Raw genomic sequence first — 57671 nt, forward strand, 5'->3', positions numbered from 1 at the left:
TTTAACGTACGCTTGATTTCGAGTCAAGTACATTCGACCACTCTGCCACCTCTCCGTTTACTGCGGTCTATTCGTTCAAACTGGCGCGCCGGTTTGAACGAGGCGCTATTCTAGCATGGGTGTTGTTGGGTTGGGTAGGGGTTTGTTGCTGATCCTGCTCTTAAAAAAAACAAAAACCAATTGGGCGATTCGGGGAGCCCCGCGCAAATATGCGCGGGGCTTCGAATCCCACGCGTACGCCCCGCAGGGGGCGTACTCCTCTTCGCCGCCACAAATAAAAAAAGCTCCCTTTCGGGAGCTTTCTCTATTTGTTCTGGCGGAGAGGGTGGGATTCGAACCCACGGTACGATTTAACGTACGCTTGATTTCGAGTCAAGTACATTCGACCACTCTGCCACCTCTCCATTTACTGCGGTCTTTTCCCGCATTGCTGCGAGAAGGCAAGATTATAGCAGCCCGCAACAAAAAGAAAAGGACTATTTTAGGCCTTCAAATGCGTCAGGCCACCCATGTACGGACGCAGCACTGGCGGGATCTCGACGCTGCCGTCTGCTTGCTGGTAGTTTTCCAGCACGGCCACCAAAGTGCGGCCCACTGCCAGGCCCGAGCCGTTCAGGGTGTGCGCCAGTTCCGGCTTGCCGCTAGCGTTGCGGAAACGCGCCTGCATGCGGCGGGCCTGGAAGGCTTCGCAGTTCGACAGGGACGAGATTTCGCGGTAGGTGTTCTGCGCCGGCAACCACACTTCCAGGTCGAAGGTCTTGGTGGCGCCGAAACCCATGTCGCCCGTACACAGCGACATCACGCGGTATGGCAGGCCCAGGCGTTGCAAGATCGCTTCCGCGTGGCCAACCATTTCATCGAGCACTTGGTACGAGGTGTCCGGGTGCACCACTTGCACCATTTCCACCTTGTCGAACTGGTGCTGGCGGATCATGCCGCGCGTGTCGCGGCCATAGCTGCCCGCTTCCGAGCGGAAGCATGGCGTGTGGGCCGTCATTTTCAGGGGCAGTTGATCGAGCGCCAGGATTTCATCGCGGGCGATGTTGGTCAGCGACACTTCCGACGTCGGGATCAGGTAGAAGGTCTCGCCCTCGCCTTCCGCGCCGCCTTTTTTCACCGAGAACAGATCGGCTTCGAATTTCGGCAACTGGCCCGTGCCGCGCAAGGAATCGGCGTTGACCATGTATGGGGTATAGCATTCCGTGTAGCCGTGCTCATCCACGTGCGTGTTGAGCATGAATTGCGCCAGCGCGCGGTGCAAACGGGCGATGCCGCCCTTCATGACGGAGAAGCGCGAACCGGTCAGCTTGGTCGCCACTTCGAAATCGAGACCCAGCGGAGCGCCCACGTCGACGTGATCCTTGACGTCAAAGTCGAAGGTGCGCGGCGTGCCGACCTTGCGCACTTCCACGTTGCCCGACTCATCCGCGCCCACGGGCGACGACTCGTGCGGCAGGTTCGGCACGGCCATGATGAAATCGCTCAGCTTGGCTTGCACCACGGCCAGGGCCGCTTCATCGGCTTTCAGTTCATCGCCCAGGCCGGACACTTGCGCCATCACGGCCGAGGTGTCTTCCCCCTTGCCTTTCAACATGCCGATTTGCTTGGACAGCGCGTTGCGCTTGCCCTGCAGCTCTTCGGTGCGCGTCTGGATCGCCTTGCGTTCGGCTTCGAGGGCGGTAAAACCTGCCACGTCGAGCTGGAATTTGCGCGTCGCCAGGCGTTCTGCGACGGTGGCGATGTCTTTACGGAGAAGTTGGATATCTATCATGGGTGGATGGCGGTGCCGATGTATCGAAAGCACTCATTGTACCAAGACCCGTTCAGTTCTTTATGAGTTTTGCACATGGCCAACCATCGTCATGGCGGCATGCCTGGGCACTCGCGCCCGCTTTACATTTTCTGCCTAGCTTATTGCTTAAATGAACGCAGCTTTTTCGGCAGCCGTCAGGCGGCGGGCGCTGACGGTAACGACAGGCATGTCGGCAGCCTGGGCGATCACGGTGCTGCTGGCGCTCACTTCCACCGTATTCGCGCCTGCGGTGGCGAAGCTGGCGCCGATGGCGATGATGGCGGCGGCGACAAAGGTGATTTCCATGTTTTTCAGTGCGTGCATGATGTGACTCCTGGTTAGTTTGCGTCGTTGACTGCTGCTGGTATGGTGGTACTTTAGCCAACGGCGACGAACGACGCCACCGGCTTGCGACCAGCGGCGAAAAACAGGGAGCGAACGGTGAAAAACGGGGACTGAAGGGAAAACAAGGGAATGAACAACGCCTGGCAAAACCGTAGCGAGCGGCGGTGATTTGTGGCTAGGAAGCGCAACCGTGCTAGAGCACGGTGAGCATCGCAGGCCGCAAAGCGCGCCGCGCAGCAGGTTTTGACAGGCGTTCTACAAGGCGTCCTTGACGAGACGCCCCAGGCGGCCGATCGCCTGCTCGATGCGCGGCGTCCACGCATTGCCGCAATTGAGGCGCAGATAATTGCCGAACTTGCCCGAGGCCGAGAACAGCTGGCCCGGCATATACGCCACGCCGTCCGCGATCGCCTGGCCGTGCAGGGCCAGCGCATCGATTTGCGGCGGCATCTGCACCCACAGCACGAAACCGCCCTGCGGTTCGGACAGCATGCAGTCCGCCGGAAAACTGGCCGCCACGGCGTCGGACATTCGGGCAATGCGCTGCACCAGGGTGCGCCGCATCTTGCGCAGCTGCTGGTCGTAGCTGCTGCCTTCCAAAAAATCGGCCAGCACGGCCTGGAAGAAATGACTGGTGGCGCCGCTCGACACGGTTTTCAGCAGAGCCACTTCCTGCGCGAAACGCCCGGCCAGCACATAACCGACGCGCGACGCGGGGGTAATCGCCTTGGAAAACGAAGAGCACAGCAGCACATTGCCGCTCGTGTCGTAAGCCTTCACGGGCCACGGCCGCTGCGGTGCAAAGCACAGGTCGCCATATACATCGTCTTCCACCAGCGGAATATTGAATTCTGACAGCAGGCCCGCCAGCCGCTTCTTGTTTGCTTCCGGCATGACGCAGCCCAAGGGATTATTTGCGTTCGGCACGAACAGACACGCTTGCACGAGGCCGGCACGCAGGGCCAGCTCCAGCGCGTCGAGCGACGGCCCCGTCTTCGGGTCGGTGGGGATTTCCAGCGCCTTCATGCCCAGGCTTTCGATCATCTGCAGCAGCACGAAATATGTGGCCGACTCGATGGCGATGGTGTCGCCCGGCTTGGCCACGGCGCGCAGGCACAGGCTGATCGCTTCCGTGCAGGAATTCGTCACGACGATCTCGTGCGGGTCCAGCTTGCCCCAGTCCAGCGCGCGGCGCGCCACCTGGCGCAGGAAATTGCCTTCGCTGACGTCATAGCAGCTGACCTTGCTCAATAGAGCGGGTTCGCGCCGCGCCACCGCGCTGATGGTGCGCTGCATGCGCTTGACGGGCAATATCTCGTCGGGCGGCCAGGCCGTGCCCAGCTGCACGATATTCGCCGTCTCGTTGTCCTTGAGCACGCGCATCAACAGATTGTTGATGCCGACAAAGGCCGGCTCCTTCAAATGCTGGGCGTCGGCACTGCACGGGCGGCGCGGCGCCCGGTGGCGCACGAAATAGCCGGACTGGGGCCGCGCATCGACTTGGCCCCTGTCTTCCATCAGGCGCAGCGCTTGCATCACGGTGCTGACGGAGATGCGCTTTTGCTGCGCCAGGTGGCGGATCGACGGCAGGCGGTCGCCGGGCGCAAACACGCGCGAGTCAATCAGCGCACCGAGCTCGTTGGCCAGGTGCTCGTACAGATTCAAATGCGCGCTCATGTTCATCCCTTCAGTATGCGGCTGCCGCGCGCGGCACGCACAGATACAGTTGCCCGATTTTTTGACAAGCACAGTCTACGACGAAGCACACTGTATGCATCACAATTTCGTTTTCCTGCATCTGTCATGGTTTGCCGCAAGCGCCTAAGCTGCTCCTGTCAGCACAACAGGAGCGATGCCATGCATACCGACCACGAATTACCCAGCGAACGGCCCTTGCGGCTGGACAAGGCGCGCGCCAGGGTCATCGAATGCCTGTCCGGCACGGCCTGGATCACGGCCTACGCCCAGTTCGACGATTGCGTGCTGCGCAGCGGCGAACGCTACACGATACCGAATGACGGCCTGGTGCTGGTCGAAGCCGTGGGCAGCGGACGCATCCGCGTGCACGGCAAGGCCGCACCGCGCACCGCCCTGCTGCGCTGGCTGAACCTGGCACTGCCTCACACACTGAATACAAGGAATACATGACTCAAATACCATTGCGCGTCCTCGTCACGGGCGCCGCCGGCGTTATCGGCACCGCTTTCTGGAAGCGCCGGCACGGGGAATTCTCCCTGCGCCTGGCCGACCTGCACACAGGCAAGCTGGCCGAAGCGCCCTGCCCGTCCATGCAACTCGACGTGAGCGACCATGCCGCCTGCCTGGCCGCCTGCGCCGACATCGACGTGGTGCTTCACCTGGCCGGCGTGCCGCACGCCAGCGCCGATTTCGATGCGCAATTGCTGCAGCCGAACATCGTCGGCACGCACAACCTCTTCCGCGCGGCACAGGCGCAAGGCGTGAAAAGGGTCGTGTTTGCCAGCAGCGCGCAAGCCATCGAGGGCTATCCGCTGGACGTGCAAGTGCAGGAAAACATGCCGGCGCGCCCCGCCAACATGTATGGCGCCAGCAAGGCCTTCGGCGAAGGCGTGGCCTCCGCATTCGCCCACCAGCACGGCATGACGGCGATCGCCGTGCGCATCGCCAACGTGGCCAACTTTGCGCCAGGTCAGCAGCACAGCGCACGCGACATCGCCGCCTTCATCAGCGAGCGCGACGTGGTGCAATTACTGGCGCGCTGCATCGCCGCCGATGTGCCGGCCGGCTACCACGTCGTGCATGGGGTGTCGGACAACCGCTATAAACGCTTGTCGATCGCGGCGACGCGCCAGTTGGTGGGCTACGCGCCGCAGGATGACGGTTTTAGCTTGCTTGGCTTGTAAGCCTCAGCCCTTGCCTGCTGGTTTCCCTGCTTTCCTGTCCAACTCGCGCAGCCAGGCCAATTTATCGGCTATTTTACTTTCCAGGCCGCGCGGCACGGGCTGGTACCAGCCCGGTTCGGCCATGCCGTCCGGGAAATAGGTTTCACCGGCAGCGTAGGCGTCCGGCTCGTCATGCGCGTAGCGGTAGGCGTGGCCGTAGCCCAGTTCCTTCATCAGTTTCGTCGGCGCATTGCGCAAGTGCACGGGCACTTCCTTCGACTTGTCTTTCTTCACAAACGCCATGGCCGTGTTGAACGCGTTGTAGCCGGCATTGCTCTTCGCGGCGATCGCCAGGTAGATCACGGCCTGGCCCAAGGCCAGCTCGCCTTCGGGCGAACCGAGGCGTTCATAGGTTGCCGCTGCGTCGTTGGCCATGGTCAAGGCGCGGGGGTCGGCCAGGCCGATGTCTTCCCAGGCCATGCGCACGATGCGCCGCGACAAATAGCGCGGGTCGGCGCCGCCGTCGATCATGCGGCAAAACCAGTACAGGGCCGCATCCGGGTTCGAACCGCGCACGGATTTATGCAGGGCGGAAATCTGGTCATAGAAATTGTCGCCGCCCTTGTCGAAGCGGCGCGAATTGAGGGTCAGCGCATTGTCGACGAAGGCTGCGTCAATGGTCGTCGTTCCCGTCGAGCTGGCGGCCGTCTCGGCCTGCTCCAGCAAGTTCAGGAAACGCCGCGCATCGCCGTCCGCGTAGCCGATCAGGGTATCGGCGGCCGCCTCGTCGAAGCTCAAATGCGTCAGGGCCGTGCTTTGCGCCTTGGCCAGCAACTGCTTCATCTCGTCTTCGTTGAGCGATTTCAACACATACACTTGCGCGCGCGACAACAGCGCCGAATTGACTTCGAAGCTGGGGTTTTCCGTCGTCGCGCCAATGAACGTCACCAGGCCCGATTCGACGAAGGGCAGCAAGGCGTCCTGCTGCGACTTATTAAACCGGTGGATCTCGTCGACGAACAATAAAGTGTGCTTGCCGAACTGGTCCAGGCTGTGGCGGGCCTGGTCCATGGCGGCGCGGATATCTTTCACGCCAGCAAACACGGCCGACAGGGCGATGAATTCGCTGTCGAAGGCGTTCGCCATCAGGCGCGCCAGCGTCGTCTTGCCCACGCCGGGCGGCCCCCATAAAATCATCGAATGGGCTTTGCCCGCCTCGAATGCGAGGCGCAGCGGTTTGCCCACGCCCAGCAGATGCGTCTGGCCGATGACTTCGTTGAGAGTGCTCGGGCGCAAGGCTTCGGCCAGCGGCTGGCGCGGTGCGGTGGAAAAGAGATCCGCCATAATATTTACCGGGTAAGAATGCAAAGGCCCCGCATCGCTGCGAGGCCGGTCAACAACAGGACGTCAATAATCAGTTATTAATGACGTCTGCGCCTTTTGGCATCACGAATTTGAAATGGTTCGCCGCCAGCACAGGGTTTTTCTGGAAGTTCTTGAACGACAGCACCGAGGTCTGGCCGAACGAATCGCGCAATTCCATCGCTTCGGGCACGCCATTGCGCAGGCCGATGGTGATTTCGTCGAACGTCGTGTCCTTGGCTTTCGGCGTCGCTTTCAGCCATTCCAGGCCATCGCGCGTGCCCGCTTCGGCCAGGGTGAAATTCTTTTCCAGGTCGTTGCTGCCAAACAAAATCGCGGCCGGCGAGGAACCGAGCGCGTCGCCCAGTTTCTTCACCGTCACCTGGCTCAAGTCCTTGTCGTAGATATACAGCTTGTCGCCATCCGCTTGCAGCAGCTGCTCGTATGGTTTCAGATAGGTCCAGATGAACTTGCCCGGACGGGCAAACTCGAACGTGCCGCTGGCCGGCGTCGATACCTTGGCCTTGCCGCTGGCGTCCGCCTTCTTGACTTGCCGCTGCACGAACTCGCCCTTGGCCGACTTGGTGCCGGCCGCAAAGCTCTTGAATTGCTCGAGCGCGCTGGCCGAGGCGCTGGCCGCGAACAGCAGGCTGCAGGCGACGCTGGCCGCGCCGATCATCATTTTTGTTGCGAAAGTCGTGTTCTTCATTCTGTTTTACCCTTGTTCGCTACTGGCCGCCGGCACCAGGATTTCCCGGTTGCCATTGGATTGCATGGTTGATACCACCCCGCTCTGCTCCATCTGCTCGAGCAGACGGGCGGCACGGTTGTAGCCGATGCGCAAATGACGCTGCACCAGCGAAATCGAGGCGCGGCGGTTTTTCAGCACCACCGCCACCGCCTGGTCGTACAGGGCATCGGCCTCGCCGCCGCCCTCGCCCGGTGCGCCGCCTTCGGCGCCATCGCCTTCCAGAGTGCCGCCTTCGAGGATACCCTCGATGTAATTCGGTTCGCCCTGCAACTTCAAATGGCTGACGACACGGTGGACTTCTTCATCGGACACGAACGCGCCGTGCACGCGCATCGGTAAACCGGTGCCTGGCGGCATGTACAGCATGTCGCCCATGCCCAGCAGGGTTTCCGCACCCATCTGGTCGAGAATGGTGCGCGAGTCGATCTTCGACGATACCTGGAAGGCGATACGCGTCGGAATGTTGGCCTTGATCAAGCCCGTGATCACGTCTACAGATGGGCGCTGCGTGGCCAGAATCAAGTGCAGACCGGCGGCGCGGGCCTTTTGTGCGATACGCGCGATCAATTCCTCGACTTTCTTGCCCACCACCATCATCAGATCGGCCAGCTCGTCGATGATGATGACGATGGTTGGCAGTTTGTCGAGCGGCTCGGGCGAATCCGGCGTCAGGCTGAACGGATTCGGGATATGTTCTTCGCGCTTTTTCGCATCGGCAATCTTCGCGTTGTAGCCGGCCAGATTACGCACACCCATCTTGCTCATCAGCTTGTAGCGGCGTTCCATCTCGTTCACGGCCCAGTTCAGCGCGTGGCCGGCCTGGCGCATGTCGGTGACGACGGGCGCCAGCAAGTGCGGAATGCCTTCATACACGGACATTTCCAGCATCTTCGGATCGATCAGGATCAGGCGCACGTCGAGCGGGTCGGATTTATACAGCAGCGACAGAATCGTCGCATTGATGCCGACCGATTTGCCGGAACCGGTGGTACCGGCCACCAGCAAGTGGGGCATTTTCGCCAGGTCGGCCACGACGGGCTTGCCGGCAATATCCTTGCCCAGCGCAATCGTCAGGCTGGACACGCCATCGTTGTACACCTTGGAGCCGAGGATTTCCGTCAGGCGCACGATCTGGCGTTTACTATTCGGCAGTTCCAGCGCCATGTAGTTCTTGCCGGGAATGGTTTCCACCACCCTGATCGAGGTGAGCGACAGCGAACGGGCCAGGTCGCGCGCCAGGCCGACGATCTGGCTGCCCTTGACGCCCGTGGCTGGCTCGATTTCATAGCGCGTGACGACAGGGCCGGGGTAAGCGGCCACTACCTTGGCATCCACGCCAAAGTCGGATAATTTCTTTTCGATCAGGCGGCTCGTGAATTCCAGCGTTTCCACAGAAACCGTTTCCACCACGGGCGGCGCCTCATCGAGCAGGGACAGCGGCGGCAGCTTGCCGTCGCCGGGGGTTTCAAACAGATGCGCCTGGCGCTCCTTTTCCACGCGCTCCGATTTCACCACGGTCACGACTTGCGGCTCGATCTTCACGGGCGGCGCGGCCACATGTTTTTCCACGTGCTTGGCCCGTTCGATGACCACCACTTCGTCGCGGCGCACGGCGGCCACTTCGCCCTGACGGCGGTCTTCGCGGTCCTGGTAGCGCAGCACGAACCAGTTGAAGGCGTCTTCGATGGCGCCGCCGATGCGCTCGGCCACATGCAGCCAGGACACATGGAAGAACAGACTGAAACCCAGGCCGAACAGCAGCAACAGTAATAAAGTAGCGCCAGTGAAACCGAAGGCCACGTGGGCCGAGTGTCCCACCAGCTGGCCCAGCACGCCGCCCGGCTCGCGCGGCAGCTGCACGTGCAGGCTTTTCGCCATGCGCAGGTATTCGAGGCCCATGCTGCCGATCAGCATGATGGAAAAGCCGACGATGCGGATCAGCATCTCGACATGGTGCTCGCGCTCCACCTCTTCCTCTTCCAGCAGGAAGCGCTTGCTCAGGCGGCGGTAACCATGCCACACGGTGCGCAGCAGCCACACGCACCACCACCAGGCGGAAAAACCGAAGATATACAGCAACAGATCGGAGAAGGTCGCCCCCAGCTTGCCGCCCAGGTTGGCGACCTTGTCGACGTTGGTGGCGTGCGACCAGCCCGGATCGAGCTTGTTGAAGCTGGCCAGGATCAGCACGAAGTACAGGGCGAACGCGGCCAGCGCGAACCAGCGCGCCTCGGACAGCAGCCGCACCAGCCGGTTGGGCAGGGGCCGGCGTTCGACCGGTTTTCGGGTGTAGCTATTTTGATTGGCCTGGGCTGGTTTAGTCATTCTGGGAAGCGCTGCAAGGTGATAAATGTTTCTGAAAGGGAAATTCCCATAATAAGGAAGTATTCTAAGCCATATATACCCCGGACGGCCCCACGATTCGTCGCCACAGGCGGCTTGGTCTATAATCGTGGATTGCTTGCACAAGCGCAAGACGCCCTTGTTCTTCGCGCGTATGCCCCCAATTCGGATAGACCCCACTCATAGAGAAGCCTCCCATGACCACTACCAAACACGCCCGCGTTTTGATCCTAGGCTCCGGCCCAGCCGGCTACAGCGCCGCCGTCTACGCCGCCCGCGCCAACCTGAACCCGATGCTGGTCACCGGCGTGGAACAAGGCGGCCAGTTGATGACCACCACCGACGTGGAAAACTGGCCCGGCGATCCGATGGGCGTGCAAGGTCCGGACCTGATGCAGCGCCTGCTGCAGCACGCCGAGCGTTTCAATACGGAAATCGTGTTTGACCACATCCACACCACCTTCCTCAACGAAAAACCGATCCGCCTGAAGGGCGACAGCCACGAATACACGTGCGACACCTTGATCATCGCCACGGGCGCGTCCGCGCAATACCTGGGCCTGCCATCGGAAGCGGAATTCATGGGCAAGGGCGTGTCCGCCTGCGCCACCTGCGATGGCTTCTTCTACCGCAACCAGGAAGTGGCCGTCGTCGGCGGCGGCAACACGGCCGTCGAAGAAGCGCTGTACCTGTCGAACATCGCCAATAAGGTCACGCTGATCCACCGCCGCGACAAGTTCCGCGCCGAAGCGATTCTGATCGACCGCCTGAACGCCAAGGTTGCCGAAGGCAAGATTGTGTTGAAATATAACCACACCCTGGACGAAGTGACGGGCAATGAAGGCGGCGTGACGGGCCTGAACATCAAGTCGACCATCGATGGCAAGGTCGAAGCCTTGAGCGTGCACGGCGTGTTCATCGCCATCGGCCACAAGCCGAACACGGGCATCTTCGAAGGCCAGCTGGAGATGCACAACGGCTACATCAAGACCAAGACGGGCCTGGAAGGCATGGCCACGGCCACCAGCGCGCCGGGCGTGTTTGCTGCCGGCGACGTGCAGGACCATATCTACCGCCAGGCCATCACCAGCGCCGGCACGGGTTGCATGGCAGCACTGGACGCCCAGCGCTACCTGGAAGGCCAGGAGTAAGCGTCGCATGGCGTCGATGAAAGACTTTGCCGACCTGAAAGCGGTCAGCAAGCAGCTCAAGGAGCAGGCAGATGCGCGCGCGCAAGCCGCGGCTGAGCGCGCGCAGCAAGTCAAGGTGCAGGCCGTGGAAAGCAATCTGTTCAAGGCCAGCATCGGCGGCGTCAAGCGCCTGCCCGAGTCGGACCGCTACGTGCCCAGCCAGCCCAAGGTGGGCGCGGCAAGCACCCAGCAGCCGGCCCGCAAGCTGTCTCCTGAAGAGGACGATGCGGCCGTGCTGCGCGAGTCGCTGTCGGACTTGTTCGAGGTCGACCATTACCTGGAAAACGATCCGGCCCTGAACTACGCCCGTCCCGGCGTGGGACCGGACGTGGTCAAGAAGATGCGCAAGGGCCACTGGCCCATCCAGGATGAGCTGGACTTGCACGGCTTGCGCCGCGACGAGGCGCGCGACGGCATCGGCGCCTTTTTGAACCAGGCGACGCGGCGCAAGCTGCGCTGCGTGCGCGTGATCCACGGCAAGGGTTTTGGCTCGAAAGGCCAGGAACCGGTCCTGAAATCGATGGTGCACAGCTGGCTCGTGCAAAAGGATGAAGTCATCGCCTTTTGCCAGGCACGCCGCTCCGAAGGGGGCGATGGCGCGCTGGTGGTATTGCTTTCTTCCGCGCTGCAACCCATTCGCTGAGCTTGCCAGCAAGAAAACACAATTCAGTCACAAGTTACACCCTGCACACGGCCCCGTTTGTCACCATTCGGGGCCGTGTCATGTTAACCTGTGACAATTATTTCCTGCTCAAGCGCTCCGCCCATGATGCCACCCCAATTGCCGCCTGGCTCCTTGATCAAGATCATCGAGGTCATCGCCATCCTGGTGGGCGCGTTTTCCGGCTTCATCGAAGCGCGCCGCAAGCGCATGGACCTGGTCGGCGTGTTTGTCGTGGCCTTCATCACGGCGTTTGGCGGCGGCACCCTGCGCGACATCCTGCTCGACAAGCGGCCCCTGTTCTGGGTCTCGCACCAGGAATACGCGATTCTCATCTTCGTGCTGGCCCTGACGGCCGCGCCCCTGATCCAGCACCTGCGGCAAATCGTCTCGGAACGCCTGATCATCATTGCCGACGCCATCGGCCTGGGCATGTTCGCCATCGCGGGCGTGGCCGAGGCGACGCGCGCCGGCATGCCGCTCTTCATCGCGTCGATGATGGGGGTGATTACGGGGATTTTTGGCGGCGTGATGCGCGACATCGTCTGCAACGAAGTGCCGATGGTGTTTCGCGACGGCAAACCATACGCCATCTGCGCCTTCTTCGGCTGCTGGGCCTACCTGCTGCAGATGCACTTCGGCGCCGAGCACGACTTCGCGCTGTGGACCAGCGCCAGCGGCATCACGATTCTGCGCCTGATATGCTGGAAATTCGACATGCGGCTGGGGCGGTGAAGCGCGCTGCTGCGCAATCCGGCAGCTTTGGTGGCTCAGCAGCGTCGGCTTACGCGTATTGACGTATATCAGGCAGTAGGTCGGATTAGGCTCAAAGAGCCGTAATCCGACAACATTGTTGGCATAGACCCCGGCAAGAAAACTTAAACAGCGTCCGGACCGGTTTCTCCCGTGCGGATGCGGATCACCTGCTCCACGTCGCGCACGAAGATCTTGCCGTCGCCGATCTTGCCCGTGCGGGCCGCCTTGATGATGGCGTCGACCACCAGTTCCGACACGCTGTCGTCCACCACCACTTCGACTTTGACTTTCGGCAGGAAGTCGACCACGTACTCGGCGCCACGGTACAGCTCGGTATGCCCCTTCTGGCGACCGAAGCCCTTCACTTCCGTCACGGTCAAGCCCGTCACGTTCACGTCGGCCAGGGCCTCGCGTACTTCGTCGAGCTTGAATGGTTTGATGATGGCGGTAATCTGTTTCATGGCTTTCTCCTTATTGATAATCGTCAATTCATTACTAGCTGGCTGAACGGGACCCCGCAAAACCGTAGCGAGCAAGTTCAATACCGGGTTGAGTAGCGGAGCCGTACTGTAGTACGGTGAGCAACGGATGCCCGGTAGTGAGCTGCGCAGTAGGTTTGGCGGGGTTCCCCTCGTTATTCGTAGAACTTGGAGGTAATCGGATAGCGCCAGTCGCGGCCGAAGCCACGGTGCGTGACGCGGATGCCCACCGGCGACTGGCGCCGCTTGTATTCATTGATCTTGATCAGGCGCGTGACCCGGGCCACATCGGCCGGCGGGTAGCCAGCCTCGATAATCTCGGCGATCGGCCGGTTTTCTTCCATATACAGCTGCATGATGCCGTCGAGCACGTCGTACGGCGGCAAGGAATCCTGGTCCAGCTGGTCGGCGCGCAACTCGGCCGACGGTCCGCGCGTCAGGATGCGCTCGGGTATCACGCTTGAGATACTGTTGCGCCAGGCGCACAGGCGGTACACGAGCGTCTTGGCGATATCCTTGATCACGGCAAAGCCGCCCGCCATGTCGCCGTACAGGGTGCAATAGCCGACGGCCATCTCGCTCTTGTTGCCCGTCGTCAGCACGATGCTGCCATGCTTGTTCGACAAGGCCATCAGCAAGGTGCCGCGGATGCGCGCCTGGATGTTTTCTTCCGTCGCATCTTCCGCCAGTCCGGCGAACTCGTCAGCCAGGGTGGCGCGGAAGGCGTCGAATGTTTGCTTGATCGGAATTTCATCGTAGCGCACATTGAGGCGTTTTACCATGTCGCGCGAGTCGATCCACGAGATATCGGCCGTAAATTGCGACGGCATCATCACGGCGCGCACCTTGTCGGCGCCCAGCGCATCGACGGCGATGGCCAGGGTCAGGGCGGAATCGACGCCACCCGACATGCCGATCAGCACGCCCGGGAAGCCGTTCTTGACTATATAGTCGCGCACGCCCAGCACCAGCGCCTGGTATACCTGCGCCTCCGTCGTCAACGGCGCGGCCAGCGGCTGCGGCACGGGCGTGGCGCCGTCGAACTCGACGAGCTGCAAGTCTTCCTCGAAATGGCGCAGCTGGGCGCAGATGGTGCCGGCCGCATCCATGACGAACGAATCGCCATCGAAAATCAGCTCGTCCTGGCCACCGACCAGGTTGGCGTACACGAGGGCCATGCCTTGCGCGCTGACATTCTTGCGCATGGTTTCATAGCGCAGATGCTGCTTGTTCATGTGGTAGGGCGAGCCGTTCGGCACCAGCAGCACTTGCGCGCCGGCCGCGCGGGCGCGCATCGGCGCGTGCTCGAACCATGTGTCTTCGCAGATATTGATGCCGAAACGCACACCCTTCACGCCAAACACGAACGCCTGATCCGACGACGTGAAATAGCGCTTTTCATCGAAAACGGTCGTGTTCGGCAAGTCGTGCTTGCGGTAAGTGCCCAGCACTTCGCCGTTCAGCAGCACGGAGGCGGCATTGTGGCGCACGCCCTTCTCGTCTTGCAGGGGCAAACCCACCACCACGTGCAAATCGGTGAACTGGGCCAGGTCGGCAGCCAGTCCGGCAAACGCTTCCTGCGTTTTTGCGTAGAATGCATTGCGCAGTAGTAAGTCCTCGGGGGGATAGCCGACCAGCGACAGTTCCGGCGTGAGCACGATATCGGCGCCCGCCTCGAACGCGCGGCGGGAAAGGTCGAAGATCTTGGCACGGTTGCCGGCCAGATCGCCGACCGTACTATTCATTTGAGCAATTGCGACTTTGACTGTCATGATGATGATGGATATTTCGTTCTATTAAACAAGACAGGGGCGCGCAGGCCGACGACGGCGCCCCGAGAGTGATGAATGCACACTACAACAATGAATTATCGCACGGCTATCGTCACTACCCTGGCTGAAATTGGCGAAGCGGCCTGGTCTGAACTGCTGGCCAGCCAGGCGGAGGCCACTCCCTTCCTGTCCTACGCCTTCTTGCACGCGCTGCACGAGTCCGGCTGCGCCAGCGCGGACACGGGCTGGCAGCCGAATTACCTGGTGCTGTGGCAAGGCGACGTGCTGGCCGCCGCCCTGCCCCTGTACCTGAAGATGCACTCGTATGGCGAGTACGTGTTCGACTGGGCCTGGGCCGATGCATATCAGCAACATGGTCTCGAATACTACCCGAAACTGTTGTCCGCCATTCCCTTTACGCCCGTGAGCGGCACACGCTTGCTGGCCCGCGATGGCGCGGCGCGTGGGGCCCTGCTGGCCTTCCTTCAAGCGCAGCAGCAAGCGGCCGAGGTGTCGTCCTGCCACATCCTGTTCCCGCCGGAAAGCGAAGCGCGCCAGCTGGAAGAAGCCGGCTACCTGATGCGTAGTGGCGTGCAGTTTCACTGGCTCAATCCCGGCTACACGGATTTCGAGCAATTCCTCGCCACTCTGGAGCACAAGAAGCGCAAGAATATCCGCGCCGAGCGGCGCAAGGTGCGGGAGGCGGGCGTGGTCATGCGCCAGGTGCGCGGCGTGGACGCCCTTGAGGAGGACTGGAAACTGTTCCATCGCTGCTACAGCAATACCTATGCGGAACACCGTTCCTCGCCCTACCTGTCGCTGGACTTCTTCCGGCGCATCGGTGCCAGCATGCCGCAGAACATTTTATTGGTGATCGCCGAGCGCGAGGGCCGGGCCATTGCCGCCTCGCTGGTGATCCACACGAGCGATACCCTGTATGGCCGCTACTGGGGCGCACTCGAGCACGTGCCCTGCCTGCATTTCGAGACGGCGTACTACCAGCCGCTGGAATTTTGCATCGCCAACGGCATCGCCACCTTCGAAGGGGGCGCCCAGGGCGAGCACAAGATGGCGCGCGGCTTCCTGCCGCAAAAGACGTGGTCCGCCCACTGGCTGGCGCACCCGGCCTTTGCCGACGCCGTGCAGCGCTTCCTCGAGCGCGAACGGGGCGGCATCGATGCCTACCTCGATGAATTGAACGAGCACAGTCCGTTTCGCGCATAAAAAAACGCTCCCGGCCATGACTGGCGGGGAGCGTTTTTTTACTCGGTGTTCTTAGGCTTTGGCGGCGTCAGTCTTGAAGGCGGCGACGCCGTTCAGGATTTCTTCCTTGGCCACGTCAGGACCATACCAGCCGTCGATCTTGACCCATTTGCCTTTTTCCAGATCTTTGTAATGCTCGAAGAAATGCTGGATCTGGCGCAAACGCAGTTCGTTCAAGTCTTCCGGCTTTTGCCAGTGGCTGTAGATCGACAGGACCTTGTCGACTGGCACGGCCAGCACTTTCGCGTCTTCGCCCGACTCGTCGGTCATTTTCAGCACGCCGATAGGACGGCAGCGCACGACCACGCCCGGGATCAGCGGGAACGGGGTGATGACCAGCACGTCGACCGGGTCGCCGTCCGGCGACAGGGTGTTCGGCACGTAGCCGTAGTTGCACGGGTAATGCATGGCGGTACCCATGAAGCGATCGACGAAGATCGCGCCGCTTTCCTTGTCGACTTCGTACTTGATCGGATCGGCATTCATCGGGATTTCGATGACGACGTTGAAATCGTTCGGCAGGTCGCGGCCGGAAGAGACGTTATTCAAACTCATGGGGTTCCTCATTAGCGGATGGTGTTTTAACCGCGTAATTATAGCGAAGTACAGGCAGCTTGTGCGATGCAGCAGCGGCCCGCCGGCGAATTGCGCCTCCCGCCAACAACAGTGGCACGGATGGCCCGCAGGCCCGCGTCACCTGCCAGCGAGAGAATAAACAGGCTGCCGGAATAATAAGTAAAAACACTTAAGTGATACTACCGCCATTCCGTAGTTAATACCTGAAATAACTGTGTATTTTCATTTCAATATCACCATTCCATAAACATGGTTATTGCGACCGGTATTGCATTTATTGCAGCCACTTATAACAACAGTTCGATGGTCATTCATCCCGCGATGTCTCTGCATTATTGCGCGAACATTTCGACATCCCCATCCAAGCTGCCTTCCAGCCCGTCACAGGTCTCATCCAGCATAATATTTGTTCTCATTTGAAGTGTTTATTTGATTCAAATGACAGCCCCGCCAAAAAATGACGCGACCAGAAGACAATCATCAATTCTGATAAACTATAACATTCTGGTGATTCCAAACTTTGTATATTCTGCAATCGACGCTTCCCTGAATTCAATATGGCGCATCCACGCGCCACCGATAAATCCTTGCAAAAAGGAATATGATGATTCCCTCTTTCCGGCCCGGGCCTTTATTAAAGGTCACCGGCGTTATTTTCATTCTGTTTGGCCTCGCCCTGCTGGGCGGCGGCATCTGGCTGGCGTCTCTTGGCGGCTCGTGGTACTACCTGCTGGCCGGCATTGGCATGCTGATCGCAGGCGTGCTCGTCTTCAAAGGCAAGCGCAGCGCGCAACCGTGCATGGCGCTGCTGCTGACCGCCACCCTGATCTGGTCCGTGATTGAAGTGAAATTCGACTGGTGGCAATTGCTGCCGCGCCTCGACATCTGGTTTGTCGCCGCCGTCTGGCTGCTGCTGCCCTTCGTCAGCCGCCGCCTGGCGCCACCCGCCGCAGGCGCAGCGAAACAGCCGCAGGCAGGCAAGACGGCCCTCTCCGCCGCCGTGGCCCTGACCGTCATCGCCGGCGTCATCGCCCTGTTCCAGGATTACCATGACCTGCATGGCGAGGTGCCGGCCGAAAACATGGCCGCCACCGCCAGCGGCGACCTGGCGCCCGGCGTCGAGCACAATGACTGGTCCGCGTACGGCCGCTCCGGCTATGGCGACCGCTACGCGCCCGCCGCGCAGATCACGCCGGCCAATATTTCCGGCCTGAAAGAAGCCTGGACCTACCACACGGGCGACTTCAAGGGGCCGAACGACCCGGGCGAGATCGCCAACGAAGTCACGCCGCTGAAGGTCAATGACATGCTGTACCTGTGCACGCCGCACAATATCGTCATCGCCCTGAACCCGGACACTGGCAAGGAAATCTGGCGCCACGATCCGAAGATCAACCGCGACGCGGCCAGCTACCAGCACATGATCTGCCGCGGCGTCGCCTACTGGGACGTGAACGCGGGCCGCGCGAAGAACAATCCCGCGCCCGAAGCTGCCAGCATGGAATGCCCGCGCCGCATCCTGGCGCCGACCATGGACGGCACCATGATCGCCGTGAATGCCGATACGGGCGAGTCGTGCCAGAGCTTTGGCAACAACGGCGTCGTCAACCTGTATAAGAACATGGCGATGATCAAGCGCGGTTTCCTGATGCCGACCTCGCCGCCAGCCGTGGCGCAAAACGTGGCCGTGATCGCCGCCAGCGTGACGGACAACCATTCGACGGAAGAGCCGTCAGGCGTGATCCGCGGCTACGATCCCGTCACCGGCAAGCTGCTGTGGAACTGGGATCCGGCCACGCCGGAAGATACGCAGCCCTTCCCTGAAGGCAAGAACTACACCAACAACTCGCCCAACTCGTGGGGCGTGGCCAGCATCGACGAAAAGCTGGGCATGGTCTACATTCCGATGGGGAATGAAACGCCCGACACCTGGGGCGGCAACCGCAACAAGAATGGCGAGAAATTCAACAGCGCCATCGTCGCGCTGGACCTGGCGACGGGCAAGGTGCGCTGGGTCTACCAGACCGTACACCACGACATCTGGGACATGGATATCGGCGGCCAACCGTCGCTGGTCGACATCGACACGCCGAAAGGCAAAGTCCCGTCCGTCGTGGCCACGACGAAACGCGGCGACATCTACGTGATCGACCGCCGCGACGGCAGCCTGGTCGTGCCGGCGCCGGAAAAACCCGTGCCAACGAGCAATCCTGCCGCCGGCGACACCCTGTCGCCCACGCAGCCGTTCTCTGCCCTGACCTTCTTGCCTGAGCGCAATATCAGCGAAGCGGACATGTGGGGCACGACGCCGTTCGACCAGCTCGCCTGCCGCATCATCTTCAAGGAACGCCGCTATGAAGGCCCGTTCACGCCGCAAACGGCCGGCAAGGGCGCCGTCATTTCCCCCGGCCCGCTGGGCATCTTCGAATGGGGCGGCGCCGCCATTGACCCCGTGCGCCAGTTGTTGATCGTCAACCCTGACTACATGGGCTTCCTGGAAAAACTCGTGCCGCGCGCGGAAACGACGGCCAAGGGCGGCACCGGTGGCGAAATGGGCTTGCAGCCGCAGACGGGCGTCCCGTTCGCCGTGGAAATCAAGGCCTTTTTGTCGCCGCTGGGCTTCCCATGCCAGGCACCGCCGTGGGGCTATGTGGCTGCCGTCGACCTGCGCACCATGAAGAAAGTGTGGATGCACAAGAACGGCACGACGCGCGACAGCGGCCCCGTGCCGATCCCGTTGCCACTGGGCGTGCCCAGCCTGGGCGGCATGGTCACCACCGGTGGCGGCGTGACCTTCCTCAGCAGCACGCTCGACTATTACATCCGCGGCTACGATGTCAGCAACGGTAAAGTACTCTGGAAAGCCCGCCTGCCAGCCGGCGGCCAGGCCACCCCGATGAGCTATGTATCGAACAAGTCGGGACGCCAGTTCGTCGTCGTCATGGCCGGCGGCCACGGTTCGCTGGGCACGAAGATGAGCGACACCCTGGTCGCGTATGCCTTGCCCGAAGGCACTGCCGTACCGAAGAAGTAAACAGGTAACAGCGCACTGCGCCATGGAGTGCGCGCACAAAAAAAGCCGTTCAGTCTGCACTGAACGGCTTTTTTACGTCTGAATACTCACATTACAGGATGGTGGCCAGCGCGCACTGCCGGTAATGCGCGGCGGCCTGTTCCGTCTGCTGCAAGGCGTCGTGCATCTGCGCCAGCTTCAGGTGGGCGTCGCGCACCATGTGCGGCTCGCTCGCGTCCGACAAAGCCTGCTCCAGGTGGCGCTGGGCCTTGCCCCACAGTTTTTGCTTGAGGCACAAGGTGCCCAGGGTCAGCGCCAGTTCCGCGTCCAGCGGACGCTGTTTCATCCATTGCTCGCAATGCTCGATCTGCAGCAGCAGGGCCGGCGTGCCGCTCGGGGCCGCCGCGTCGCGGTAGGCGCGCACGACGCGCTCGTCCCAGTCGGCCGCCAGCGACTCTTCGCACACGAGGCGCGCTTCGTCGTGCAGGCCGCGCGCATTCAGGGCCGTGGCGGCGCGGCAGGCGATATACGGCTTGACGCGGTCCGCGCTTGGCACGGTGGACCACACGCGCATCAGCGATTCGGCGTCATGCGACGGGTCCGACAGCAAATGGTCGTAGGCCAGTTCGCGCAGGCGCGACGACAGGGCCGGATGCAGGGCGCGGTGCTTGTCGAGCGAACGCACAAGGCGCAGCACTTCCGGCCAGTTCTTCGCCTGCTGCTCGGCTTTCAGCGACCATTGCAAGGCATGGATATGGCGCGTGCCGCTGGCATTGAGTTCGCGCACGGCGGCCAGGGCCGCTTCCGGCTGGTGATCGTCGACCAGCAATTCCGTCACCGTCATCAAACGCGCCGTCTTCAGGCTGGCATCGCCTTCGACTCTGGCCAGCCAGCTGTCGCGGCGTTCGGACTGGCGCATGCGGTGCGCGGCGCGCGCGCCGATCAGCGCGGCCAGGCCGGCGTTTTCATCGAGTTCTGCGGCGCGCAAGGCGGCTTTTTCCGCATGGCCGAAACGGCCTTCGAACAGGGCTTTCAAGGCTTCGCGCAAGCCCTTGTTGCCATCGCGCTCACGCTTGCGCTGGCGGTAGGCCGCCACTTGCGCCGGCATGCGCACGGTGGCGCGCACGGCGCGCACCAGCAGGTACAGCAGCACGAACAGCACTACCTGCAGCAGCAGGAAGAAATTGAGCGACAGATCGATGCGGTACGGCGGATAGAACAGCACCACGTTGCCGGGGTTGAAACGGGCCGTCACGGCGATACCGATCGCCGCGGCCATCAGGGCGAGTAACCAGAGAAATAGACGCATGGGCTCAGGACTTCGCTTTGTAGTTGCGCACAGCCGCCAGGCTGTCGGACAAGGTTGGCATTTCGATGGCCAGGTTGCTGCCCTGCACCTGTCGCAGCAGGGCTTGCGCCGTCTGCGTGCTCTTGGCGCGGGTGTCGAAATACCTGGCCAGCGCATCCTGCGCGGCGATCAAGTCGTTGCGGAAAGCCGTTTCATTGCGCGACAACAAGGCCATGCGGGCATTGAGCAGGCGCAGCTTGACGTTTTCACGCAAGAAATACGATTGCGTCGGCGACAGCATCAGCGCTTCCGGCGTATCGACTCTGCGGATGCGGATCAATTGACGCACGTCATTCCACATGTCGCCGCTCCAGGTATTGAAGCCGTCGCGCACTGTTTGCAGCAGCGGTTCCGGCGCCGGCGGTCCCACCAGCTTGCCGCTGGCGTCGCGCACGGACTTGGTCCCGGCCTTGGCCTTGCCAGCCTTTTCCGGCGCGGCCGGCAAGGCCGGCGTTTCGTCGGACAGCATCGGCAGGGAATCGACCTGGGCGATCACGGCATCGAGGCGCAGGGCCACGCCCGTCGAATCGACGCTGGGCAAGGCCTTGAGTTTTTCCATGTCGCGCCCGATGGCGCGGCGGATGGTGATGAATTGCGGCTTGTCGGAACGCGACAGGCTGCGGTCGGCGTTTTGCAGGGCGATCAGCGCGCCGGGCACGTTGCCGGCCAGTTGCAGCTGCTGGCTGGCCGTCGACAGCACTTGCTCGATTTCCGTCAGCGCCCATTCGTCGCGGTTCTTCGACAAGTCGTTGTACAGCTGTTCCAGGGCCAGCTGCTGGCTTTGCGTTTCGCTCTGGCGGTTTTCCAGCGCGCCCACCTTGATTTGCAGCTCTTTCGTGCCTTCTTGCACGTTGCGCGCCAGCACGCCCGTTTCGGCATTGCTGACGTCGCCCTTTTGCAGGCGCTTGGCCACTTCTTCGCGCAGGTTGCGGATCTGCTTGCTGGTCGACCAGCTTTGCGCAGCCAGCAGCACGGCCAGCACGATGACGGCGATGCTCATGGGCTTTTGCAGCTGTTCGAGCAGGGTCGGCGCGCGGCCGGCAGGTTGGTCGGCCGCCTGCGGCGCCGTCTTCACGGCGCCGCCAGGCGTTGCATTCGGTTCGGAGAGTGTAGGCATTTCGTTCATGGTCGTGATTGTAACGCGGCGAGCACGCCTGCGTCGCCTGATCCTGTCAAGGTGACACGGGCAAAACCCAGGGCCGCCGCCGTTTGTGCAATGCGGGCGTGCGGCACGATCAGATGCTGCTGTTGCATTTTCACAACAGCCGTCTTTTCAACATCCATTTCGCCCAGCAGCGCCAGCAAACCGCGCAGCGCTTCCGAGCTGGTGATGATCCAGTCATTATTATGCTGCAACAGCTTTTCCAGGGTCGCCCGCAAGGCCGGCGTCAGCGTTGGCACCTTGCGGCGGTAGGCCGTGACGAACTCGACTTCGGCGCCGGCCGCGCGCAAGCCGTCGGCCAGGTAATCGCGCCCACCATCGCCGCGCACGATCAGCACGCGCTTGCCGCGCAGGGCCGGCAAGTCCAGCGCCAGCAACAGGTGTTCGGAATCGCTGCGCGCCGTGTCGAGCGGGCTGGTGATGCTGGCGTTGGCCTGCGTGACGCCATGCGCGGCCAAGGCCATCCGGCTGCCCTCGCCCACCACGGCCAGCGGCACACCTGGCGGCCAGGCGGGCAAGTGCGCAAAGACGCAATCGATGGCATTCGGCGAAACAAACGCCACCAGGTCGTATTCCGTCAGGCGCGCCAGCACGGCTTGCAGCTGCGCGCATTCGTCCGCGCCCTCAAGCGCGTGGATTTCCAGCAGCGGCAGCAGTTGCACGGGCCGGCCCAGCGCCGCGATGTTGGCGGCCAGCGGCCCCGCTTGCGCTGCGGGCCGCGTGATCACCACGCTGTCAGGCATGCGGCGCCAGGCCTTCATGGTTGTCGGGCGTGACGGCGCATGCGGCGAGGATGCCGGCGGCATCTTGCCCACGCAGCAATTCGGCCACCTGTTCGCCCAGCAGTTCCGGCGCGCCGGCCGGGCCTTCGAGCTCGGCGCTGGCCATGCGCGCGCCGTCCGGCGTGGCGACCATGGCGCGCAAGCGCATCTGTTCGCCTTCGACCGTGGCGAACGCGGCCAGCGGAATCTGGCAGCTGCCGCCGAAGATCTTCGACACCTTGCGCTCGGCCGTGACAGCTTGCGCCGTAGCCGTGTGGTTCAGCGGCGCCAGCAGGCGCACCAGGTCGGCGCCGTCGACGCGTCCGCTGCGGATCTCGATCGCCATGGCGCCCTGGCCGGCGGCCGGCAGGCTGTCTTCCGGCGCCAGCACGGCGCGGATGCGCGACGCCAGGCCCAGGCGTTTCAGGCCGGCGGCGGCCAGGATGATGGCGGCGTAGTCGCCACGGTCCAGCTTGCCCAAACGCGTATCGAGGTTGCCGCGCAGGGGCAGGATCGTCAGGTGCGGATAGCGCGCGGCGATCAGCGACTGGCGGCGCAGGCTGCTGGTGCCGACGACGGCGCCATGCGGCAGCTCGGCCAGGCTGGCGTAATCGTTCGACACGAACGCGTCGCGCGGGTCTTCGCGCTCGAGGATGGCGGCCAGGGCAAAGCCTTCCGGCAACTCCATCGGCACGTCTTTCAGCGAATGCACGGCCAGGTCGGCGCGCCCCTCTTCCATCGCCACTTCCAGCTCCTTGACGAACAGGCCCTTGCCGCCTACCTTGGACAGGGCGCGGTCCAGAATCTGGTCGCCGCGTGTGGTCATGCCGAGAATTTCAACGCTACACTGCGGATACAGGGCGGCCAGGCGCGCGCGCACGTGTTCAGCTTGCCACATGGCAAGGCGGCTCTCGCGCGTGGCGATCACCAGGCGGGCGGGTATCATCGGCGTCAATTCGTTCGGGGTCAATTCGGATGCTTTCAAAACAAGGTTCTTTCGCTGTCGTTGTCGTTTTTCGTTGCCATTTCGCCGGACGTGATACCGATATGTATCGAAATGGCGCCCGGCGTCGCTATAATCGTTATCCCTTTGCCTACACGGCCAAGTCAGGCTAGCGTCCATGTTCAAGACCACAAATTTTATCATGCGCCCCCTCCCCTCTGCGGCCAAACGCCCGGTGCGATCCACATTCCCTTGCTTTTACACTTACTTTGGTTCTTTATTATGCTCAATGACGCAGTAGCACCAGAAATAGTCCCGGCCGCCGGCTCCGACAAGGACGCGCCGCTGAAGGAAGACATCCGCCTGCTGGGCCGCCTGCTGGGCGACGTGCTGCGCGAACAGGAAGGCGACGCCGTCTTCCATGTGGTGGAAACCATACGCCAGACGTCCGTGCGCTTCCGCCGTGAAGCGGACGCGGGCGCCGCGCTGGAACTCGACGCCATGCTCAAGGAACTGAGCCGCGAACAGACGATTTCCGTCGTGCGCGCCTTTTCCTATTTTTCGCACCTGGCCAACATTGCGGAAGACCAGCACCACATCCGCCGCCGCCGCGCCCACCTGCTGGCCGGTTCCCCGGCGCAAAAGGGCAGCGTCAGCTTCGCGCTGAAAAAACTGCGTGCCGCCGGCGTGCCGCGCAAGACCGTCGACACCTTCTTCCAGGACGCCCTGATCGCCCCCGTGCTGACGGCCCACCCGACGGAAGTGCAGCGCAAGAGCATCCTCGACGCCGAGCACGACATCGCCCGCCTGCTGGCCGAACGCGACGCGCCACAGACGCCGAAAGAGCGGCAAGCCAATATGCAGCTGCTGCGCTCGCGCGTGGCCACCCTGTGGCAGACGCGCATGTTGCGCTACTCGAAGCTGACGGTGGCCGACGAAATCGAAAACGCCCTGTCCTACTACCGCATCACCTTCCTGCGCGAACTGCCGGGCCTGTATGACGACATCGAGGACGACATCGCCGCCGAGTACCCGAACGGCGACGGCACCATCGAACCGATCAACGCCGCCTACGTGCAGATGGGCAGCTGGATCGGCGGCGACCGCGACGGCAACCCGAACGTGAATGCGGGCACCATGCAGCACGCGCTGGCGCGCCACGCCACCACCATCCTCGACTTTTACCTCGACGAAGTGCACGCGCTGGGCGCGGAATTGTCCGTCTCGACCCTGATGGTGGGCGTGAGCGCCGAACTGCAGGCGCTGGCCGACCAGTCGCCGGACGCCTCGCCGCACCGCAGCGACGAGCCATACCGCCGCGCCCTGATCGGCATCTATGCGCGCCTGGCCGCCACGGCGCGCGCGCTGGGCGCCACCAACATCCTGCGCAAGGAAGTGGGGCCGGCCGCGGCCTATCCGGACGCGGCCGCCTTCGTGCAAGACTTGCGCACCATCGTCGCCTCGCTGGAAACGCACCACGGCATCGCCCTCGTGCGCCCGCGCCTGGCTACCCTTGCCCGCGCGGCCGACATCTTCGGTTTCCACCTGGCGTCGCTGGACATGCGGCAGACTTCCGACGTGCACGAGCGCGTGCTGGCCGACCTGTTCGCGAAAAGCGGCGTGGCGGCCGACTACACGGCCCTGTCCGAAGAAGACAAGCAAGCGCTGCTGCTGAACGAACTGGCCCAGCCGCGTCTGCTGTACTCGCCCTACATCGCCTACGCCGCGGAAACGGATTCCGAACTGGCGATTTTGCGCGCGGCGCGCGACATCCGCCAGCGCTACGGCGCGCGGGCGATTCGCAACTACATCATTTCACACACGGAAACCGTGTCCGATTTGCTGGAAGTATTGCTGCTGCAAAAAGAAACGGGCTTGCTGCGCACCGACTGGCGCATCACTGACGAGATGGGCGGCGACGGCGACAGCACCTGCGAGCTGATGGTCATCCCCCTGTTCGAGACGATACCCGACCTGCAGCGCGCGGCCGGCATCATGAGCCAGGTCATGGCCTTGCCGTTGGTCAAGCAATTGATTGCCAAGCAGGGACAGTTGCAGGAAGTCATGCTCGGCTATTCCGATTCGAACAAGGATGGCGGCTTCCTCACGTCGAACTGGGAACTGTACAAGGCGGAACTGGCGCTGGTGGCGGACTTCCGGAAGGCCGGCGTCAAGCTGCGCCTGTTCCATGGCCGCGGCGGCACCGTAGGCCGTGGCGGCGGACCCAGCTACGAAGCCATCCTGGCCCAGCCGCCGGGCACCGTCAACGGCCAGATCCGGCTGACGGAACAAGGCGAGATCATCGCCTCGAAGTTTTCCAACGCGGAAATCGGCCGGCGCAACCTGGAATTGCTGGTAGCCGCCACCCTGGAAGCGAGCCTGGCGCCGCACGAAGCCAATCCGGCCCGCAACAGCCAGCTGGCGCAGTTCGAAGCCGTGATGGCGCAGCTGTCGGACCTCGCCTATCACGCCTACCGCGACCTCGTGTATGAAACGCCGGGGTTTACGGAGTATTTCTTCTCGGCCACGCCGATTGCGGAAATCGCCGAGCTGAACCTCGGTTCGCGCCCCGCTTCGCGCAAGGCCAACCAGCGCATCGAAGACTTGCGCGCCATTCCCTGGGGCTTTTCCTGGGGCCAGTGCCGCTTGCTGCTGCCGGGCTGGTTCGGCTTCGGCAGCGCCATCGAGGCCTGGATCAAGCAGGCTGACGGCGCCGCGAAAGATGACAGGATCGCCACCCTGCGCGCCATGTATGCCGAATGGCCATTCTTTGCCACCCTGCTGTCGAACATGGACATGGTGCTGGCCAAGACAGACCTGGCGATTGCCTCGCGCTATGCGGAACTGGTGGCGGACCAGGACTTGCGCGAGCGCATCTACAAGCGCATCACGGACGAGCATGGCAACACCTTGCGCTGCCTGGAGCTGATCACCGGCAACACCGAGCGCCTGGCGGGCAATCCGCTGCTGGCCCGCTCGATCCAGAACCGCTTCGCCTATCTCGACCCGCTGAACCACTTGCAGGTGGAGTTGATCAAGCGCAACCGCGCCCTGTCGGCGCAAAGCCGGATCGACGAAAGGGTGCACCGCGGCATCCAGCTGTCGATCAATGGTGTCGCGGCAGGCCTGCGCAACACGGGCTGATCGCGGCTAGCCGTCTGTGGCAGGCAGGGGCCGGCACCGCAAGGGCCGGCCCTTTTGCTTGCTTAATGACAAAATATTCTCAAGAAAGCAACAATTGGTATTACACTAGCGTCGGATACCTTCCCCACTCCGGCCCCATGCACACCGCAGCGGCCAACCATGACGCCAGGGACGCGGATGAGCAAATGGTCGATTGAAACGCTGGGCGCGGCATGCGCCGCCCTCATTCTCATCATGCTGGGCTGGCTGGCCGGCGCGGCCTGGCCGGAGCTCGACTTCTGGGAGCACGTCTGGCTGACCCTGCTGCTGGCCGCTGCCGCCGGCGCGGTCGTCTGGCTGATGCGCACGCTGCGCAGCCACCTGGCCATGACGCGCGCGCAGCTCGACGATAGTCTCATGCGCTACCAGCACCTGAGCGAAACGGCGCAGGATGGCATGTGGCAGACGGATGCGCATGGCCGCATCCTGTACGTCAACCAGCGCCTGTGCGACATGCTGGGCGTTCCCGCCGAACAGCTGCTGGACCACTCGATGGACGAATTCCACGACGAGGCCACCTTGCTGCGCCTGTGCCCGCTGCGCCAGACGGCGACCGATAGCTGCATGGGAGAACTGCAGTACCGGCATGGCGACGGCACGGAGCGCTGGGCCATGCTCAGCGGACGCCGCCTGTACGACCGGCACGGCACCCTGACGGGCGCGCTGGTCATGGCTGGCGACATCACGGAACAGAAGCGGGCCGAACACGCGTTGAGCCTGGCCCATGCGGAGCTGGAAAGCCGCGTGGCCTTGCGCACGGCCCAGTTGCTCGATGCCAATCTCCAGCTGTCCGCGGAAATCGCCATGCGCGCGCAGACGGAAGCGGCCCTGGCGCGCAGCGAAGAGCGGCTGCAGGACATCATTTCCATGATGCCCCTGTCGCTGTTCCTGAAAGATGCCGCTTCGCGCATGCTGCTGATGAACCAGGCCTGCGAACAGCAATGGGGCGTGCGATTCCAGGATATCGCCGAGGGACGCGACGTGCAGCACTTCCCCGCGGAGCAGACCCAGGGATTCCACGCGGCGGACCAGGAAGCGTTTGCCAGCCGCCAGGTGGTGATCCGCGAAGAACTGGTATGGAATGCGCGGCTGCAGGAAAACCGCCTGCTGCAGACGCATAAAAAACCCATCTTCGATGCGCAAGGGCGGCCGCAGATGATCATCGCCATGGGCATCGACATCACGGAAAGCAAGCGCAACGAGGAAAACCTGCAGCGCACCCTGGCGCAGCTGCGCGAACTGACCGACCACCAGCAGACCATCAAGGAAGAGGAAAGGCGCCGCATCGCGCTCGACATTCATGACGACCTGGGCCAGAACCTGATGGTGCTGCGCATCGACGTGTCGCTGCTGCATGCGCGCACGGCCAGGACCCACCCGCGCCTGCACCGCCACGCCCAGCGCGTGCTCGACACCATCGACGCCACCATCCGCTCCGTGCGCACGATCATCAATGACTTGCATCCCAGTACCCTGGAGCTAGGACTGGGGCCGGCGGCCGAATGGCTGATACGCCAGATGGAAAGCCGCGGCGCCATCCGCTACCAGCTCTCGCTCGACAGCCAAGTGCCCGACCTGGGCCTGGACCAGCGCCAGACGTCGGCCATCTTCCGAGTGCTGCAGGAATCGCTGTCGAACATCGTGCGCCACGCGCAGGCCAGCGAAGTGGAGGTGGCGCTGGCGCAGGATACGGATGCCATCGTGCTGCGCATCAGCGACAACGGCATCGGCATGCAGCCGGACGACCATGGCAAGAAGGCCGCCTTCGGCCTGAAAAGCATACGCGAACGCGTCCACGCGCTGGGCGGCGAACTGCGCATCGACAGCCAGGCGGGCCAGGGCACGGCGCTGGCCATCCGTCTGCCCGTCGCCAAAAGCCAGCCCATCGAAGCCTAAGTAACCCCCAATAGATTATTGTGATTTCTGGCTTCCATATCCGGCGCTCTGCGGCGTTACCCGCTGCTAGCAGTGCTCGCACTGCTAGCAGCGGGCGCCCTGCATGGCATCCGGTTCTGTTCTTCATAAATTCACAATAATTTCCTGAGGATTACTTAGGGCAATTCCAAGACGAAAAAAAAGAGGCTTGCGCCTCTTTTTTGTGACTGATTAGTTTTGCGTCAGGAAAGTTTTCAGCTTGTCCGAACGCGAAGGCTGGCGCAGCTTGCTCATGGCTTTCGCTTCGATCTGGCGGATGCGCTCGCGCGTCACGTCGAACTGCTTGCCCACTTCTTCCAAGGTGTGGTCATTCGACATTTCCACGCCGTAGCGCATGCGCAGCACTTTCGCTTCGCGCGGCGTCAGGGAATCGAGCACTTCCTTGATGACGTTGCGCATCGACGCATGCAGTGCGGCGTCCAGCGGCGCCAGGGTGGTGTTGTCTTCGATGAAGTCGCCCAGTTGCGAATCGCCATCTTCGCCCATCGGCGTTTCCATGGAAATCGGCTCTTTCGCGATCTTCATGATCTCCCGCACCTTGTTTTCCGGCATTTCCATCTTGACGGCCAGAGTCGCCAGATCCGGTTCGCTGCCCGTTTCCTGCATGATCTGGCGCGAGATGCGGTTCATCTTGTTGATCGTTTCGATCATGTGCACCGGCACGCGGATGGTGCGGGCCATGTCGGCGATCGAACGCGTGATGGCCTGGCGGATCCACCAGGTGGCGTAGGTCGAGAACTTGTAGCCGCGGCGGTATTCGAATTTATCGACCGCCTTCAGCAGACCGATGTTGCCTTCCTGGATCAGGTCGAGGAATTGCAAGCCGCGGTTGATGTATTTCTTGGCGATCGAAATGACCAGGCGCAAGTTGGCCACCGTCATTTCGCGTTTTGCGTGACGCGCGCGCTTTTCGCCGGCAGCCATCTGCTTGTTGATCTTGCGCAAGTCCGCCAGCGGCAAGGCCACGCGGGCTTGCAAGTCGATCATCTTCTTTTGCAGTTCCTTGACGGCAGGCACGTTGCGGCTGAGGATGGCGCTGTACGGATACTTGCAATCGACTTCGCGGTCGACCCATTCCAGGTCACATTCATTGCCCGGGAACACCTTGATGAAGTGGGCGCGCGGCATGCCGCATTTGTTCACGCACAGTTCCAGCACGGCGCGCTCGATGTGGCGCACTTCTTCCATCTGGCCGCGCAGGGTGTCGCACAGCTTTTCGACGACCTTGGCCGTGAAGCGGATGCCCAGCAATTCCTGCGAAATGGCTTCCTGCGCCTTGATGTAGGCTTTCGAGTTGTAGCCCTCGGGCGCCTTGCGCATCTTCTCGTACTGCGTCGAAATGACGTTGAATTTCTCCAACGCATTCTTTTTCAGCTGCGCCAGCTGTTCGCTGGAGAAACCGGCCGCGCCGCCATTGGCGTCGCCGTCTTCTTCCTCGGCTTCTTCTTCCTCTTCCTCGTCGTCACCGCTGGCGGCTGCGGCCGGGGCGGGAGCGGCGGCCGGTGCCGGGGCATTGCTTTCGTTCAAGTCGACAAAGCCATCGACCACTTCATCGACCTTGATTTCGTCGCGCGCGATTTTCTGCGACAGGGCAACGATTTCGCCGATGGTGGTGGGGCAGGCGGAAATGGCCTGGATCATGTCTTTCAGGCCGCCTTCGATGCGCTTGGCGATCTCGATCTCGCCTTCGCGCGTCAGCAGCGCCACGGCGCCCATTTCACGCATATACATGCGCACGGGGTCGGTGGTGCGGCCGAAGTCGGAGTCAACCGTCGACAAGGCGGTAGCGGCAGCCGCTTCCACTTCATCGTCGCTGGTGACGGTGGCGACGTTGTCAGTCAACAACAGGCTTTCCGCGTCAGGGGCGCGCTCGTAGACGGCGATGCCCATGTCGTTGAAGGTGGCGATGATGCCTTCGATGGCTTCCGGATCGATGATGTTTTCCGGCAATTGGTCATTGATCTCGGCATAGGTGAGGAAACCGCGCTCCTTGCCCATGTTGATCAAGCCCGTGATCTGCTTGCGGCGGCGCTCCAGATCCGCTGCCGATGCTTCCGGATCGCCCAGCGCGTCCGCCAGGCCGCCCTTGGCCTTGCGGTCGCGCGCTTTCGACACGGCCTTCAGTTCGGCGCGCTCGACGGCGTTGAGTGCTGCCACTTCATCGTTTTCCGGCGTGAATTCGCTAGGCTTGCGGCCACGGCGGCCTGGCACCTTGACGGTTGGCAGGAAATAATTCGAGGTATCGATGGCGGCCAGGGCATCGGCGTCCGTGGTCTTGCTGACCACTTGCGCGCCGGTGATGATGGTCACGGGTGCCGCTTCAGGCTTGGCGCGCACGACTTTTGTACGGGCTGCCGTCACCACTTTATTCGTGGCGGCGCTTTCGCTGACCTTGCGCGGCGCGGCCGGGGCCTTGGCGCCGGGGGCGATCTTCACGCTTGGCGTCTTGGCCGGTGCGGCTTCGGCGGCCTCGGCCACGTCGGCAACAGCCTCGGCGGCTGGCGCGCTGAAGGCCGCTTCCGCAGCCGGCTCGGCCGGTGGCACGGCAGCCAGGCGCGAGCGGCTTTTCTTCACCACGGTGACGACGGTCGGCGCCGTCGTGACGGTGGCTTCCGGATTCGCTTGCGCATTATCGATGAAGTAAGATAAAGTCGTTTTGGGTACGGCAAGTGGTGCCGCGGCTGGGCGTGGCGCCTTGGCGGACAACGTTAAAGTTTTTGGCGTATTCTTCATGAGATATCTCTTAATGCGAGACCAGATGGTGTCGGCGCGAAGTGAATGATTCCACCTAAGCCTGCGAAACCGGACTCGATGGAGCGTATTGTTGCGGCTGCCGTATTAACGGCAGCGGCGCCTGTCTATCGGGACGTTCACAGCCCGCGCATCCGGCATGAGGAGCGGCGGGGCCGAACGGCGAGGGCCGAAGCCGGGTCAGATAAATAAGCGATGTACATTGCGGAATGAAAAAAAGCCCGTACCAGAACGGGCTTGAATCTATTGTTGTTCAGTGAAGACACAGCGGAGAGCAAGATTATGCACGAAGGCCAGTTATCTGGATAATTGATAAGCAAAATATCTGATATCAAAAATATCAATAATCGTGGCCCTGCACCGCACTGCTCCTATCCCCTGCACACCTGAGCCAGACCGTCAAATACGGGGTCCAGTCATCAGCGCAAGCGGACATTATACACATTTCCCGCATTTCGCGCTTGGCATGGCCAGCCACGCGCACGCAGATCGCAGCGCAAGTTGCCAAAAAAGACAATGCACTTGCCTGTGGCGCGTGCTATGCTCCCCTTTTATAGCCCAACCAATGATGTCGATGACCAGCTCCACGCCAGACCAGCAAGCCACCACTCCTGACACGCCAGTCGATGCAGCCCCAGCGGCGGCACCGGCCGCAGCGACCACGCCGGCGCCTGCCGGCCTGACCGCGCGCGCCCTGCTGAAGCAGTTCCAGGAGCAATTCCCGCCTTTCCGCGATTGCCTGCCCTTGTCGATCGGTATCGACAAGCAGATCCTGGCGCGTCTGCCAGACCTGGACCGCAAGCTGATGCGCACGGCGCTGGGCATCCACACGGGTTCGCTGCGCTACCTGCGCGTGATGGAAAAAGCGAAGGTACGCTACGACCTCGACGGTACCGCCGGCGCGGAAGTGACGCAAACCCACCGCGACCACGCCACGCAAGTGTTGCAGCAACGCTTCAAGAAGGAAGCCGAGCGCAAGAAAGCCGAGCGCGACGCCGCCGCTGCGGAAGAAGCGAGCCGTTTGCGCCTGGAAAAACTGAATCAGCTGACCGCGAAATTCTCGCGCAAAGGCTGATCCGGTTTCATGGACACAGCTGCCGCACCGCCACTGCCCCCCTATCAAGGCATTGCACTCGAGCACGTCAAGCTGGTACGCACCAGCGATGATGCAAAAGCGGCCATGGCTGCCCTGCTGGCAGCGGACGCCATCGGCTTCGATACGGAATCGAAGCCGACTTTCGTCAAGGGCGAGTCCTCCACGGGCCCCCATTTGATCCAGCTGGCCACCGACGACATCGCCTACCTGTTCCAGGTGGGCAGCACGCCGGCCCCGGCCCTGGCCGAACTGAAAGCCATCCTCGAATCGACCACCACCCTGAAAGTGGGTTTTGGCCTGTCCGACGACGTCAAGCGCCTGCGCAACAAGCTGGGCATCGCGCCGGCCCAGGTGCTCGACCTGTCCGTCGCCCTGCGCGGCGGCCAGCGCAACGACCTGGGCGCAAAGACGGCCGTGGCCAAGTTCTTCGGCCTGCACCTGCAGAAATCGAAAAAGATCTCCACCACCAACTGGGCCACCTCGCGCCTGACGGAAAAGCAGATCCTGTACGCGGCCGACGATGCGCAAGTGGCCCTGCGCGTGTACCGCCGCTGGATCGCCGACGGCGGTAAAGTAGCACCGCAAAAAGCCCCGCGCGCCAGCACGCCGCCTGTCCCGCCGCCTATCGCCGCCTGAGCCGGCGCGCCATCCTGCAGCATGAGCAAGAACAAGTCCATCGGTACCAGCCAGGCAGCGATCGCCGCCGCCGAACAGGCGCTGGGGCGAACGCTGCCCGCGTCCTACGTGCAATGGTTATTGGTTAACAATGGCCGCGCGCTGGGCGCCTTGAGCGTGTTTCCCGTCTACGACGAAGCGAATGCGCGCAAGACGTGGGAATCGATAGTGCGCCACTACAACACGAGCTGGCAGGAATGGCTGGAGAATGTGGATGGCGGCAACGATGCGAGTACCCTGCTGCCCTTTGCCCAGTTCGGCACGGGCGACTATTACTGCTTTGACTATGCGCAAACGGGACCGAGCGGTGAACCGGTGGTTGTGCTGTGGTCGCATGAAACAGGCGCCACCAGCACGGTGGCGCCCGACTTTGCCGCCTTCCTGGCCCTGCCCGGCCGTCCGGGATGAAACCCGGCGGCCGGCGCAAGCTTATTTGACGAGGCGCAAGGTCAAGGGATAACGATAAGTGATGCCATTGCTGGCCTTGACAGCGGCGACGATCGAGCACACCAGATTGGCCAGCGCCACGATCCAGAACAGAAACAGGCCGATCAGCACGAACGACAGGATGAAGCAGGCGAAATACCAGATGATCAGGGTGATCTGGAAATTCAGTGCTTCGCGGGCGTTCTCGGCCGAGAATTTATCCGCATCATCCTTCTTGATCAAGTAAATGATCAGCGGCGCCACCCAGCTGGTGAACAGGCCGCCAACGTGGGACAGAATGGCCAGCGTCGTATCTTGCGTACGACCCACTTCCGGCTGCGTGTTGTCCATTATCATTCCCATCATTAGTTATAGATACATCAATATAACAGCAATATTTCTTTTTGGAATGAAACACTTGCTGCCGCAAGGGACTTTTTTTGTGCTCCGCTATGCCGCCGCCAGTGCCAGCCGCCCCAAGGTGGCGATAGCCTCTTCCAGTTGCGGACTCCACGGGTGGCCGTAATTGAGGCGGATGCAATGGCGAAACGCGCGCGTAGCGGAAAAAATGGGGCCGGGCGCGATGCTGATGCCGGCCGCCAGCGCGCTGCGGTGCAAGGCCAGCGCATCAATGCCCACGGGCATCTCGACCCAGACGAAATAGCCGCCCTGCGGCCGCGTCACCCGCGTGCCAGGCGGAAAATGCACGGCGATGGCTTGCAGCATGGTGTTTTGCTGCGCCGCCAGGGTCAGCCGCAGTTGGCGCAAATGGCGGTCGTAGCCGCCCTGCGCCAGGTAATCGGCCAGCGCCATCTGCAGGGGTATGGGCGCCGACAGGCTGGTGGTCAGTTTCAAGCGTTCAACCTGGCGCGCGTAGCGGCCCGCCACGGCCCAGCCCAGGCGAAAGCCGGGCGCCAGGGTCTTGGAAAACGAGCTGCAATGCATGACGAGACCCGCGCCGTCATGGCTTTTCGTCAGGCCGGGACGCTGCTTGCCAAAGTACAGTTCGCCATACACGTCATCCTCGATCAGCGGCACGCCGTGGCGCGCCAGCAAGTCCACCAGCGCGCGCTTCTTTTCCGGCGGCATCAGGCTGCCGAGGGGATTCTGGAAATTCGTCATCAGCCAGCACGCCTTCGGCTGGTGGCGTTGCAGCAACTCTTCCAGCGCCGCCAGGTCGACGCCGTCGCGCGGGCTGGTGGCGATCTCGACTGCCTTGAGTTCCAGCCGCTCCAGCGCCTGCAGACAGGCATAGAAGCTGGGCGACTCGATCAGCACCGTGTCGCCGGGCCGCGTGACGGCTTGCAGGCACAGGTTCAGCGCTTCCAGCGCGCCATTCGTGATGACGATGTCGTCGCTGGAAACGGGCACGCCGTCAAGCTGGTAGCGCAGGGCGATCTGGCGGCGCAGCTCCGCATTGCCCAGCGATAAATCCGTGACGGTGCTCCACGGGTCGAGGCGGCGCATGCTGGCCGACACGGCCCGCGCCAGTTTTTCCATCGGGAACAGATGCGGGCTGGGGAACGCCGAGCCGAAGGGCACGATATCGCGCGCCCCCACGGCGCCCAGCACTTCGAACACGAGGTCGCTGACATCGACGGTGGTGCTGGCGTCGAGCGGACGCGAACTGTCCGGCTCGGGGGCCAGCGCGGCGCGCTGCGGCGCCACGTAATAGCCGGAGCGGGGGCGCGAGACGATCATGCCGCGCGCTTCGAGCAAATAGTAGGCCTGGAACACCGTCGACGGACTCACGCCCCTGCGCGCATGCTGCTGGCGCACGGAGGGCAACTTATCACCAGGCAGCAACAACTGCGTGCTGATCATGGCGGCCACTTCTTCCGCCAATTCCTCATATCGTTTCAACCCTGCTCCTCAAACTGATCCGTAGTTTTATTGCACAACTGATCCTGTCACAGTGACAGCGCCCGTTATATGCTAGGGTAACAACATCCGGGCAGCAACACCGGCACGCCACCGACCGACGAGACAGGTTATTTTCTCATGCAACTCTCCATGCGACTTTCCGTGCAACTGCATTCCCCCCTCGTGCTGGTGCTGGCCCTGGCTTGCGCCTTGCCCGGCATGGCGCTGGCCGCACCGGCCAGCGCGCCAGCCGGCCACGACAGCCTGGAACAGCGCATCAAGGCGTGCACAGCCTGCCATGCACCCAAGGAACGCCACGACGCCTTCTTTCCCCGCATCGCCGGTAAACCTTCAGGCTACCTGTACCACCAGCTGCTCAATTTCCGCGAGGGAAGGCGCCAGTATCCGCTGATGAACTATATGGTCGAGCACTTGTCTGACGATTACCTGCGTGAAATCGCCGAGTATTTTGCGGCGCAGCATCCTGCCCCGCCGCCGGCCCAGCCCAGCAGCGCCGGTGCGACAGCCCTGGCGCGGGGCAAGCAGCTTGTGCTGCACGGCGACAGTGGGAAAAAGATTCCCGCCTGCATCTCCTGCCATGGCGAGAAACTGGCCGGCGTGGCGCCCGCCATCCCCGGCTTGCAGGGCTTGCCGCGCGACTATATCAACGCCCAGCTGGGCGCCTGGAAGAACGGCATCCGCCGCGCCCATGCGCCCGACTGCATGGCGCAAGTGGCGCAGCGCCTGTCGGACGCCGACGTGGGCGCCGTCTCGGCCTGGCTGGGCACGCAAGTGGCCAGCGCCGACGCGCGCCCCGCCAGCAGCATCGCCCTGCCCTTGCCGCTGCATTGCGGCGGCGTGCCGGGTTCCAGCGCGCAGGTGGCGCCATGAAGAAATGGCTGATCGTTATTGCCGGCGTGGCCGTCGTCGCCGCCGGCGCCAAGTTCGTGCTGTATCCGGGCGACGATCTGGGCCCGCCCGCCGCCGCCAGCACCCTGAGCCCGCAACAGCTGGTCGCGCGCGGCGCCTACCTGGCCAAGGCGGGCGACTGCATGGCTTGCCACACGACGCGCGGCGGCGTGCCGTATGCCGGTGGACGCGCCTTGCAAACGCCGTTCGGCAAGGTGCTCTCGCCCAACATCACGGCGGACAAGGAAACGGGTATTGGCAGCTGGACGGCCGACGATTTCTGGCGCGCCATCCACAACGGCAAGTCGAAGGATGGCCGGCTGCTGTATCCGGCCTTTCCGTACACCAATTACACGAAGGTGCAGCGCGAAGACAGCGACGCCCTGTACGCCTACTTCCAGAGCGTGCCGCCGCACAGGCAAAGCAACGCGCCGCACGCGCTGCGCTCCCCCTACAACCAGCAGATCGCGCTGGCAGCCTGGCGCGCCCTGTATTTCAAGCCGGGCGTATACCAGCCGCTCACCAGTAAAAGCATAGAGTGGAACCGCGGCGCCTACCTGGTGCAGGGACTGGGCCACTGCAGCGCCTGCCATAGCAGCCGCACCACCCTGGGCGGCAGCGACGACGGACTGTCCGGCGGGCTGATCCCCATGCTGGGCTGGTACGCGCCGTCGCTGACATCGGACGCGGAAGCGGGCCTGGGCGACTGGGACACGGCGCATATCGTGGCATTGCTGCAAACGGGCGTGTCGCCGCGCGCCACCGTCTTCGGCCCCATGGCGGAAGTGGTGCGGCAAAGCTTGCAGCACATGAGCCACACCGACGTGCAGGCGATGGCCGTGTACCTGAAAAGCCTGCCCGGCCAGGCGCAAGCGTCGAAAAAGGCGCCACGCGACACGTCGGAGCAAGCCAGGCAGCAGCTGGCGCTGGGTGCGAAACTGTATGAGGCGCAATGCGCCAGCTGCCACCAGGCCGACGGCAAGGGCGTGCCGCCCGGCTACCCGCCGCTGGCCGGCAACCGCGCGCTGACGACGGAGTCGGCGGTGAACGCCATCCGCCTCGTGCTCAACGGCGGCTTCGCGCCCGGAACCCGCGGCAACCCGCGCCCGTACGGCATGCCGCCGTTCGGCCCCGTCATGGATGACGCCGAGGTGGCGGCCGTGGTGACGTATCTGCGCGCCTCGTGGGGCAATGATGCGCCGGCGGTGTCTGCATTAGAAGTGAACAAGTACCGCAGCGTTCCCCTGGAGTAGCGGGCATAAAAAAACCGGCAGCGCCGGTTTTTTCATCTTGAACAACAGTCCTCAACGGAACTTGCTCTTGTGCCCCGTTTTCAGGTCCAGCGCATAGCGCACGCCGTTGTCCGTCAGCATGACTTCATCGGGTGGTTCCTCGCCCGCCAGGGCGCCGTCGATCAGGGGCAAGCCTTCGCCCTTGCGCATCAGGTCGTCGCAGCGCTCATACACGTTGGCGCAACCGGTGGACGCCATCAGCGATTGCACGATGGCCACTTTCCATGCGTCGACGCCGCCGGCGTTGAATTCGCAGATCAGATAGCCGTGCACGCCGCCAAACAGCTGCACCACCAGACCGGGCAAACCCTCGTCCTCGCCCTTGATCAGGGTCAACAGCTGGTTTTCGCCCGCCTTCCTGATGGCCGGCAGTTTTTTCTCGATGGCGGCCTTGACGCGGCGCTTGATCAGCGCGTGGTCGACCGGTTCGTCTTCCTTGAAGCTCCAGATGCGCGCACGGATCTGCGACTTCGAATTGTAGGCGGCGCGGGCGATGAACTGCTTGGCCGAGCTTTGCACGATGGCCGTCGAGCCAGGCTTCATTTTTTCCTGCGGCTTGCCTTCGACTTTTTCAATCGCGGACGCGTAAATCCACGATTGGCCCAGCAAGCTCTTTTCCTTGCCCTGTTTGATGGTGATGATCAGCATGTAATTCCAGTAGTGTGACCGGCGCGTGCCGGTCGTCGTATGTCCCACCGACATGATACCTCATGCCATCCTGTCGCATCTTCCCGCATTCTGTCCCGCCGGCAATGCAATCTGTCGCAGCGCGGTTCGCGGGCGCGGCCGGCTGGCATACCATGCCTGCAGTTCAATTCAACACAGGGAGCAAGCATGACACCGACACTTTTCCACCCTCGCGCCGCCACCGCCCTGCTGCTGGCCGCCTGCGCCCTGGCCATCCCGGCCGCGCCCGCGCTGGCCTCGCCGCTTGACTGGATTTCCGGCAACAGCATCCAGGGCAGCGGCAAGCTGCACAAGCAGGCGCGCGAAGTGGGCAGTTTCCATGCCGTGGCGCTGAACGTGCCGGGCACGGTCGAACTGCGCATCGGCAACACGGACAGCGTCACCATCGAGGCCGACGACAATATCCTGCCGCTGATCGAGACGGCCGTGGAAAACGGCACCTTGCGCATCCGCCCCGCCAAGCGCAACGCCAACTTCCGCCAGAGCAGTCTGAGCATCGTCATCCAGGCGCGCCAGGTGGACCGCATCAGCGTGGGTGGCTCGGGCAACATCACGGCAACGGGCTTGCGCGCCGAGAATCTGCGCTTCGACGTGGGCGGCTCCGGCTCCATCAACGCACGCGACCTCGACAGCCGCCAGGTGGCCGTGGCCATCGGCGGCAGCGGCAACTTCAAAGCCAGCGGCAAGACGGCGCAGCTGACGGCATCGATCGGCGGCTCGGGCAATATCCAGGCGGGCCGCCTGGCCGCGCGCGCGGTGCAGGTGAGCATCGGCGGCTCCGGCGAGGCGGAAGTGTGGGCCAAGGAAGACTTGACCATCAGCATCGGCGGCTCGGGCGAAGTCAGCTATTACGGCGACCCGCGCATCAGCCGCAGCATGCAGCGTTCGAGCAGCATCAAGCGACTCGGTAGCGCGCCGAATTAAATGCCCGCAATGACAAAAGCCCGGATCGCTCCGGGCTTTGTTACGTTGCGGCGCTAAAGAATCAGCGCGCCGGCTTCACCGGTTCGCGCTCGATCAGGACCGTGTTGACGCTGTCCGTCAGCCAGATCTGGCCATCCTGGATCGTGCACTGCAGCTGCATGTTGCGCTGCGCCAGCTTGCTCATGTCTTGCGCCGCCTCGGATGGCAAATTGATCACGGTCAGGTTCTTCGCCCGCTCCAGTTTGTTGGCGATCTGCTTCCACCAGATGTGGCTGGTTGCGCCATAGCTGTAGACGATGACCTGTTCCGAACGGCCGCACGCCTTGAGGATGCGCTTTTCGTCCGGCTGGCCCACTTCGATCCACAGCTGGATGGCGCCCGTCAAGTCTTTCTGCCACAAGTCGGGCTCTTCCGTGTCGAACAGGCCCTTGGTGAAGGTCAGCGCCTCGTCGGCGTGGATGGCGAACGCCAGCAGGCGCACCATCATGCGCTCGTCCGTTTCGGACGGGTGGCGCGCCAGGGTCAGCGCATGATCCTGGTAGTAATTGCGGTCCATGTCGGCGATCTGCAGATCGGCTTTGAAAATTGTTGCTTTGAGGGCCATCGTGTTTCTGTCTCGGTAAAGTGAATAGTGAAGTCGGTATCAGCGGAAAACCACGGTCTTGTCGCCATTTTTCAGGATGCGGCGCTCGACGAACCATTTCACGGCACGCGCCAGCACCACGCACTCGACATCGCGGCCGATGGCCGTCAGGGTTTCGGCATCCATCGCATGGTCGACGCGTTCGACATCCTGCTCGATGATCGGGCCTTCATCCAGGTCGCCCGTGACGAAATGGGCCGTCGCGCCGATCAGCTTGACGCCGCGGTGATGCGCCTGCGCATACGGTTTGGCGCCCTTGAAGCTGGGCAAGAAGGAATGGTGGATATTGATAGCGCGGCCATCGAGCGCCTGGCACAGGCCGGGCGACAGGATTTGCATGTAGCGCGCCAGCACCACCAGATCGATCTTGTGCGTGTCCATCAAGTCGATGATCTTCGCTTCCTGCGCCAGCTTGGCCGCTTCCGGCGCGCCGGCGGCCAGCGGCAGGTGGTGGAAGGGAATATTGTAGCTGGCCGCCAGTTGGTAGAACTCCATGTGGTTCGACACGATGGCGGGAATTTCCACATTCAGCAAGCCGCTCTTGTAGCGGAACAGCAAATCGTTCAGGCAATGGCCGATCTTCGACACCATCAGCATCACGCGCGGCTTGACGCCCGCATCGTGCAACTGGCCGTGGAAGGGGCCATTCAACTGCATGGCTTGCGACAGGTCGGCGAAGTCGCTGCGCAACTGGGCGTCGCTGACGGCGCCGTCTTCCAGCGCGAAATGCACGCGCATGAAGAACAGCTGCGATTCCTGGTCGCCGAACTGGGCGGAATCGAGGATGTTGCAGCCGCGTTCGGCCAGGAAACCGGACACGCGGTGCACGATGCCGCGCTGGTCCAGGCAGGACAGGGTCAGGATGTATTCGGGATGCGTCATGGTCGCGGAATAAGGCAAAAAAGGTGGGCTATGCTCGGCTCAGCCACGCGCGCCGGCCATCGGCTGCGCTGCCGCGAGCCAGCTATTGTCGCACGGCCGGGCCCGTAAACATGCATTTTCCACACAAGCAGCATGGCTGCCAGCGGCGGCAAGCCGATTCACGTTCGTTTGATCTGGCACAAAGTCATCGCTTTTTTCCGCCTGCCAGGCCCCAATCTCGCGCCAAACCGGCACCTGGCGTGGAACCTGGCACGCTATCCGGCGTCTATCCCTTTGCTTGCTTCACCATACGTCGCATCCGGTACACCGGGTGTTTCCTGGATCCGCTTTTCATTGAGGTAGAACATGTTCACAAACAGTATGCCCCCCAGTCTCAGCCCCGCCCTGAAGTCCCATCTGGAGGCTCAGTGCAATTTCGCCACGGAACTATCGCGCAAGATGTTCGATACGGCGCAGCAACTGAGCGAGCTGCATCTGCGGCTGGCGCAAGACTTGCTGCAGGAATGGAGCAGCGCCAGCCAGCAACTGCTGTGCGCGCGCGACACGGGCGAGTTCATGTCGCTGGCTGCGGCCCAGTTGCAGCCGGGCAGCAGCAAGCTGCGCCAGTACCAGCAGCAACTCGGCAACCTCGTCGCCAACGCCAATGTCGAAATGAACCGCACGGCAGAGAACCATCTGCCCGAAGCAAGCCGCACGGCCGTGGCCTTCGCTGACGAAGTGGTGCGCAAGACGGCCGAAGAAACAGAAAAAGCCACGCAGCGCCAGCGTGAAATGATCGAAAAAATGCACGCCACGGGCCACCGCGATGGCGCGGGCCGCAGCCGCGATATCAGCAGGCAATCCGATCCGGCGCATTGAACACTTGAGTTGAACACTTGACCCCACTCGACAGCAAGGAGAGCGACATGGCTAACAGTAATGAGCAGGGCAAAGGCACTGGCAGCAGCCAGAAAGCCGGCGAATCGGGCAGCGCCAAAGGCACGAGCAAGCGTGGCTTTGCCGCCATGAACGAGGAGCAGCAACGCGAAATCGCCAGCAAGGGCGGCCAGGCGGCCCACCAAAAGGGCACGGCGCATGAATTCGACTCGGAAGAAGCACGCCGTGCCGGGCAGAAAGGCGGCGAAGCCGTCAGCCGCAACCGCGAACACATGGCGGAAATCGGCCGCAAGGGCGGTGAAAGCCGGCAATCGGCCCAGCGCGCCAATGAAAACCGCGGCAGCACGGCGGCGCGCAGTGGCAGCGACGAACAACAGGCGAAGGACAGCCGGCAGGGCAGCAAGGACGAGAACGACAAGAGCTGAGTCCGCGGGCCAAGCTGGCCTGCGGCGCGCGGCTTGACGCAGGAAGGCACGGGGCGGCTCTGGCGGCCCCGTGCAAGGGCAGGCGCAGCGCCGGGCGCGGCGGTATGGTACATTCTCCCCTTCCGACACCTCCGCGCCACGCCCCGCCCTTCCCCGCATGCAGCCATCCCTGAAATACCTGAGCGCCTACTCCGAACAAACGCAAGCGCAAGTGCAGCAACTGATCGCGCAAGACAAGCTGGGCGAAGTCCTGTTGAAACGCTACCCGAACGCGCACGATGTGCGCAACGACAAGGCTTTATACCAGTATGTGCAGGACTTGAAGAATACATTTCTGCGCAATGCCGAACCCATCAACAAGGTGGCGTTCGACAGCAAGATCCATGTGATCCAGCACGCGCTGGGCTTGCATACCTCGATCTCGCGCGTGCAGGGTGGCAAGCTCAAGGCCAAGCATGAAATCCGCGTGGCCACCATGTTCAAGGAAGTGCCGCTGGAATTCCTGCGCATGATCGCCGTGCACGAACTGGCGCATGTGAAAGAAAAGCAGCATGACAAGGCGTTCTACAAGCTGTGCACGTATATGGAACCGCAATACCACCAGTACGAATTCGACGTGCGCCTGTACCTGACCCAGCTTGACATGTCAGGGCAGCGCCTGTGGTCATGAAATCCTGCTCATGACCTCCACGTAACAATGCCGCCCGGCATCCACTGGGCGGCATTGTTTACGTATGCGCCGGCATGGCCGGCACCCTATTCAGGCTCAGGCAGCATTCTTGCGGCGAAGCATGAAGCCCAGCAAGCCCAGTCCGCCCAGCAGCATGCCGTAGGTGGCCGGTTCCGGCACGGCGCTCACGCTGGCGGCGATATTGTCGACCTGGAAGGTATGCAGGGCGCCCTCTCTCCACGATGCCGACAGCAGGTTGTCGAAGCCCGTGAAGCTGTAATTGCTGAAGGTATGGCTGCCATCGAGGCTGAACGTCTGGGTTACCGTGCCGCCGCCCACCTGGTGGCCAACGAACGTCACATCATAGGAGCCAGGCAAGCTTACGAAGTCAGCCAGGCTGATCGAGCTCAGCGAGAAGGCGGCGCCGTCGGCGCGCGACAAGGTCGTTGTCGACAGCGCTGTCGCACCAAGGCCGGCCGAGCCGGCGTAGGCGAAGCTGCTTTGATGTGCCGAGCTCAACAGGCCGAGGAAGCTGCTGTCGAAATCGTAGCCGCCTTCCGAGTAAGAGTTGAAGACGGAACCGAAGTAGCCCGGCTGTTCCAGCGTATCGAAGCCGATCGTGGTGGTTTGTGCGTGGGCGCCGCCAGCGGCGAGGATGGCGGCGACAGCAGTCGCGCGCAAGAGGGTCATAGGTTTCAAAATAGCATCCTTTCGAGATGATGAAGTAGCGTGGCTGTGGCAACTTGAAATGGCTCGGCACCGTTTTTTAGGAGTCTTGTCGCGCTCACGGGTGTCCGATAGTCCTAACTTTTGAACAAGAACAGTAGACCACACTCATAACTAAAAAGCATCTTCATTTTCAAAATAACATGCATCAAGAGAAATATTATGGCTATATATTTATCAATTGAATCATTGAGCACGATCAATTTTCCCGTGCGGAAATAAAAAAGCCATGCACGACGCAGTGCATGGCTCCCTGTTAATTCCCGTGAGGAAAAATTACGGCACACACTCCTTCAGGCGCTGCACCAGCGCAGCCGGATCGGCATCGGCGTTCAGGAACGCCGCGTGCTGCGGGCGGATGAAACCCTGCTCCTTGCCGTTTTGCACAAAAGCGATCAAGCCGTCATAGAAACGGTCGACATTGAGCAAGCCGATGGGCTTGGCGTGCAAGCCCAACTGGGCCCACGTGAGCATCTCGAACAGTTCTTCCAGGGTGCCATAGCCGCCCGGCATGGCGATAAAGGCGTCGGACAGGCTGGCCATCATCGCCTTGCGCTCATGCATGTCCTTCACGATGAACTGGCGCGTCAAGCCCATGTGGCCCACTTCGCGCTCGACCAGCTGGGTCGGAATCACGCCCGTCACCTCGCCGCCCAGACGCAGCACTTCGTCGGCGATCACGCCCATCAGGCCCACCTTGCCGCCGCCATACACGAGCGAAATATTTTCCGCCACCAGCACGCGCGCCAGTTCGCGCGCCGCCACGGCATAGTCCGGCGAGACGCCAGCGTTGGCGCCACAATACACACATAAAGCCTTGATCACAGTATTCCCTAGCCTTTCAATTCATCGATCGCCGCCTCGACTTCAAGGCGTTCCTTGGCGTCCAGTGCCACGCACTCGGCCGCCTTTTCATACAGGGCCAGCGCTTCCGCCAGCTTTTTCTTTCCATCGAGCATGTTCAAGGCGCGCGCATATTCGCTGTGCGCCAGCGCCGAATACGGCGTCAGGGCCAGCGCCGTCTTGAAGTGCTGATAGCCATCTTCCTTGTTGGCGCCGTAGGTCAGGCCACCGATCATGGCGCCGACCTTGTCGATAATTTCCGTATGATAAATCCCAAACGCGATATGCGCTTCCGCATGCATGGGCGCCACCGTCATCGTGCGGTCCAGGCTATTGCGCACGCGCGCGCCCATGCCCTGCGCCAGGGCCTTGACGACGGATGTGCCCAGCGCGTAGCGGCCCAGACTGTAGGCATGCCAGTAATAGCCGGCCGGATTGTCCGGCTGCTCGCTCTGCTGGCGCTCGCAGCGCTCGGCCACTTCTTCGTACATGTCGAGTTTCCGGCTGTCGTCCACTTCCAGGTGCGTGGCGTAGATGCAGGTTGCCTTGTGCGCCACCGCATAGCCGGGCACGCCAACGGCCAGGCCCAGCTTCACGGCGCGCTCGAAGTCGCCCGCATGAAAAGCCAGCCAGGCCTGTACCAGCGCAGGGTGCGTGGGAAAGGGTTCCACGTCGCCCGCATGCAGGCGCGCCCAGGCCGCTTCCATGGTTTGCGGCGTGTAGACATATGCTTCGTCCGCATAGGGGAATTGTTTCCAAGCCATATATCTCTCCTGTAATGGACGACGTGGCGCCAGCAGCCGCGTCAGTCGTTCTTGAGTTTGGTCACATACTCTTCCGACAGTTTGCGAAACAGCAAATGCGTTTCATTGCGCAAATACGGGCCGATCAGGGACAGCACCTGGTAGCAGCCGCGCGCCAGCGCATCGGACATCGATTGCTGCTCGCTGTACTTGCGCGGGTTGCGCACATACTCGTACGACAGCCAGTAGGTGGCGACGACCACCATATTCGTCGCCATCGCAGCCACTTCCATGTCCGACGCTTCGAGCGACTGTTCGCTGCGCAAGTCTTCGCACAGCTGCGTCGCCACCTTGATCTTGTGCGCCAGGATCAGCTTGAAGTGCAGTTCCAGCTTGCGGTTGCGCGACAACAAATCGTTGAGGTCGCGATAGAAAAAGCGGTAGCGCCAGATCAGTTCGAACATCAGGTGCAAGTACAGCCAGACATCCTCGATATTCGAGCGGCGACCGTCGGGCACGGTCAGGATGCGTTCGATTTCCGCCTCGAACTGGACGAAGATCGAATTGACGATGTCGTCCTTGTTGCGGAAGTGGTAATACAGGTTGCCGGGAGAAATATTCATCTCTTCCGCAATCACGGTCGTCGTGATATTCGGCTCACCAAACTCATTGAACAGGCGCAGCGACAACTCCAGGATGCGTTCGCGGGTACGGCGTGGTGCTTTTTGTAGCATGGCGGGCAATCTCTCTGTGTTCTGCCGCAAGCATACCACCTAAGATAGCCATAATGAAACACTCCGCCCCTGGCCGCCGGCGAAAAGCCCGGGCAATAAAAAGCCTGCGCGAGCAGGCTGGGGAAGGTCGGCGCCAGCTCAGGCGGCTGGCGCTTTTTTCTTCGCCGCCGGTCTCGCGGCGGGTTTGCTCACCGCTTTGCTCACTGGCTTGCTCACCGGCTTGGCTGCGGCGCGCGGTGCGACCCTGGCCGCCGGCTTGGCCAGGGCCTTGTCGACGGCCGCCTTCGGTGCTGCCTTCGGCGCGGCTTTCGCTACGCTTTTCGGCGCCGCCTTCACGCCAGGCTGGTCCGCAGCCTTCGGCCTGGGCGCCGGCGCGGCCTTGGCCGACAGTGCTGCCACTTGCCGGCTCAAGGCATCGATCTGCGCGTGCAGCGCGGCGATGTCCTGTTGCGTAGGCACGCCGATGGTGGCCAGGGCGCGCGCGACGCGCTCTTCGAACACCTGTTCCAGCTTGTCCCAGGAGCCGCTGGCCTGCTTGCCCACGCCATCGGCCAGCTTGCTGACGCTATCGCTGACATCGGCCACCTTGTCTTCGGCGCGCTTCTGGAATTCCGTGCCTTCCTTCACCAGCTTGGAAAACACGCGTCCCCCTTCTTCCTGCGCCTTGGCAAAAGCACCGAGGCCCGCTTGCCATATCTGCTGCGCAGACGAGCGCACGGCGTTCGCCAATTCCTTGTCTTCCGTCAGCTCCTTCAGTTTCTTCACCATCGCCAGCTCCCGTCATGTGAAAGGCCATGCCACTTCATGGATGCGTTTTATTCTAGAGAGCAAAACTAGAGACGGGGGTCTAATTCGATACAAGGCGGCTTCTCAAGGTGCGCCAGCGCACGTAGCGGCCAGTTGCGCGGCGCGGCTAGCGCCTAGGCCGCCGCCTTCACCTGGCCATGCAGCAGCTTGTGCAGGCGGAAGCCTTCGCGGATATTTTCGCGCAGCACGGCGCCTTTCCACGGCTTGGTGTAGAAGCGGTCGACAGCGCCACGGTTGATGGCCGCCATGATGGGCGTCAGGTCGGCAAAGGCCGACAGCATGATGCGGAAGGTGTCGGGACACAGGTGCTTGACCCGTTCCATGAATTCGGTGCCGCTCATGAGCGGCATGCATTGGTCGCACAGGATCACCTGCACCTTGTGGCGCGCCAGGATGTCAAAGCCTTCGGCGGCCGTCTGCGCCGTGAGGATGCGGTAACCGTCCTGCGCCAGGAAGTCGCTGAGCACATCGAGCATGAAGACATCGTCGTCGACGATCAGCAAGGTTTGCTGCTCGTCGCCACCGGCATCCTGCGGCGCCTGCAGCAGCTTGCCACCCATCAGCATCTGCTCGAATTCCTCGTGCGGCACGGGACGGCTGAAGTAATAACCCTGCATCTCGTCGCAGCCGTGGCGGCGCAGATAGGCCAGCTGCGCATCGTTTTCCACGCCCTCGGCGATCACGTCCAGCTTCATGCTGTGCGCCATGCTGATGATGGCCAGCACGATGGCCGCGTCATCCGGATTGCTGGTCACTTCGCGCACGAAGGCGATGTCGATCTTCAGCTTGTCGATGGGGAAGCGCTTCAGGTAGGCCAGGCTGGAATAGCCGGTGCCGAAATCGTCGATGGAAATCTGGATGCCCAGCGCCTTCAGGTTGCGCAGCACGGCGATGGTTTCCTCGGCGTTCGACATGAGCGAGCTTTCCGTCAGCTCCAGCTCCAGCAGCTCGGGCGCGATATCGTATTTGCGGATCGCCTTGAGCACTTCTTCCTCCAGGCCGCCGACGAAAAACTGGATGCCCGAGACGTTGACCGACAGGTGCACGGGCCCGATACTGCTGGCGCCCCACTCGCTGATCTTCTTGCACGCTTCGTCGAGCACCCAGTTACCGACGCGCACGATCAGGCCCGTCTCTTCCAGCAGGGGGATGAACAGGGCCGGCGACACCATGCCGTGGCCGGGACGGCGCCAGCGTATCAGCGCCTCGGCGCCGCTGATGCGCCCCGAGATGATATTCACCTTGGGCTGGAAGAACAGCACGAATTCCTCGTTGTCGATGGCGCGCCGCAGGGCGTTTTCCATGTCCAGCCGCGCCATCGACTGCGCATTCATTTCCGCCGTGAAGAAGCGGAAGGCGTCACGGCCCGCTTCCTTGGCGCGGTACATGGCCGTGTCGGCATATTGAATCAGGGTGTCCGCATCGACGCCATCGTCGGGATACACGGAGATGCCGATGCTGACCGTCACCGTCACCTCGTGGCCCTGCAAGTCGAAGGGCTTGCGCATCGCCTCGCGGATCTTGTCGACCACGCCCACGGCATGCTGGACGCCATCGGGCAGCACCAGGATGGTGGCAAATTCATCGCCGCCAAAGCGGCCGATGGTATCGCGCACGCGCAGGCAATCGACCAGGCGGCTGGAAAACTGGCGCAACAGGTCGTCGCCGATGGTGTGGCCCAGGGTGTCGTTGATATTCTTGAAGCGGTCGATATCCATGAACAGCACGGCCACGGCCCACTGGTGCTCGGCCGCCTGGGCCAGCGAATGGGTCAGCGAGGCATAGAACTGGCTGCGGTTCGGCAAGCCCGTCAAAGTATCGAAATGGGCCAGCTTCATCAGGCGCTGCTCGGCATCCTTGCGTTCGGTGATGTCGCGCGCCACGGCCACCAGGATCCAGCTCTGCCCCGAGCGCAGGGTGCGCCGCTGCACTTCCACCGACAGCGGCGAACCGTCCTTGCGCTGCAGCTGCAATTCCGTCATCGGGCCTCCCTGGTCGCCCGCCAGCAGCTTGTTGTACAGCTCTTCCAGCTGGGATTCGCCCTCGTGCGCGCGGCCCGGCCCCACGCGCAGGAAATCCTCGCGCTCGAAACCGAGCATGCGGCAAGCCGTCTGGTTGACGTCGACGAAGCACATGCCGGCGCGGTCGACGAGGAAAATCGCGTCGGCCGTGGCGTCCATGGCCAGGCGGAAGCGGCGCAAGTCTTCATCGAGGCGGATGCGCGCCGCCATGTCCAGGGTCAGCTGCTCGTGGTGGCGCTTGATCTCGTCGTACAGCAGCAGGTTGTCGTAGGCGACGGCGATCTGCGCCGCCACCGTGGCGGCGACGCGCTCGTCGACTTCGGAAAATTCATTCGCCCCCAGTTTGTCCACCAGGTAGAGCCAGCCGTGGCTGCGTTCGCGCGACGCGATGGCCACGCCCAGGAAGGAATGCACGGGCGGGTGCGTATCCGGCAAGCCCAGCGCGCCGGGGTCGCCCTTCAAGCCATTGATACGGTAGGGCTGGCGCTGTTCCAGCAAGCGGTTCAGGATGCCCGTGCGCGGCGCGCTGGCGATGCGCTCGAGGTTTTTCTCGGCGCCGCACGAGGAAAAATAGCTGAGCTTTTCGGCGCCCTCTTCCAGCACGCCGATGCAGGCATACTTGGAGACGCAGATATTCTGCGCCACCTTGCAGCCAGCCTCGATCAGGGCGCGCGGATCGCGTTCGGCGCCCAGCTCGATGCCCAGTTCGATCAGGGCCGTCAGGCGCAGGCTCACCGCCTGCAGGCTCGACAGCGAGCGCGACAGTCGCTCCGTCATGATGCCCAGGTCTTCGGGCATGGCGGCATGGCCCTCGCGCTGGCTGGCCAGTTGCGAAATCTGCTGGCTGCTCGATTCGAGTTCATCGAGGTAGCCGCTGACCTGGTGCTCGATGCCGGCCAGCTTGCCTGCGGCGGGAGGCACCACATTGCCGCCCGCATCCGGCTGCGCCGGCACCTGGGCCGCCGCCGGCATCAGTCCCAGCGCCTCGTTGACGGTGCGCACGATGACCTCGGGGTCGGACGGTTTGGGCAGCACCCAGCGCACGCCGCACGCCTGCGCCAGCAAGATCGCTTCCTGCTCGCGGTAGGTGGCCGTGTAAAAGATGATGGGCACGTCGGTCAGCGCGGGATCGGCATGCACGCGCGTGACGAATTCGTAGCCATCCATGTTCGGCATGAGGATGTCGGAAATGATCAGGTCCGGCCGCTCAGTGCGCAGGATTTCCAGCGCGTCGGCGCCATTCGCCGCCTCCAGCAGGCGGTGGCCGCCGTAGCCCAGCAGCGCGGTCAGGAACTCGCGGTTCAGCACATGATCGTCAACGATCAATATCGTGGCTATGTCGTTTTTAACTGGCGTCGACGGCGCCCCGGGTAAAAAAGACTCCAGCTCCGCGACGAACAGGTCGGGCTCGATCGGCTTGCCGATGTAGCCATTGAAGCCCGCTTCGAGCAGGCGTTCGCGGTCGCCCACCATGGCCAGCGCCGTCACGGCCAGTGCCGGGATATTGCGCAGCTGCGGGTCTTTCTTCAGCTCCGCCACCACGCCATAGCCATCGAGCTTGGGCAAATGCACGTCGCAAATGATCAAGTCCGGCAATTCGCTGCGCGCCATGCGCACGCCCTCTTCGCCGTCATAGGCGGCCAGCGGCGTGTACCCGAAGGCGCGCAGCAAATACACCATCAATTCCATATTGGTGGCGTTATCTTCGATAATCAGGATACGTGCGGACAATTAGCGCCCCCAATAAAAACTGCATGGACTCATTTTCTGCCTGCGTTCGATTTTCCGTTTGTGCGGACCACATAACAATCCTACAACATCTTGCCACACTTCCTGAGAAATAGCTGCCCGCTCGATGCCTGCGGAACGGTGCAAGCGGCCTCAGGAACAAATTTCCGCCAACTGCCTTCTGACGTTAGCTTAATACAGTACGCCGGTGGAAAACAGCATTTTCTGCCCCTTGCGCTGTTAAACAGGGGCAACAGCAGAGTCAAAACAGACAGTCTTGCCATGCAGACAAAACACAACAGGGCTCAGGCGCAATGGACGGCGGAAGGGGGCTGGGCGACTTCGTTCTTGATAGTGATTTCTTCCAACAGCTGGCGCAGCACGCGCGCATCGCTGGCCAGCGCCACGTGGCCGATGCCGCCGAAGGCAAGATTGCGCGCGCCGGGCAGCTGGGCGGACGATTGCGGCGCGACGATATTGTCGTGATGCGAGTACATCGATGTGATCAGGGCGCGCGTTTCCGGCGTCTCGCTGGCGGCCAGCTGCGCCAGCCAGGCGCTTGGTGCGCCATCGATACGGCTCATCTGCCGGGCATTCGCGCCCGCCGCCAGATTGGCCAGCGCCGTGCCGTTGTGCGGCGTGCCGATGGTGATGATGCGGGCGACACGCTGCGCGCCATACCGGCGCAGCCAAGCGCGCGCCACCAGGCCGCCCATGCTGTGGGCGACGAGAATCACGCGCTCGCTGCCCGTGCGGGCGCACAGCGCCTCGATGGCCTGCTCGACCTGCGGCACGAACTCCTCGATATCGGCGACTATCGGTTCCAGGTCGACAGCGTCATGCGCGATGCCGGCCCGCGCCAGCTGCCGGCTCAGCTTTGTCCAGTAGCCGCGATTGCACACATAGCCGTGGATCAGCAGCACGGGGAGTGCCCGCCCCGGCGCGCTGGCGTCCAGCGCAGCCAGGCGCGGCCGCAGCATGCCCCACGACGACGTCCACAAGGTGGCGCGCAGTTCGCCGAAAAACAGGCGCGCGGCGCCCCTGGCACCCAATTGATATTCCTGTGGCACGGGGCTGCCCAGGCGCCGGCTCTGCCAGAAATTGCGCGCCACGATCAGCGCGCGCACGGCCAGCAGCATGGCGACCGCCAGCAGCAGGGCCAGCACCGGCGAGGCGACGCCCCACGCCTGCATCGCCAGGTACGCCACGCCCAGCACGGCCAGCACCTGCAGCAGCATCAGCCACTTGAGGATGCGCGCGATCATGCAGTGGCCGGGGCGGGCACGGGGGCCGGCTTGCCCGTCAACTGCTGCGCCAGGCTGCTGGCCAGGCGCGCGGCCAGCGCATACAGCGTCAGTTGCGGATTGGCGCCGATCGAGGTGGGCAACAGCGAGCCGTCGTGCACCGACAGGTTGCGCACGCCGTGGTAGCGGCCATCGGCCCCCGTCACGCCCAGGCGCGCATCGTCCGACATGGCGCAGCCGCCCATCACGTGCGCGGACACCACGCGCGCCAGCAGCGCCTTCATCGGCAAATCGCCGATGGCCTGCTTCGCCTGCGCCCAGCTCGCGTAGTGGCTGGCCATCTCGTGCACGGGATACACGCTTTTCGCGCCGGCCGCGAACTGGATTTCCGCCATCGACAGCAGCGCGCGCCGCACGCCATCCCAGATGAAAGGCGTGAGCGGATAGTCGAGCACGGGTGCGCCAAAGCTGTCGATGGATACGCTGCCGCCCGCCGCCTCATGGTGAAAGCCGTCGCGCAGCAACGCCAGCAAGCCATGCACATGGGGGAATTGGCGCATGGTGCGCGCATGCTCATCGCCGAAGCCGCCCATGGTGGTGGCCATCAGCAGCGGGTGCAAAGGCGGTGCTTCGAGCTTGTAGCCGATGGGGCCATCGATGGGCGCCGTGTGCAGGAAATGGTCGGAATAAATCGTCTGCGGCGCGCCCGCATAGGCGTCGACGCGCTGGGGGAACAGGCCGGCCGAAATCACCGTCGGATGCAGAAAGGTGCGCCGTCCCAGCAAGCCGTGCGGGTCGGGCGCCTGCGAGCGCAGCAGCAGCGCGGGCGAATTGATGGCGCCGCCGGCCAGCACAAAGTGTTTGGCGCGCAAGGTGAGGCGCACGCCCGTCGGTACTTGCCCGGCGGCGTCCAGCGCCGTCACCTGCAGGCTGTCGATGCGCTCGCCCTGGAAGATGAAACGCTGGGCGCGCGCATGCACGAGCAGGCCCGCGCCCAGCGCCAGCGCCGACGGGATCGTCGTCACCAGCATCGACTGCTTGGCGTTGGTCGGGCAGCCCATGCCGCAGTAGCCGAGGTTCCAGCAGCCGTTCACGTTGCGCCGGATGGCGGCCGTGGGGATGCCCAGCGCCGCAGCGCCGCGGCGCAACAAGTCGTTGTTTTCGTTGGGCGGCGCGGCCCAGTCGCTCACGTGCAGGCGCTTTTCCATCATGGCGAACCACGGCGCCATGGCATCGACGGCATAGCCGGACAAGCCAAAATGCTGGCGCCAGTATTCCAGGGTGCCGGGCGGCGTGCGAAAGCTCGAGGTCCAGTTGACGGTGGTCGAACCGCCCACCGTGCGCCCCTGCAGGATGTTGATGGCCTTGTCGCGCGTCTTGCGCGCGGCCGATTCCTGGTACAGCGCGGGATAAGCGTCCGCTTCGCGCATCTTGAAGTCTTTGGAGGACTTCAAGCCGCCCTCCTCGACGATCAGCACTTTCAGGCCGGCCAGCGCGAGGATTTCCGCCGTCACGCCGCCGCCGGCGCCGCTGCCGATGACGACGACATCGGCCTCGAAGCTGCGGTCGATGCTCAGGGTGCTGGCGTCGGTGACGTTCCAGCCGCTGGCCACGCCGGTGGCGATGGGGTCAAGAATGGAGGAGGTGCTCATGGTGGCCTTATGTACTCAGTTCGGGCATCGGCCCCGGATAGCCGATGGCGGCCCAGTGGGCGGCATCGGCATACCAGGCGCCGAGGATCAGGTCGTGCAGGGCCAGGTAGGCCGTCTGCAGTGTCGCCAGGCGGTGCGTGCGCCACGCTTGCAGAAAGGCGGCCACCTGCGCAGGATCCGCTTCGCGCCAGCCGCCATGCACGCCGGCGACGAAGCGCCGCGCGGGCGCCAGCGCCAGCAGGCCGAACAGGTCCTGCACTTCCTGCTGCGCGGCCAGGGGCAAGCCACGGATGGCCGTGTCCACGCCGGCGATGGCGCCATCGAGCGCCGCCGCCCGCGCAGCCGCTTGCGGCGGCGGCATGGCCTCGCCCAGCATGGCCGGCACGATGGCCGCCAGCGCCGCGCGCGCCGCGCCATCGAGGACGAAGCGGCCTGGCGGCGCCGGCCCGCGCACCAGGCGGTACGCGGCGCCGCCGGCGGCCAGCGCACAGGCGCCGAGCACGCCCAGTTTCAGAAACGATCTGCGTTGCAATCCCATGTGTCCCCTTGTTTTGTACGGCCTTTTGCAGGCCAGTGTACGCCAAAGGCAGTGGGCGTTTGAACGCAAAAACTAGAGCGGCGCGTCTAGTTTTTGCGACTGAAACCACAGCAGCGGCATGGCCAGCAGCGCCGCCAGCGCGCCGCCGATGGCGATGCTGGGCAAGCCGAATGCGACGATCAGCGCACCGCCCAGCGCGCCACCAAAGGCCGTGCCCACATTGAAGGCGGCGATATTCAGGCCCGCCGCCACGGCGTCGCTGCCCGGGCAATGCCGTTGCGCCAGGCGTAGCAGCCGCATGGTCGACAAGGTCACGAGGGCAAAGAACAGCAAGCCCAGGGTGCCGCACAGGGCCAGCATGGCCAGGGGCTGGGCCCGCAGCGCATAAAAGCCCAGCAGATTGAGCGCCAGCGCGGCCAGGGCCAGCACGGTGGAGCGCAGCGCGTGGGGACGGTCCGCGCACCAGCCGCCCAGCAGGTTGCCGCCGATGGCGCACGCGCCAAAGCACAGCATGGCGGCACTGAGCCAGCCCGCATCGAGTCCGCCCAGCTGCAGCAGGAAAGGCGAGACATACGTGAAAAAACTGAAGGTGGCCACGCTGACCAGCGCCGCCACGCCGGCCGCCAGCAGCAGAGGCGGTTGCAGGATGGCGCGCAGGCTGGCAAGGGCCGATGCGGCGGCAAGCCGCTGGCGCGCGGCCGGCATGGCCAAGCGCAGGCCCACGCCGCCGCACAGGGCCAGCACGCCGATGGCCGCAAACACCCAGCGCCACGACGCGACGGCGCCCAGCCACGTCCCCAGCGGCACGCCACCGGCCAGCGCCAGGGTCAGGCCCAGCCAGACGATGGACAGGGCCCGTCCCGCGCGGGACGGGTCGACCAGGCTGGTGGCCGCATGCGACGCCACCGCCATGAACACGCCATGCGCGAGACCGACGGCAAAGCGCACACAAAGCAGCGCGCCCAGTGCCGGCGCTTGCGCCATGGCCATGCTGCCGGCCGCCAGCACGAGCATGCTGGCCACCAGCACCTGGCGCGTGGACCGGCGCGCCAGCATGGCCGTCAGGACGGGCGCACCGATGGCCGCCCCCAGCGCATACGCGGCAATGGCGCCGCCGGCCGCCGCCACGCTGGCGTGCAAGTCGCGCGCCATGGGCGTCAACAGGCCGGCGGCGATGAATTCGCACAAACCAAAGGCAAAGCTGCACAGGGAGAGCAGATAAATGGAAGATGGCAGCGTGGCGGACGGCAGCACTGTGGGCGAGGACATGGTGGACATGGCAATTCCTGACAATCAAAAACGCCATGCTGGCCCCTGGGCCACCATCTGTAAAATATCTTGTTTGTCTTGAAACGAGACGCTGAACGTCTTAAAGAGTGGCGGACAGGCGCAGCTGCGCCAGCAGCCGCTCGCGCACGGGGGACGTGCGCCGTGGATCCCACGCCATGTACAGGTCAAGCTGGCGCAGCGCCTCGGGCGCATCGCCGTGCAGCGGCAGCATGACCACGCCCGCCGGCATGGACGCCGCCAAGCTGGCCGGCAGCAGGGCGGTACCAAAACCGGCCGCCACCAGTCCCAGCACCGTTTGCAAGCGGCGCGCCAGCTGCGCCACATTCGGCACGAAGCCCGCGTGCAGGCACAGGCTGGCCAGCTGGTCGTGGAAACCCTGGCCCAGGTCGCGCGGCGAAGCGACGAAATCGTCGCTGGCCAGGTCCGCCAGGTTCACGCGCGCCTGGTTCGCATAGCGGTGGTTCAACGGCAACGCCACGATGATGTCTTCGCCGGACAGGCGCTCGAAGCACAAGCCCGGCGTGCTGCGGCCGGGCGCGCGCAGCAGGGCGACATCGACTTCGCCTTTTTCCAGCCACTCGACTTGCTGCTGCGTCGATGCTTCGCGCAAGGTGAATTGCACGGCGGGCGAGGCGGCGCGAAACGCGCGCAAGGCATTCAATACGTGGGCATACGGCGTGATGTGGATGAAACTCAGGCGCAAGTGGCCCTCGATGCCCTGTGCCACGCGGCGCGTGGCCGCCACGCCCTCTTCCAGGCTGGCCAGCACCTGGCGCGCCGTGACCAGGAAAGCCGTGCCGGCCGGCGTCAAGCTGACCTTGCGGTTCGTGCGCTCGAAGACGGGGTAGCCAAGCGCTTCTTCCAGCCGCAATATCGCCTGCGACAACGGCGGCTGCGCCATGTGCAGCCGCTCGGCCGCGCGGCGGAAATTGAGTTCCTCGGCGACGGCGATGAACTGGCGCAGCAGCCGGGTCTCTATCATGGGCCTTTTTTGCTCATCGCCAGGATATGCCGGGCGATGCCGCGCAGGATATTGACTTCCTCCGTCTCCAGCCCCGTGCGCGAAAACAGGCGTTTCAGCCTTGGCATGAGCTTTTTCGGGTTGTCGGCGTCGAGGAAATCGATGGCGACCAGCGCCTCTTGCAAATGCGCATACATGCCGTCGACCTGCGCCAGGCTGGCCGCGTCGCCGTGGAAACCGACGGGACTGGCGACCTGTTCATCGCCGAGGGCCGCCACGCGGCATTCATAGGCGACGACCTGCGCCGCCTGCGACAGGTTCAGCGAGGAATACGCGGGATTGGCGGGAATGTTGATCAGCACATTGCACTGCTCGACGATTTCGTTGGGCAAGCCGAAGCGCTCGTTGCCGAAGATGACGGCTGCGTGCAAGTCTTCGCCGGCGGCCAGCTGGGCGGCGATGGCGCGCGGGGCCGTGACGGGCGGCGAGAATTCGCGCAACCTGGCCGAGACGGCCGCCGCGTAATTGCAGCCTTCGAGCGCCTCGGCGATCGAGCCGACGATGCGCGCGCCGGACAGAATATCCTGCGCGCCGCTGGCGAAGGCCACCGCTTCCGCATCCGTCAAGGCCTCGGGAAAGCGGGGGTTGACCAGCACCAGATCGGAAAAACCCATCGTTTTCATGGCGCGCGCGACGCCGCCAATGTTGCCAGGACGACTAGTTTCGACAAGAATAAATCGCAGGCGTTTGAAAAGAGACGTGTTGATTTCAGGCAGATTCATTTAAAATAGCGCTATTGCGCGGTATCGATACAGGAAATTTCGGGAAACGGAGTCACACAACGCTGACGCCAGGCCGGGATTTTAACCACTTCGGCACCGCTCCGCTCTTTAATTCATTCTTGCACTCTATCGTACCGGCGCCGCAAGGCGGCCATGGGCGGTCGCGTGCTTTTAACGGAAGCTCACATGCACCCAATGCTCAACACGGCGATCAAAGCCGCCCGCCGCGGCGCCGCCGTCATCAATCGCGCCTCTTTTGACCTCGACCGCGTCGTCGTCACGGAAAAACAACATAACGATTTCGTCACCGACGTCGACCAGGCGGCCGAACAAGCCATCATCGAGGTGCTGTCCAAAGCCTACCCGGACCACGCGTTCCTGGCTGAGGAATCGGGCGCTTCCGCCAACTCGCACGACGAGAATGAATATCAGTGGATCATCGACCCGATCGATGGCACCACCAACTTTATCCACGGCTTCCCGCAATACTGCATCTCGATCGCCCTCGCGCATCGCGGCGTCGTCACGCAAGCCGTCATCTACGACCCGGTACGCAATGACCTGTTTACGGCCACCAAGGGCGCCGGCGCCTACCTGAACGAAAAACGCATCCGCGTCACCAAGCTCGATCGCATCTCGAACGCCCTGCTGGGCACCGGCTACGTGGCCGGCAGCGCCCGCGCGCTGGACGAATACCTGAAGATGTACGCGATCATGGGCGAACGCAGCCAGGGCGTGCGCCGCGCCGGCTCGGCCGCGCTGGACCTGGCCTACGTCGCCTGCGGCCGCCTGGACGGCTTCTACGAAAAAGGCTTGAAGCCCTGGGATATCGCTGCCGGCGCCCTGATGATCACGGAATCGGGCGGCATCGTCGGTGAATTTTCCGGCGAATCGGACTACCTGTACAAGGGCGACGTCATCGCCGCCAGCCCGAAGATCTTTGGCCAGATGATCACCCTCTTGACGCCATTCGCCTGATTGCCAGGC

The 57671-nt window shown here is 63.0% G+C and carries 50 protein-coding genes and 1 tRNA gene; 19 read left to right on the forward strand and 32 right to left on the reverse strand.

Translation table 11 applies throughout. The annotated features are described in order from the left end of the window. Positions 1-314: 314 nt before the first annotated feature. From AC54AF_RS10710 to AC54AF_RS10725, 4 genes are all read right to left on the reverse strand, one after another. A tRNA-Ser gene (locus AC54AF_RS10710) sits at positions 315-404 on the reverse strand. A gap of 77 nt (positions 405-481) precedes the next feature. Beyond that, positions 482-1771, reverse strand: a complete 1290-nt coding sequence (gene serS / locus AC54AF_RS10715) for a serine--tRNA ligase (RefSeq protein ID WP_496636537.1) — start codon at positions 1769-1771, stop codon at positions 482-484. A 147-nt stretch (positions 1772-1918) separates the two neighbouring features. Further along, a complete protein-coding gene (locus AC54AF_RS10720; protein WP_215408180.1) occupies positions 1919-2116 on the reverse strand; it encodes a hypothetical protein in 198 nt (65 codons plus the stop codon). Positions 2117-2392: 276 nt separating this feature from the next. Then, the gene (locus tag AC54AF_RS10725) at positions 2393-3814 is read right to left on the reverse strand and encodes an aminotransferase-like domain-containing protein (RefSeq protein ID WP_496636538.1); all 1422 of its coding nucleotides are present in this window, start codon (positions 3812-3814) and stop codon (positions 2393-2395) included. A gap of 180 nt (positions 3815-3994) precedes the next feature. On the opposite strand from AC54AF_RS10725, the gene AC54AF_RS10730 reads away from it, so the two are divergent. Together AC54AF_RS10730 and AC54AF_RS10735 are read left to right on the forward strand one after the other, a co-directional pair. Further along, positions 3995-4285 (forward strand): DUF2917 domain-containing protein, encoded by a 291-nt coding sequence (locus AC54AF_RS10730; RefSeq protein ID WP_496636539.1) that lies wholly within the window; start codon positions 3995-3997, stop codon positions 4283-4285. Further along, positions 4282-5019: an NAD-dependent epimerase/dehydratase family protein gene (locus AC54AF_RS10735; RefSeq protein ID WP_496636540.1), complete on the forward strand. Its 738-nt coding sequence runs from the start codon at positions 4282-4284 to the stop codon at positions 5017-5019. The genes AC54AF_RS10730 and AC54AF_RS10735 overlap by 4 nt, the downstream gene beginning before the upstream one ends. Positions 5020-5022: 3 nt before the next feature. Here the strand turns inward: AC54AF_RS10735 and AC54AF_RS10740 are convergent, their stop codons facing one another. The 3 genes from AC54AF_RS10740 to AC54AF_RS10750 all read right to left on the reverse strand — a co-directional run bounded on the left by AC54AF_RS10740 (position 5023) and on the right by AC54AF_RS10750 (position 9436). Then, a complete protein-coding gene (locus tag AC54AF_RS10740; RefSeq protein WP_496636541.1) occupies positions 5023-6342 on the reverse strand; it encodes a replication-associated recombination protein A in 1320 nt (439 codons plus the stop codon). A gap of 70 nt (positions 6343-6412) precedes the next feature. Beyond that, on the reverse strand, positions 6413-7069 hold the full coding sequence (lolA, locus tag AC54AF_RS10745; RefSeq protein ID WP_496636542.1) for an outer membrane lipoprotein chaperone LolA: 657 nt from the start codon (positions 7067-7069) through the stop codon (positions 6413-6415). A 6-nt stretch (positions 7070-7075) separates the two neighbouring features. Next, entirely contained in the window at positions 7076-9436 is a 2361-nt protein-coding gene (locus AC54AF_RS10750) for a DNA translocase FtsK (RefSeq protein ID WP_496636543.1), read from the reverse strand. 215 nt (positions 9437-9651) lie between these two features. On the opposite strand from AC54AF_RS10750, the gene trxB reads away from it, so the two are divergent. The 3 genes from trxB to AC54AF_RS10765 all read left to right on the forward strand — a co-directional run bounded on the left by trxB (position 9652) and on the right by AC54AF_RS10765 (position 12040). Continuing rightward, on the forward strand, positions 9652-10605 hold the full coding sequence (gene trxB / locus AC54AF_RS10755) for a thioredoxin-disulfide reductase (RefSeq protein WP_034786153.1): 954 nt from the start codon (positions 9652-9654) through the stop codon (positions 10603-10605). A 7-nt stretch (positions 10606-10612) separates the two neighbouring features. After that, entirely contained in the window at positions 10613-11287 is a 675-nt protein-coding gene (locus AC54AF_RS10760; protein WP_496636544.1) for a Smr/MutS family protein, read from the forward strand. 123 nt (positions 11288-11410) lie between these two features. After that, positions 11411-12040: a TRIC cation channel family protein gene (locus AC54AF_RS10765; protein WP_131689141.1), complete on the forward strand. Its 630-nt coding sequence runs from the start codon at positions 11411-11413 to the stop codon at positions 12038-12040. A gap of 143 nt (positions 12041-12183) precedes the next feature. Here the strand turns inward: AC54AF_RS10765 and AC54AF_RS10770 are convergent, their stop codons facing one another. Further along, on the reverse strand, positions 12184-12522 hold the full coding sequence (locus AC54AF_RS10770; protein ID WP_034758685.1) for a P-II family nitrogen regulator: 339 nt from the start codon (positions 12520-12522) through the stop codon (positions 12184-12186). Positions 12523-12695: 173 nt separating this feature from the next. Continuing rightward, positions 12696-14312 (reverse strand): NAD+ synthase, encoded by a 1617-nt coding sequence (locus AC54AF_RS10775; protein ID WP_496636545.1) that lies wholly within the window; start codon positions 14310-14312, stop codon positions 12696-12698. 90 nt (positions 14313-14402) lie between these two features. Between AC54AF_RS10775 and AC54AF_RS10780 the strand changes: the two genes are divergently transcribed. Beyond that, complete coding sequence (locus AC54AF_RS10780) at positions 14403-15536, forward strand: GNAT family N-acetyltransferase (protein ID WP_496636623.1); 1134 nt, start codon at positions 14403-14405, stop codon at positions 15534-15536. A gap of 51 nt (positions 15537-15587) precedes the next feature. On the opposite strand, the gene ppa is transcribed toward AC54AF_RS10780, so the two are convergent. After that, positions 15588-16130: an inorganic diphosphatase gene (ppa, locus tag AC54AF_RS10785; RefSeq protein WP_496636546.1), complete on the reverse strand. Its 543-nt coding sequence runs from the start codon at positions 16128-16130 to the stop codon at positions 15588-15590. Positions 16131-16752: 622 nt separating this feature from the next. On the opposite strand from ppa, the gene AC54AF_RS10790 reads away from it, so the two are divergent. Then, complete coding sequence (locus AC54AF_RS10790; protein WP_496636547.1) at positions 16753-19185, forward strand: membrane-bound PQQ-dependent dehydrogenase, glucose/quinate/shikimate family; 2433 nt, start codon at positions 16753-16755, stop codon at positions 19183-19185. Between the two features lie 91 nt (positions 19186-19276). On the opposite strand, the gene AC54AF_RS10795 is transcribed toward AC54AF_RS10790, so the two are convergent. From AC54AF_RS10795 to hemC, 4 genes are read right to left on the reverse strand one after another with little or no spacing between them, the layout of a single operon-like run. Next, the gene (locus AC54AF_RS10795; RefSeq protein WP_496636548.1) at positions 19277-20473 is read right to left on the reverse strand and encodes a heme biosynthesis protein HemY; all 1197 of its coding nucleotides are present in this window, start codon (positions 20471-20473) and stop codon (positions 19277-19279) included. A gap of 4 nt (positions 20474-20477) precedes the next feature. After that, entirely contained in the window at positions 20478-21638 is a 1161-nt protein-coding gene (locus AC54AF_RS10800; RefSeq protein ID WP_496636549.1) for a uroporphyrinogen-III C-methyltransferase, read from the reverse strand. Then, the gene (locus AC54AF_RS10805; RefSeq protein WP_496636624.1) at positions 21635-22417 is read right to left on the reverse strand and encodes a uroporphyrinogen-III synthase; all 783 of its coding nucleotides are present in this window, start codon (positions 22415-22417) and stop codon (positions 21635-21637) included. The genes AC54AF_RS10800 and AC54AF_RS10805 overlap by 4 nt, the downstream gene beginning before the upstream one ends. Further along, positions 22410-23381 (reverse strand): hydroxymethylbilane synthase, encoded by a 972-nt coding sequence (hemC, locus tag AC54AF_RS10810; RefSeq protein ID WP_496636625.1) that lies wholly within the window; start codon positions 23379-23381, stop codon positions 22410-22412. The genes AC54AF_RS10805 and hemC overlap by 8 nt, the downstream gene beginning before the upstream one ends. A gap of 279 nt (positions 23382-23660) precedes the next feature. On the opposite strand from hemC, the gene ppc reads away from it, so the two are divergent. Together ppc and AC54AF_RS10820 are read left to right on the forward strand one after the other, a co-directional pair. Next, positions 23661-26522, forward strand: a complete 2862-nt coding sequence (gene ppc, locus AC54AF_RS10815; protein WP_496636550.1) for a phosphoenolpyruvate carboxylase — start codon at positions 23661-23663, stop codon at positions 26520-26522. Between the two features lie 177 nt (positions 26523-26699). Next, positions 26700-28457 (forward strand): PAS domain-containing sensor histidine kinase, encoded by a 1758-nt coding sequence (locus tag AC54AF_RS10820; protein WP_496636551.1) that lies wholly within the window; start codon positions 26700-26702, stop codon positions 28455-28457. Between the two features lie 210 nt (positions 28458-28667). Here AC54AF_RS10820 and rpoD read toward each other — a convergent pair whose 3' ends face one another. Beyond that, complete coding sequence (gene rpoD / locus AC54AF_RS10825; protein WP_496636552.1) at positions 28668-31229, reverse strand: RNA polymerase sigma factor RpoD; 2562 nt, start codon at positions 31227-31229, stop codon at positions 28668-28670. Positions 31230-31812: 583 nt separating this feature from the next. Here rpoD and AC54AF_RS10830 point away from each other — a divergent pair. From AC54AF_RS10830 to AC54AF_RS10840, 3 genes are read left to right on the forward strand one after another with little or no spacing between them, the layout of a single operon-like run. Further along, positions 31813-32322, forward strand: a complete 510-nt coding sequence (locus tag AC54AF_RS10830) for a ProQ/FINO family protein (protein ID WP_034786166.1) — start codon at positions 31813-31815, stop codon at positions 32320-32322. 9 nt (positions 32323-32331) lie between these two features. Then, complete coding sequence (locus tag AC54AF_RS10835) at positions 32332-32979, forward strand: 3'-5' exonuclease (protein WP_496636553.1); 648 nt, start codon at positions 32332-32334, stop codon at positions 32977-32979. A gap of 21 nt (positions 32980-33000) precedes the next feature. Then, positions 33001-33426 carry an SMI1/KNR4 family protein gene (locus tag AC54AF_RS10840; protein ID WP_496636554.1) on the forward strand — a complete coding sequence of 142 codons (426 nt, stop codon included), beginning with the start codon at positions 33001-33003 and terminating at the stop codon, positions 33424-33426. 21 nt (positions 33427-33447) lie between these two features. On the opposite strand, the gene AC54AF_RS10845 is transcribed toward AC54AF_RS10840, so the two are convergent. Both AC54AF_RS10845 and AC54AF_RS10850 read right to left on the reverse strand, forming a co-directional pair. Next, positions 33448-33795 carry a DUF4870 domain-containing protein gene (locus tag AC54AF_RS10845; RefSeq protein ID WP_496636555.1) on the reverse strand — a complete coding sequence of 116 codons (348 nt, stop codon included), beginning with the start codon at positions 33793-33795 and terminating at the stop codon, positions 33448-33450. A gap of 99 nt (positions 33796-33894) precedes the next feature. After that, a complete protein-coding gene (locus AC54AF_RS10850) occupies positions 33895-35307 on the reverse strand; it encodes an aminotransferase-like domain-containing protein (RefSeq protein ID WP_496636556.1) in 1413 nt (470 codons plus the stop codon). A 138-nt stretch (positions 35308-35445) separates the two neighbouring features. Between AC54AF_RS10850 and AC54AF_RS10855 the strand changes: the two genes are divergently transcribed. Beyond that, positions 35446-36198: a c-type cytochrome gene (locus AC54AF_RS10855; protein WP_496636557.1), complete on the forward strand. Its 753-nt coding sequence runs from the start codon at positions 35446-35448 to the stop codon at positions 36196-36198. After that, positions 36195-37469: a c-type cytochrome gene (locus tag AC54AF_RS10860; protein WP_496636558.1), complete on the forward strand. Its 1275-nt coding sequence runs from the start codon at positions 36195-36197 to the stop codon at positions 37467-37469. The genes AC54AF_RS10855 and AC54AF_RS10860 overlap by 4 nt, the downstream gene beginning before the upstream one ends. A 51-nt stretch (positions 37470-37520) precedes the next feature. Here AC54AF_RS10860 and AC54AF_RS10865 read toward each other — a convergent pair whose 3' ends face one another. Next, on the reverse strand, positions 37521-38156 hold the full coding sequence (locus tag AC54AF_RS10865; protein WP_131689157.1) for an SAM-dependent methyltransferase: 636 nt from the start codon (positions 38154-38156) through the stop codon (positions 37521-37523). A 186-nt stretch (positions 38157-38342) separates the two neighbouring features. Here AC54AF_RS10865 and AC54AF_RS10870 point away from each other — a divergent pair, with 186 nt between their 5' ends. Continuing rightward, the gene (locus AC54AF_RS10870; RefSeq protein WP_496636559.1) at positions 38343-39119 is read left to right on the forward strand and encodes a head GIN domain-containing protein; all 777 of its coding nucleotides are present in this window, start codon (positions 38343-38345) and stop codon (positions 39117-39119) included. Between the two features lie 61 nt (positions 39120-39180). Here AC54AF_RS10870 and AC54AF_RS10875 read toward each other — a convergent pair whose 3' ends face one another. Both AC54AF_RS10875 and purU read right to left on the reverse strand, forming a co-directional pair. Then, complete coding sequence (locus AC54AF_RS10875; protein WP_071078577.1) at positions 39181-39723, reverse strand: YaeQ family protein; 543 nt, start codon at positions 39721-39723, stop codon at positions 39181-39183. A 39-nt stretch (positions 39724-39762) separates the two neighbouring features. Beyond that, entirely contained in the window at positions 39763-40644 is an 882-nt protein-coding gene (gene purU / locus AC54AF_RS10880; RefSeq protein WP_496636560.1) for a formyltetrahydrofolate deformylase, read from the reverse strand. 345 nt (positions 40645-40989) lie between these two features. On the opposite strand from purU, the gene AC54AF_RS10885 reads away from it, so the two are divergent. From AC54AF_RS10885 to AC54AF_RS10895, 3 genes are all read left to right on the forward strand, one after another. Further along, positions 40990-41502, forward strand: a complete 513-nt coding sequence (locus AC54AF_RS10885; RefSeq protein ID WP_496636561.1) for a phasin family protein — start codon at positions 40990-40992, stop codon at positions 41500-41502. Positions 41503-41549: 47 nt separating this feature from the next. Continuing rightward, positions 41550-41945, forward strand: a complete 396-nt coding sequence (locus AC54AF_RS10890) for a KGG domain-containing protein (RefSeq protein ID WP_496636562.1) — start codon at positions 41550-41552, stop codon at positions 41943-41945. Positions 41946-42102: 157 nt separating this feature from the next. Next, positions 42103-42615: a YgjP-like metallopeptidase domain-containing protein gene (locus AC54AF_RS10895; RefSeq protein ID WP_496636563.1), complete on the forward strand. Its 513-nt coding sequence runs from the start codon at positions 42103-42105 to the stop codon at positions 42613-42615. Between the two features lie 96 nt (positions 42616-42711). On the opposite strand, the gene AC54AF_RS10900 is transcribed toward AC54AF_RS10895, so the two are convergent. From AC54AF_RS10900 to AC54AF_RS10955, 12 genes are all read right to left on the reverse strand, one after another. Continuing rightward, entirely contained in the window at positions 42712-43314 is a 603-nt protein-coding gene (locus AC54AF_RS10900) for a PEP-CTERM sorting domain-containing protein (RefSeq protein ID WP_496636564.1), read from the reverse strand. A gap of 303 nt (positions 43315-43617) precedes the next feature. Then, positions 43618-44163 (reverse strand): LOG family protein, encoded by a 546-nt coding sequence (locus AC54AF_RS10905; RefSeq protein ID WP_034759494.1) that lies wholly within the window; start codon positions 44161-44163, stop codon positions 43618-43620. A gap of 11 nt (positions 44164-44174) precedes the next feature. Further along, a complete protein-coding gene (locus AC54AF_RS10910) occupies positions 44175-44948 on the reverse strand; it encodes a hypothetical protein (RefSeq protein WP_496636565.1) in 774 nt (257 codons plus the stop codon). 41 nt (positions 44949-44989) lie between these two features. Next, positions 44990-45661 carry a TetR/AcrR family transcriptional regulator gene (locus AC54AF_RS10915; RefSeq protein ID WP_034758777.1) on the reverse strand — a complete coding sequence of 224 codons (672 nt, stop codon included), beginning with the start codon at positions 45659-45661 and terminating at the stop codon, positions 44990-44992. Positions 45662-45799: 138 nt separating this feature from the next. Then, a complete protein-coding gene (locus AC54AF_RS10920) occupies positions 45800-46429 on the reverse strand; it encodes a phasin family protein (RefSeq protein ID WP_496636566.1) in 630 nt (209 codons plus the stop codon). 152 nt (positions 46430-46581) lie between these two features. Then, entirely contained in the window at positions 46582-50220 is a 3639-nt protein-coding gene (locus AC54AF_RS10925; RefSeq protein ID WP_496636567.1) for an EAL domain-containing protein, read from the reverse strand. A gap of 302 nt (positions 50221-50522) precedes the next feature. Then, positions 50523-51482 carry an alpha/beta hydrolase gene (locus AC54AF_RS10930; protein WP_496636568.1) on the reverse strand — a complete coding sequence of 320 codons (960 nt, stop codon included), beginning with the start codon at positions 51480-51482 and terminating at the stop codon, positions 50523-50525. Beyond that, positions 51479-53113, reverse strand: coding sequence for a GMC family oxidoreductase (locus AC54AF_RS10935; protein ID WP_496636569.1), 1635 nt, complete (start codon positions 53111-53113; stop codon positions 51479-51481). The genes AC54AF_RS10930 and AC54AF_RS10935 overlap by 4 nt, the downstream gene beginning before the upstream one ends. Positions 53114-53120: 7 nt before the next feature. Next, a complete protein-coding gene (locus tag AC54AF_RS10940; protein ID WP_496636570.1) occupies positions 53121-53651 on the reverse strand; it encodes a hypothetical protein in 531 nt (176 codons plus the stop codon). A 72-nt stretch (positions 53652-53723) separates the two neighbouring features. Continuing rightward, a complete protein-coding gene (locus AC54AF_RS10945) occupies positions 53724-54929 on the reverse strand; it encodes an MFS transporter (protein ID WP_496636571.1) in 1206 nt (401 codons plus the stop codon). Between the two features lie 91 nt (positions 54930-55020). Then, entirely contained in the window at positions 55021-55923 is a 903-nt protein-coding gene (locus AC54AF_RS10950) for a LysR substrate-binding domain-containing protein (protein ID WP_496636572.1), read from the reverse strand. Continuing rightward, complete coding sequence (locus tag AC54AF_RS10955) at positions 55920-56684, reverse strand: TrmJ/YjtD family RNA methyltransferase (RefSeq protein WP_131690027.1); 765 nt, start codon at positions 56682-56684, stop codon at positions 55920-55922. The genes AC54AF_RS10950 and AC54AF_RS10955 overlap by 4 nt, the downstream gene beginning before the upstream one ends. 195 nt (positions 56685-56879) lie before the next feature. Between AC54AF_RS10955 and AC54AF_RS10960 the strand changes: the two genes are divergently transcribed. Beyond that, a complete protein-coding gene (locus tag AC54AF_RS10960; RefSeq protein ID WP_035826389.1) occupies positions 56880-57662 on the forward strand; it encodes an inositol monophosphatase family protein in 783 nt (260 codons plus the stop codon). Positions 57663-57671: the final 9 nt, after the last annotated feature.

The organism is Janthinobacterium sp. JF4 (assembly GCF_059617925.1).

Excerpts from the sequence above, each read along its gene's own strand:
- AC54AF_RS10765 (WP_131689141.1), top strand. The coding sequence starts at position 11,411 with ATGATGCCACCCCAATTGCCGCCTGGCTCCTTGATCAAGATCATCGAG.
- AC54AF_RS10950 (WP_496636572.1), bottom strand. The coding sequence starts at position 55,923 with ATGATAGAGACCCGGCTGCTGCGCCAGTTCATCGCCGTCGCCGAGGAA.
- AC54AF_RS10735 (WP_496636540.1), top strand. The coding sequence starts at position 4,282 with ATGACTCAAATACCATTGCGCGTCCTCGTCACGGGCGCCGCCGGCGTT.
- AC54AF_RS10770 (WP_034758685.1), bottom strand. The coding sequence starts at position 12,522 with ATGAAACAGATTACCGCCATCATCAAACCATTCAAGCTCGACGAAGTA.
- AC54AF_RS10725 (WP_496636538.1), bottom strand. The coding sequence starts at position 3,814 with ATGAGCGCGCATTTGAATCTGTACGAGCACCTGGCCAACGAGCTCGGT.
- AC54AF_RS10830 (WP_034786166.1), top strand. The coding sequence starts at position 31,813 with ATGATGTCGATGACCAGCTCCACGCCAGACCAGCAAGCCACCACTCCT.
- ppc (WP_496636550.1), top strand. The coding sequence starts at position 23,661 with ATGCTCAATGACGCAGTAGCACCAGAAATAGTCCCGGCCGCCGGCTCC.
- AC54AF_RS10860 (WP_496636558.1), top strand. The coding sequence starts at position 36,195 with ATGAAGAAATGGCTGATCGTTATTGCCGGCGTGGCCGTCGTCGCCGCC.
- hemC (WP_496636625.1), bottom strand. The coding sequence starts at position 23,381 with ATGATACCCGCCCGCCTGGTGATCGCCACGCGCGAGAGCCGCCTTGCC.
- AC54AF_RS10865 (WP_131689157.1), bottom strand. The coding sequence starts at position 38,156 with ATGCTGATCATCACCATCAAACAGGGCAAGGAAAAGAGCTTGCTGGGC.
- ppa (WP_496636546.1), bottom strand. The coding sequence starts at position 16,130 with ATGAGTTTGAATAACGTCTCTTCCGGCCGCGACCTGCCGAACGATTTC.
- AC54AF_RS10945 (WP_496636571.1), bottom strand. The coding sequence starts at position 54,929 with ATGTCCACCATGTCCTCGCCCACAGTGCTGCCGTCCGCCACGCTGCCA.
- serS (WP_496636537.1), bottom strand. The coding sequence starts at position 1,771 with ATGATAGATATCCAACTTCTCCGTAAAGACATCGCCACCGTCGCAGAA.
- AC54AF_RS10780 (WP_496636623.1), top strand. The coding sequence starts at position 14,403 with ATGAATTATCGCACGGCTATCGTCACTACCCTGGCTGAAATTGGCGAA.
- AC54AF_RS10790 (WP_496636547.1), top strand. The coding sequence starts at position 16,753 with ATGATGATTCCCTCTTTCCGGCCCGGGCCTTTATTAAAGGTCACCGGC.
- AC54AF_RS10820 (WP_496636551.1), top strand. The coding sequence starts at position 26,700 with ATGAGCAAATGGTCGATTGAAACGCTGGGCGCGGCATGCGCCGCCCTC.
- AC54AF_RS10740 (WP_496636541.1), bottom strand. The coding sequence starts at position 6,342 with ATGGCGGATCTCTTTTCCACCGCACCGCGCCAGCCGCTGGCCGAAGCC.
- AC54AF_RS10885 (WP_496636561.1), top strand. The coding sequence starts at position 40,990 with ATGTTCACAAACAGTATGCCCCCCAGTCTCAGCCCCGCCCTGAAGTCC.
- AC54AF_RS10960 (WP_035826389.1), top strand. The coding sequence starts at position 56,880 with ATGCTCAACACGGCGATCAAAGCCGCCCGCCGCGGCGCCGCCGTCATC.
- AC54AF_RS10910 (WP_496636565.1), bottom strand. The coding sequence starts at position 44,948 with ATGGCTTGGAAACAATTCCCCTATGCGGACGAAGCATATGTCTACACG.
- AC54AF_RS10940 (WP_496636570.1), bottom strand. The coding sequence starts at position 53,651 with ATGGGATTGCAACGCAGATCGTTTCTGAAACTGGGCGTGCTCGGCGCC.
- AC54AF_RS10800 (WP_496636549.1), bottom strand. The coding sequence starts at position 21,638 with ATGAACGAAATGCCTACACTCTCCGAACCGAATGCAACGCCTGGCGGC.
- AC54AF_RS10920 (WP_496636566.1), bottom strand. The coding sequence starts at position 46,429 with ATGGTGAAGAAACTGAAGGAGCTGACGGAAGACAAGGAATTGGCGAAC.
- AC54AF_RS10775 (WP_496636545.1), bottom strand. The coding sequence starts at position 14,312 with ATGACAGTCAAAGTCGCAATTGCTCAAATGAATAGTACGGTCGGCGAT.
- AC54AF_RS10840 (WP_496636554.1), top strand. The coding sequence starts at position 33,001 with ATGAGCAAGAACAAGTCCATCGGTACCAGCCAGGCAGCGATCGCCGCC.
- purU (WP_496636560.1), bottom strand. The coding sequence starts at position 40,644 with ATGACGCATCCCGAATACATCCTGACCCTGTCCTGCCTGGACCAGCGC.
- AC54AF_RS10875 (WP_071078577.1), bottom strand. The coding sequence starts at position 39,723 with ATGGCCCTCAAAGCAACAATTTTCAAAGCCGATCTGCAGATCGCCGAC.
- AC54AF_RS10930 (WP_496636568.1), bottom strand. The coding sequence starts at position 51,482 with ATGATCGCGCGCATCCTCAAGTGGCTGATGCTGCTGCAGGTGCTGGCC.
- AC54AF_RS10730 (WP_496636539.1), top strand. The coding sequence starts at position 3,995 with ATGCATACCGACCACGAATTACCCAGCGAACGGCCCTTGCGGCTGGAC.
- AC54AF_RS10795 (WP_496636548.1), bottom strand. The coding sequence starts at position 20,473 with ATGCGTCTATTTCTCTGGTTACTCGCCCTGATGGCCGCGGCGATCGGT.
- AC54AF_RS10870 (WP_496636559.1), top strand. The coding sequence starts at position 38,343 with ATGACACCGACACTTTTCCACCCTCGCGCCGCCACCGCCCTGCTGCTG.
- AC54AF_RS10845 (WP_496636555.1), bottom strand. The coding sequence starts at position 33,795 with ATGGACAACACGCAGCCGGAAGTGGGTCGTACGCAAGATACGACGCTG.
- rpoD (WP_496636552.1), bottom strand. The coding sequence starts at position 31,229 with ATGAAGAATACGCCAAAAACTTTAACGTTGTCCGCCAAGGCGCCACGC.
- trxB (WP_034786153.1), top strand. The coding sequence starts at position 9,652 with ATGACCACTACCAAACACGCCCGCGTTTTGATCCTAGGCTCCGGCCCA.
- AC54AF_RS10915 (WP_034758777.1), bottom strand. The coding sequence starts at position 45,661 with ATGCTACAAAAAGCACCACGCCGTACCCGCGAACGCATCCTGGAGTTG.
- AC54AF_RS10895 (WP_496636563.1), top strand. The coding sequence starts at position 42,103 with ATGCAGCCATCCCTGAAATACCTGAGCGCCTACTCCGAACAAACGCAA.
- AC54AF_RS10760 (WP_496636544.1), top strand. The coding sequence starts at position 10,613 with ATGGCGTCGATGAAAGACTTTGCCGACCTGAAAGCGGTCAGCAAGCAG.
- AC54AF_RS10750 (WP_496636543.1), bottom strand. The coding sequence starts at position 9,436 with ATGACTAAACCAGCCCAGGCCAATCAAAATAGCTACACCCGAAAACCG.
- lolA (WP_496636542.1), bottom strand. The coding sequence starts at position 7,069 with ATGAAGAACACGACTTTCGCAACAAAAATGATGATCGGCGCGGCCAGC.
- AC54AF_RS10890 (WP_496636562.1), top strand. The coding sequence starts at position 41,550 with ATGGCTAACAGTAATGAGCAGGGCAAAGGCACTGGCAGCAGCCAGAAA.
- AC54AF_RS10835 (WP_496636553.1), top strand. The coding sequence starts at position 32,332 with ATGGACACAGCTGCCGCACCGCCACTGCCCCCCTATCAAGGCATTGCA.
- AC54AF_RS10805 (WP_496636624.1), bottom strand. The coding sequence starts at position 22,417 with ATGCCTGACAGCGTGGTGATCACGCGGCCCGCAGCGCAAGCGGGGCCG.
- AC54AF_RS10935 (WP_496636569.1), bottom strand. The coding sequence starts at position 53,113 with ATGAGCACCTCCTCCATTCTTGACCCCATCGCCACCGGCGTGGCCAGC.
- AC54AF_RS10955 (WP_131690027.1), bottom strand. The coding sequence starts at position 56,684 with ATGAATCTGCCTGAAATCAACACGTCTCTTTTCAAACGCCTGCGATTT.
- AC54AF_RS10855 (WP_496636557.1), top strand. The coding sequence starts at position 35,446 with ATGCAACTCTCCATGCGACTTTCCGTGCAACTGCATTCCCCCCTCGTG.
- AC54AF_RS10720 (WP_215408180.1), bottom strand. The coding sequence starts at position 2,116 with ATGCACGCACTGAAAAACATGGAAATCACCTTTGTCGCCGCCGCCATC.